This window comes from Rosistilla ulvae (assembly GCF_007741475.1).
GTDB lineage: Bacteria > Planctomycetota > Planctomycetia > Pirellulales > Pirellulaceae > Rosistilla > Rosistilla ulvae.
This window is the reverse complement of record NZ_CP036261.1, coordinates 6748090-6805760: the sequence shown is the minus strand read 5'-3', so window position 1 is coordinate 6805760 and position 57671 is coordinate 6748090. Positions and strand designations below refer to the sequence as shown.

Annotated in this window: 23 protein-coding genes, 1 tRNA gene and 1 riboswitch (2 of these 25 only partly in view); of the genes, 12 read left to right on the top strand and 12 right to left on the bottom strand. The window is 57.7% G+C overall.

The genetic code is table 11. The annotated features are described in order from the left end of the window. The 6 genes from EC9_RS23975 to EC9_RS23950 form a co-directional block, all read right to left on the bottom strand. Positions 1–1998: the 5' portion of an ABC transporter substrate-binding protein gene (locus tag EC9_RS23975; RefSeq protein ID WP_246105849.1), read on the bottom strand. It extends 381 nt beyond the left edge of the window; only the first 1998 of its 2379 coding nucleotides appear in the window; it begins with the start codon at positions 1996–1998; its stop codon lies off the left edge, out of view. 50 nt (positions 1999–2048) lie between these two features. Next, a complete protein-coding gene (locus EC9_RS23970; protein WP_145348548.1) occupies positions 2049–5459 on the bottom strand; it encodes an outer membrane protein assembly factor BamB family protein in 3411 nt (1136 codons plus the stop codon). 3 nt (positions 5460–5462) lie between these two features. Beyond that, the gene (locus EC9_RS23965; protein WP_218934390.1) at positions 5463–6200 is read right to left on the bottom strand and encodes a biopolymer transporter ExbD; all 738 of its coding nucleotides are present in this window, start codon (positions 6198–6200) and stop codon (positions 5463–5465) included. Positions 6201–6212: 12 nt separating this feature from the next. Further along, positions 6213–6686 (bottom strand): ExbD/TolR family protein, encoded by a 474-nt coding sequence (locus EC9_RS23960; protein WP_145348547.1) that lies wholly within the window; start codon positions 6684–6686, stop codon positions 6213–6215. Between the two features lie 51 nt (positions 6687–6737). Then, the gene (locus EC9_RS23955) at positions 6738–7385 is read right to left on the bottom strand and encodes a MotA/TolQ/ExbB proton channel family protein (RefSeq protein WP_145348546.1); all 648 of its coding nucleotides are present in this window, start codon (positions 7383–7385) and stop codon (positions 6738–6740) included. 272 nt (positions 7386–7657) lie between these two features. Further along, positions 7658–8560, bottom strand: a complete 903-nt coding sequence (locus EC9_RS23950; protein WP_145348545.1) for a hypothetical protein — start codon at positions 8558–8560, stop codon at positions 7658–7660. 405 nt (positions 8561–8965) lie between these two features. Between EC9_RS23950 and EC9_RS23945 the strand changes: the two genes are divergently transcribed. Beyond that, a tRNA-Phe gene (locus EC9_RS23945) sits at positions 8966–9038 on the top strand. 231 nt (positions 9039–9269) lie between these two features. Here EC9_RS23945 and EC9_RS23940 read toward each other — a convergent pair. Next, on the bottom strand, positions 9270–9626 hold the full coding sequence (locus tag EC9_RS23940; RefSeq protein WP_145348544.1) for a SpoIIAA family protein: 357 nt from the start codon (positions 9624–9626) through the stop codon (positions 9270–9272). Positions 9627–10056: 430 nt separating this feature from the next. On the opposite strand from EC9_RS23940, the gene EC9_RS23935 reads away from it, so the two are divergent. Beyond that, entirely contained in the window at positions 10057–11337 is a 1281-nt protein-coding gene (locus EC9_RS23935; protein ID WP_145349317.1) for a radical SAM protein, read from the top strand. 914 nt (positions 11338–12251) lie between these two features. On the opposite strand, the gene EC9_RS23930 is transcribed toward EC9_RS23935, so the two are convergent. The 4 genes from EC9_RS23930 to EC9_RS23915 form a co-directional block, all read right to left on the bottom strand. Continuing rightward, on the bottom strand, positions 12252–13604 hold the full coding sequence (locus EC9_RS23930; RefSeq protein WP_145348543.1) for a DUF1501 domain-containing protein: 1353 nt from the start codon (positions 13602–13604) through the stop codon (positions 12252–12254). A 274-nt stretch (positions 13605–13878) separates the two neighbouring features. Next, positions 13879–15009 carry a Gfo/Idh/MocA family protein gene (locus EC9_RS23925; RefSeq protein ID WP_145123393.1) on the bottom strand — a complete coding sequence of 377 codons (1131 nt, stop codon included), beginning with the start codon at positions 15007–15009 and terminating at the stop codon, positions 13879–13881. Positions 15010–15164: 155 nt separating this feature from the next. Then, positions 15165–16184 (bottom strand): sugar phosphate isomerase/epimerase family protein, encoded by a 1020-nt coding sequence (locus tag EC9_RS23920; protein ID WP_218934389.1) that lies wholly within the window; start codon positions 16182–16184, stop codon positions 15165–15167. Positions 16185–16347: 163 nt separating this feature from the next. Continuing rightward, positions 16348–17604: a cupin domain-containing protein gene (locus EC9_RS23915; protein ID WP_145348542.1), complete on the bottom strand. Its 1257-nt coding sequence runs from the start codon at positions 17602–17604 to the stop codon at positions 16348–16350. Between the two features lie 192 nt (positions 17605–17796). Between EC9_RS23915 and EC9_RS23910 the strand changes: the two genes are divergently transcribed. From EC9_RS23910 to EC9_RS23875, 8 genes are all read left to right on the top strand, one after another. Continuing rightward, the gene (locus tag EC9_RS23910; protein WP_145348541.1) at positions 17797–18963 is read left to right on the top strand and encodes an aldose 1-epimerase family protein; all 1167 of its coding nucleotides are present in this window, start codon (positions 17797–17799) and stop codon (positions 18961–18963) included. 149 nt (positions 18964–19112) lie between these two features. Further along, the gene (locus EC9_RS23905) at positions 19113–21488 is read left to right on the top strand and encodes a DUF4159 domain-containing protein (protein ID WP_218934388.1); all 2376 of its coding nucleotides are present in this window, start codon (positions 19113–19115) and stop codon (positions 21486–21488) included. A 65-nt stretch (positions 21489–21553) separates the two neighbouring features. Continuing rightward, positions 21554–23488, top strand: coding sequence for a uroporphyrinogen decarboxylase (gene hemE, locus EC9_RS23900; protein WP_145348539.1), 1935 nt, complete (start codon positions 21554–21556; stop codon positions 23486–23488). A gap of 447 nt (positions 23489–23935) precedes the next feature. Next, a riboswitch (cyclic di-GMP riboswitch) is annotated at positions 23936–24009 on the top strand. A 159-nt stretch (positions 24010–24168) separates the two neighbouring features. Beyond that, the gene (locus tag EC9_RS23895; protein ID WP_145101603.1) at positions 24169–24339 is read left to right on the top strand and encodes a Flp family type IVb pilin; all 171 of its coding nucleotides are present in this window, start codon (positions 24169–24171) and stop codon (positions 24337–24339) included. A gap of 300 nt (positions 24340–24639) precedes the next feature. Next, a complete protein-coding gene (locus EC9_RS23890) occupies positions 24640–25203 on the top strand; it encodes an A24 family peptidase (RefSeq protein ID WP_145348538.1) in 564 nt (187 codons plus the stop codon). A 394-nt stretch (positions 25204–25597) separates the two neighbouring features. Then, positions 25598–26656, top strand: coding sequence for a Flp pilus assembly protein CpaB (gene cpaB / locus EC9_RS23885; RefSeq protein ID WP_145348537.1), 1059 nt, complete (start codon positions 25598–25600; stop codon positions 26654–26656). Positions 26657–26739: 83 nt separating this feature from the next. Next, on the top strand, positions 26740–28239 hold the full coding sequence (locus tag EC9_RS23880; protein ID WP_145348536.1) for a type II and III secretion system protein family protein: 1500 nt from the start codon (positions 26740–26742) through the stop codon (positions 28237–28239). A gap of 99 nt (positions 28240–28338) precedes the next feature. Beyond that, complete coding sequence (locus tag EC9_RS23875) at positions 28339–29574, top strand: AAA family ATPase (RefSeq protein ID WP_145348535.1); 1236 nt, start codon at positions 28339–28341, stop codon at positions 29572–29574. A gap of 197 nt (positions 29575–29771) precedes the next feature. Here EC9_RS23875 and EC9_RS23870 read toward each other — a convergent pair whose 3' ends face one another. Next, the gene (locus EC9_RS23870) at positions 29772–30341 is read right to left on the bottom strand and encodes a tetratricopeptide repeat protein (RefSeq protein WP_145348534.1); all 570 of its coding nucleotides are present in this window, start codon (positions 30339–30341) and stop codon (positions 29772–29774) included. A 669-nt stretch (positions 30342–31010) separates the two neighbouring features. On the opposite strand from EC9_RS23870, the gene EC9_RS23865 reads away from it, so the two are divergent. Together EC9_RS23865 and EC9_RS23860 are read left to right on the top strand one after the other, a co-directional pair. Then, positions 31011–50639 carry a tandem-95 repeat protein gene (locus EC9_RS23865; RefSeq protein ID WP_145348533.1) on the top strand — a complete coding sequence of 6543 codons (19629 nt, stop codon included), beginning with the start codon at positions 31011–31013 and terminating at the stop codon, positions 50637–50639. 128 nt (positions 50640–50767) lie between these two features. Continuing rightward, a protein-coding gene (locus tag EC9_RS23860) for a DVUA0089 family protein (protein ID WP_145348532.1) crosses the window boundary here: on the top strand, positions 50768–57671 show its 5' portion. Its footprint extends 13085 nt past the window's final position; only the first 6904 of its 19989 coding nucleotides appear in the window; the start codon lies at positions 50768–50770; the stop codon falls past the right edge of the window.

Below are 57671 nucleotides of genomic sequence, written 5' to 3'. Positions count from 1 at the left end.
TTCGCTCAGCAGCGACAATTGCGTCTTGATCGCCTCGCAAGCGACGTTGGCGATGTCGGTGGCGGGGTACCCAATCCGGATCGGTTTCAGTTCCGGCGGTTTTTCTTTATTGCGTTTGGCCAATGCCGCTGCCTGCTGTTTGGCCATCGTGATCAACAGATTGCCCAGTCGCGGTTCGTAGGGGCGCGGTTGGATCGATTCGTCGTACGCGTAGGCCAGCGGATCGTTTAATTCGATCCCGGCGGGAAATGGTCCCGACAGCACTTGGCAACCCTGCACCGATTTATTCGCCAGCAGTTCGCCGCTGAGGATCGTATCGCGATCGATCGCGTACAGCAGGGCGCGACGGAACGTTCGATCGGCCAAGAAGTGATGGTCCGAACAAGGGACCAGCATGTGGACCGAAGGAAGCGGGTAATTGACGACGTTGACACGTGGGTCTTGCCGCAAGCGGTTGGCGTCGGCGGGGAACAGTTGGTCGACGACGTCCAGTTCGCCACGCAGCAGGCCCGACACGGCATCGCTGGAATCGGCCAGTTCAATTTCGACGATCTCTCGCGGTTGGCTGGCCGAGAGGTCCTTTCCGGTGTAGACGAAACGGGTAACGCCCTCTTCTTGGACGTCGAAGCGGTACGCGCCGGTTGGCGACCCAGGTTTGCCTTCAAAAACCCCACCGTCGATCTTCCGCTGCAGCAGCGCGTGCGGGACGACGTGCGGGCGATTCAGATAGGCGGTGATCTTGGTCAGCGTGGGGATCTCGATCCGGTCTAACAACGCCGCCCAGGGGGCCGAGTAGTCGGGGTGATCGGGACGCGCGCGGTTCATCAACAATTCAGAGACGTTAAACGAATTTGCCGTCGCCAATGTGGGCGGAAGATCGTTGAGGTCGATATCGAAATAAAGTTCTTTACGATCGTCGCTGATCTCGAGGTCGCCAAACAGAAAGTCGTATTCGCCCCCCTCGGGACCGGCGCCGCTGATCTCAAACAGCGTCCGATACAGCAATCGTCCGGCGCGGCGAGCGGACCAGTTGTCGATCCGCGTCGGGTCGAAGACGGTCGCCGTTTGCAGGACACCAACATTGACCAGCGGATATTCCGAATCGATCTTCGTAATCAGCGCCTTGCCCCCTTCGATCCGTGGCCAGATCGCATAGCTTTCCCGCGACAGTGCGCGTGCGGCCCGCATGTCGCCACGTTCGCGAGCGGCCAGCGCCGCGGCACGCTTTTCCGTCGCCATCTTCAGGAAGATCTCGGACCATTTCTCGATCGACGAAAGACTGGTGTCGCGGTAGTCGTTTTCTAGGCGGGCGTGCAGCTTTTGAGCGTATTCCAGTTGTCCCTTGTCGACCAGTTCTTGGATCAATTTGTCGGTCACCGCACCGATCACGCGAAGCACGATCTGGGTGTTAAAGGTCGGGTCGTGTTGGCGGAGCGATTCCAACATTGCCAAGGTCTGTTTGTATTGGCCTTGTTTCATCGCGTCGGCTGCGTTGCGATACATGTAATCGGCCCGCAATTGATCCAGTCCCTCGATCTGCGGGTAATCGCGCAACAGGATCGCCAACAACGGGTAGGCGTCGTCGAAACGTTTTGCAGCGATCATCTTTTGAACTTCGGCCTGCAGCCGCTTTTCCCAAAGTTCGATCGTTTCGATGTCTTTCCAGGCCGCTTCGTATTTGTTTCCCTCCAAACCGACAAGGCTCATCACCAGCTTCCCCTTTGGATTGACGGGAAGCTTGCGGTTGGGAAAGTTGAACAGCAGCGTGCGAACGGCACCTCCCCCCGCTTTTTCGGTGAAGCGAACGATGTCGAACGGTTCGACATCCAACAGTTCCATACCGCTGGGGACTGGGCCTTGGGCATCGTTTTGGCCGAGTGCCACAGGGCTGCACCAGATCGACGCGGCGACACACAGACACAGCGTCCACCCCAAGGTGAGACGGCTTCGCGTGTCGATCAGGTTGCAGGTTGGCATCATATTGAATTTCTGATCCATGAGTTCCAGCGAAGCATTAAACGAACGGCGTGGTGGGCGTTGAGGTCAATTCATTTTGCGTTGTCCGGGGGATCGATGGCAAATACGATTCCCTCGGCACCAGGGACGACGATCACGCTGCCAAACGCAATCGGCGTTCCCGAGAGTGGTTGGCCGATATCGGTGGTGCCCAGCAATTCGCCACTGCTGAGGTCGAGTCGCAGGACCCAGCCCTGTTCGCCAGCAATCAGCAGCGAGTCACCGTTTACCACTGGATCGCCAACCGGTTTTCCTTTCGGAAGATCGATTGCCCAAGCCGCTTTGCCGGCGGCATCGTAAGCTGTCAGTTTTTGGTTGTCGGTGGCAACGACCGCGACGGCACCGATCGTTTTTGGGCCCCAGGTGGCGCGTCCGGCAAGCAGCAGTTCCGAGTTTGATTTGAGGCTGTTGGAATCAAATGTCAGCAGCATGTCGGCCGACGGGCCCGATGCGATCGCCAGGACTTGATCGTCGACGATCGTTAGCGGGCCAAGCAGTTTCCGTTGGACCTCGCTGTCGGAAAGTTGGCGGATTTGATCCCCGGCGCGGACCCGGTACAGTTTCTTGCGATTATCGCCAAAGATTACCTGTTCGGGATCGCTTGGCAGCGAGGCCATCGATGTCCATGTCACCTTTTCGTTTGGCTTCAGCGAAGGTTGGAACGGGTTGGACAGCATCCGCCCGCTCTGCCAATCCATCATCGCAATTCGGCCGCTGTCTTGTGGCATCAACAGGCCCTTGCCGACGACCAATGGATCGGCGGTGGGACGACCGTCGGGCAACGCCAACTTGACCAGTCGCAGTTTCTGTTTTTCACGCGATGGATCGTAGACAGCGATCTGGTCTGGTTTGGTTTGGTTGACCATGATCTTGGTGTTTTCGCCAAACGAGATCGGCGAGACGAACTGGATTCCGTGTCCCTGGCCGCCTGGGTTTTCGACCGGTTTTTTGGTCGCTCCCGAAGCGATCGAAGCGGCGTCGATCTCGTACAACGCCCCTTGGGATGTCGCTGCGTGCAGGACCGATCCATCGTTGGCGACAAACGCCGTTGGCACGCCCAGATCGGTTTGCCAGAAGACCTCCATCGTCTTCGGTTCCACCGCGGTGACGCGAATCCCTTTGGTGCCGCTGACCACGCGAGCGTGGATCAAAGCATTCCCAATCAATTTCGGCTGGGCGGTGAAAATGTCACCTGCGTATTTCACTTCGCCAGGAATCACGCGCCCCGTGTTGATCTGCAAATCGAACCGCATGATCTGGCTGCCGGTGACCCACATCTGCGATCGATCGATCGCCATTTGAGTCAGCGTCGGTTCGCTGTAGGAAGGGACCTGTTCGGCGACCATGCTGACCTTGTTGGTCTCCGCGGTTGGTTCCACTTCGAAGACCGAGATCTGTCCCAGGTTGGTGACGACGATCAACCGTCGACCTTCGATTTGGGGAGCGACCAACACATTGCCGGTCAGTCGGAAACTGGCTTGCGCTTTCTTTAGTTCATGCCCTCGTTTGTCCGTTTGCAGCACGTGCATCAAGCAGTAATCGCTGGTCTTGTTTTCGAAGACAAAGACGTGGTTCAACAGGTACGTTGGCGGAACGCGGATCGATTTTTCTTGATGGCCAACATAGTAGGATTCCAGACAGTTGCCGTTGCGATGGTCCAGCACATACAGATTGCTGTGGTCGCCCGGCACATAAGAGACCGACAGTCCCTTGCGGTTCTCGGTTCCAGGGCTGACCTCCAAGGCTTGCGGCAGTTGCGAAACCCATTGCGTCTTGCCGGTCGCCGAGTCGATCGAAGCGACCTTGCCCGAGTGGGTGCTGAAATTGATCGTGTCGTCGGCGACGATCGGGCGAGTGAATGTTTCACCGATCGCGGCGCGCCATTGCAATTTGCCATCGGCGCCCGAGAGTCGTTGGACTTCCAATTGGGAACCATCGGACAACAGCACGCCGTCTTCGGGTGTTTCGCCTAGCGCGGTCGGTGGATGTTCGTCGCGATATCCGACAAATCGCCGCCACAACAGCGAACCGTCGGCTGCTTTGAGCGCTTGGACCGATCCGCCGACGCGGACAAAGTAGACCAGATCTCCCAGTTCGTTCAGCGTTCGGCCGGCTTGGTTGGCCAGCACGATCGACTTGCGAATTTTGGTCTCCAGTTCCTCGGTCGAAACCTTCAGTTCAGCGACACCGGTTTTGACCAATTCCTGTTGGATCTTGCTGGCTTCCAAGACCAGTTCGTTCATTTGCGGTTCGTCATGCAGACGCGGGTACTCGCGAATGATGTTCTTTCGCGCCGCGTACGCACTCTTGGTATCCTTCGCCTCCAACGCCTTTTTCATCGTCGCGATCGTATCGGCCAGCTTGCGATCGCGGCTGATGTCGCGGTTGACTCGCAGACGGTCCTCTTCGATGATCGCCAGGCGTTTGCCGAGGCTCTCACGCAGTTCGGTCGAAACATAGCTCGGTTCGGCGATCAGCTCCATCTGTTGGTCCAACTGGCCGATGATCTGTTCTTTTTCATCCGCGTTGGTCGTCTTGTCCGCCTGGCCGACAAACTTTTCAGCGACATCGACCAATAACCCCGCCAAGTCGGCGCGGTTTTCGCCGAGCGCTTGCTCGTTGATGATCGACGGCAGCAGGGTGGATGCTGTTGTGAGGAACTTTTCCGGATCGGTCGAGTTCTGCATCGTTTGATACAGTTGCGCCATGGCGATCCGGACGCGTGCCTTGGACGAATCCTCGGTCTCTTCGCCGAAGTTGTCTAAGAAATCCTGATAGGTTTGTTTGGCGCCGGTGTAGTTTTCTTGCGCGTAGAAACCGTTGGCCCGCTCCATGTATTCGGCGGCGTTCCCTTTGTTGATGTAGTTCCAGAAGAACCAACCCAACGGCAGGCAGGCCAGGATCGCTCCGGCCACGCCGTAGATCTTAAATGAATCCCATTTGCTTTTTTCGGGTTCATTCGACGCTTTGCGTTTACGTGTGCCGGTGCGGCGCGTTCCGGATTTGGGACGCGTGCTTTGGGTATCGCTATCGCCGTTGGGAACCGCTTCGGCTTCGACAGCTTCGGCGCTAACGGTTTTGGCTTCGACAGCTTCCGGCTCGATCGCCTCGACTTCAATCGCTTCCACCTCGATCGGTTCGACGTCCATCCCAAGCTCGCTCGCATCGTCGAGCATCAGTTCGGGTTCGTCGGCGATTTCGGCAGCTTCGGGCTCTTGCGAGTCCTCTTCGTATTGTTCGGACCGCAGTTCGCCGATCAATTTTGTGGCTTGGTATCGGGTCAGGTGTCCGTTGTCGACCAGCAGTTTGGCGACCGCTTCGGGAGTTACTCGCGCACCACCCTCCTGCATCTGTTGGTTCAGGGCATCGACGATCTCTTGGTCCAACAGACCCCGGCGTTCAATCAGGGCGATCAATTCGCGAGCGAGCACAGACTGTGACATCAACTATCCTTTTACCTCAGATTTCTGGATCTCGGAGAATCCGACTTCCGCTCCGGCGTCCATCGCGTCGACCACCGCCTCGATCACCGCGTCTTCATGGACCTCGATCTTCAATCGAGCTTCCGATTCGGGTTTCGCTTCTTTGAGTGCTCGGATCAAATTTTGTTTGCCGGGAACCTCGCGTTCCCAGTCGGCTGCCAGCACCGTAAAGGAATTGAATTCATCGATCTGGACCGTTACCAGATCGATCTCTTCCTCCGGTTCATCCTGCTGATTGGTGCTGGGGGCTTCGCTTTGTTCGCGCGGCATCGTGATCGATTTCTGCAAACTGAACGAAGCGGTGACCATGAAAAAAATCAGCAACAGGAAGGTTACGTCGACCATCGGCGTCATGTCCAATTCCGAATCGTCGCGGATCTTGCCTTTCATCTCGAGGTCGTCGGGGACGACCTCTTCCTCGATGCCAAAATTCGTCGCGTTGACCGCTTCGGCCATCGCATGACCGTGATGGTGGGCGGTGGCAGTGGTCTCGATGGAGGATTGCGTTTCCGTCGCCGCGGTTTCGGTGGCCTCAGCCTCCACGGCTTGGGCACCGTCGTCCAACGCTTCGGTTTCGGTCGGTTCGACCGCCGCCGGATCCGCATCGACAGGGATCGCGTCGACGGGCGGAATCGCGGCTCCACAGCTTTCGCAGCGGGTGCCTTGCGTTTGGAAGCCGCACTGCGGACAGATGTTGCTCATCAAATCAGATCCCTATTCCTCTTTGACCGCGATATACGTTGTCTCGACTTCGGGGAAAGCATCGCCCAGCATCTTCTGCACCCGGGTCACCTCGCCGCTGCGGACATCTTTTTCACACATCAGCATGATCTTGGCTTTGCCGGATTCCCGCTCGCGGGTGATGTACCGCATGATCGCTTCTTGTTGAGCCGCCGGATCGCTGGAGAACGTGACGCCATCGTTGGATTGCAGTTCCGCCGTTTCCCCCGTCCCTCGCTTCATTTTGACCACGGCGGAATCTTTTGCCGAGATCGCCAAGCCGTTGTCGGCTAGCGGCAGGTTGGTGGTTTGCGAGGGATCCATTTTGGAGCAGACGACAAAGAAGATCAGCAGCAGGAAGGTGATGTCGATCATCGGCGTGATGTCCATCTCCTCATCATCGGTCCGTTTCGGAGCCATGATCGGCGCGTCGTCTTCGATATCATCGATCGGAGCCGCTGTTGACATGGAAATTACTCGGGCAGGTTTTGTTGGAAAAGTTTCAGGCGGCTGGCTGTGTTAGCGAGGCCGCGACAGCCCGTTGCGGAACGCTTCGAAGAAGCGGTTCAAACCGGCACCGACCAGGTCTTCCATCTTGCTGATCCGGATGTTCACGCTGGCGGTGGCGATGATCAACGGAACCGCGATCGCCAGCCCGCAAGCTGTCGTTCGCAGCGCGACGTTAATGTCGGCCGCGAGCATTGTCGGGTCGACCGATTCGGCGGTCGCCAACGTTTTAAAGGCACCCATCATGCCGAATACCGTCCCGAACAGCCCGATCATCGGGGCGCTTTTGATCACCGTCGAAATCCAGCTGAGCCGGTGTTCCAGGTCGGCGATCACATCGCGTTGGAATCGCTCGACGACCAGCGCCTTCACCTTTTGGTAGCCGAGGTCGCGATTTTCCAATGCCAATTCGACCATCTGGGGAATCGCTCGCGGGTCTCCTTCGACAAGTTCGAGCGCCGCGTCAAAGTCGCCCTCTTCCAATGGTTCGGCAACTTCGTCCAGGTAGTCGTTTTGGTCGTCTTCGGATTTGAATCGCTTTGCCGCGACGCGTGTCCAAACGATCACCACGCAATAGATTCCCCACAGGGCGACGGCGGCCAAGGCGAAATAAATCGAGTTGGCGATCAGTGAATAAACGTCGGTTTTCGCAAGCAGCATCGCGGACATAGAGTCGTGGTCTCGAAACGGAGGATATTTCTTCGGAGCGTTCGCTAAGTTCGACTTGGTTGGACGGATTCAAACGAACCAACGGCGCGGTTGATTCGGGTTGCTCGAGACGATCCGTGGGGAGGAGTCGGAGGAGTTGGATGTCTCTGGCAAATCCGTTTGCATACGAGCATATTCGCCGAGGAATCGGTGGCAAGGCGACGTACACTCAGGGGCATTCGATTCCTTGAATTATAGCCGGTCAGATACCGATTGCAGCCGAATCACTTTGCTTTCCGATACCGTTGCTCGATGACGACAAATTGGTGCCCGTCGCCACCGGGCTGCGATTCGAAGATCGTCTTGGCGATCTGCGTCACGCTGGGGTAGCCCTTCTCTTTGGCATATTCCAGTTCGGTGTGGGCCAGGATGTTTTCAAGGTTCGGCGGAATGAACTTCAGCACATGTCGACCCGCCCCGACTCCGACCCCCGCTTTGCCAAGCAGTGTTTTGTCCCAGCGTTCCAAAGGTCCCGCTTGGGTGAAGCGAAAGTAGAGTCGTTTTTCGGTCGAGGTGTCCGGGTTGTGTTTCTTTTTGGGTGCTTTGGCGAGGTTCGACGCGTAGTCGACCCCCTCGGTGGAGCCGCCGATCGCCCCCAGTTCGATCTTGTAGAAATCGAGCTGTTCGGCGTAGGAGGCCATCGATTTGGCTTGGAATTTCAGATTCCACCGCTCGAATCGGGGGACGATGTCTTCCCCCTCTCCCTCGGGGCCCGGAGGCCGGCTGTCACCTTGCCCCGATCCGGAGGTCGACGCGGCGGCATCGGTGTTCATCGAATCGAGCGACGCGGCGACGGAGCTGACGGCATCGGTTACCGCTTGCAGTGTGTCGGTCAGGGTCGGCTCGGTCAGCTCTTCGACTTCCTCTTGTCCGGGCGGTTCGAAGTCGCGCTCGAAACCTTCGGCGTTTTCGCCGCGGCCGGCTGCTTCTTCGACGATCGCCACCACGACTTCGCCCGATTTGAAGTTCAGTCGATCGAGCAACCAGATCATGAACATAAAGAAGACGAAGAAACCGACAAACATCAGTAGCGCCATCAGCAGCGAGCTGACCTGGTCGAACTGAGAAATCTTCAGCGACGGCTGCGGATGTTCTTCGCGATGTGTCGTGGGATCAGCGACCGACATGAAATGATTTGGGTTTTTTTGGGGGACGGGACAGCCGATCAGAGGGCTGTGTGGTCATCGGTTGTACGTATTTCGGCCGTCGGAAGATCGATTGGCCGAGAGGACCGTTATGTTTTTTCTTGCCAGCGAGGGCAAGTGCCCCTCGGAGTTCGGGAAACCGTGTGGGATCCGATTCGCCCGGGCGATTGTTTCTAGGAGTAGCAGCGGTTTGCGGAGGTTGCAGTATAAAACATGGCAGCATCGGAAGCGAACTTCCATCCCACGGCAGAGCGATAAAATTGCCGTCGCAAACCCACCAGTCGACAGAACCTACAATTTCTTCGACTTTCGAAACCAATTGGGGCCCGTGGACCGATTGACACAAAGTGCAGTTGGAATCAAAATCCCTTCTCACCTTTGCAACAAGGTCGGGTAGCTCAGTTGGTAGAGCAATGGATTGAAAATCCATGTGTCGGCGGTTCGATCCCGCCCCCGACCACTTCTTTTTCGCATTCTTGCGATATTTCGGTGCAGCCGGCCCGCAGATTTCCCTGCATCGGCCGAGCGAGTTCCCGCGTCGATCTGTGATCCTTCATGGGATCATTGCGCGTCGGGACGTTGCGTTACCGGAGGTGCGCCGCTTCGCGACGACCTCCGGCTATCATTTTTTTGATCCCTTGGGGATCATTCGCGCGGCGACGTCAGCTCGCGACGTCGTCGGTTTGTTCGCCTACGCGAGCCATTGGCGGGCTTCTTGTTCCTGGCCGGCGTCAAAGTATTTGATCGTCGACATGGTGAACGGCTTGCAGATCGCCGACATCCATTTTTCCCATTGGGTTTCGCCGACCATCGCAATCTTTTCGATGTCACGGCAGTGCTTGGTCGCAAATTTGATGTCTTCCCAAACCGCTCCCATGTCCCAGCCGTGGAAGTCGTGCATCACGAGCAAGATCTTGATTTTGCCGGCCGATTCGATCAGACGCTCGACGGCGGGTTCGAAGTGCTCGTAGTCCTCTTTGCTCAGCTTGTCGCTGACTTTAACTTCCAATTGTCCTGTTTCGAAGTCTTCGTGGATCGCGATCGCCATCGGTTCGGTTCCTTGATTGAAATGGGCTCGGAGTTTTGGCTCGGTGAAATAGTTGCGTTTGTGACGCGACGCTGCCGGTCGGTTTGAGTGCTGCTCGCCCCCCGGCAATTCCGTCCTATCATACGGGGCCGATTGGGGTGGGGCTACATCGGGCGTAGGGCAATTTCATCTCAAGCTAACGTTGGCTGGCCGCGCGATGCAGAGCCGAAGCTGTTGTTTCAAGGCCGCTGTGGCCGAGTACGCCTCGTTGGAGTGGTGTTTCTGGGCAACTCTTGGGGCCGGGACGCGTCGGTTTGGCGGGCCGGCGGTGTGTTATTTGCAGCGGTGGCAGGCTATAGTTGATGTTCACCGCCGGGGTTCTGCCCGGTCGCTCACGTGCCCAAATCCCCCCCCCCCCCACGAACTCGGATCTGCTGATATGTATCTGCGAATGGCCAAGCGGCTCGCTTTGGAAACCGATAAGCGTTTGCTGTGGAAGCTGTTTTGGTTGATGGGGATCAAGGGATTTCTGAGCGTCCACAAGCACAAGCGACGGCTGAAGCGGGGCGAGTTTTTTCCGCCGTTCTTATATATGTCGGTGATCAACAGCTGCAATCTCCGCTGCCAGGGCTGTTGGGTCGACGTCGGGGCGAAGCAGAGTCGGATCGAGGTCGACGCGGCCAATAAAACGATCACGCAGGCCAAGGCGATGGGAAATTCGTTTTTCGGAATCCTTGGGGGCGAGCCGTTTATGCACAAGGATCTGATGGAGATCTTCAAAGCGCATCCGGACGCCTATTTCCAGGTCTTTACAAACGGCCACTTTATCACCGACGAGGTCGCCGCCGAACTGCATCAACTGGGGAACGTGACGCCGTTGATCAGTGTCGAGGGGAGCGAGATCATCAGCGATCAGCGCCGCGGCCGCGAAGGGGTGCTGAATCAGACGATGGAAGGAATCCGGGCGGCGCTGCGAAACAATCTGATGGTTGGTGTCTGCACAAGCGTTTGCCAGACAAATATCGACGATCTCGTCAACGACGCCTGGGTCGATCGGTTGATCGAGATGGGTGTCATGTATTGTTGGTTCCACGTCTATCGTCCCTGCGGTCCCGACGCCAATCCCGATCTCTCGCTGACCAGTGACCAACAGCGCCGCGTGCGGCAGTTTGTTGTCGACACGCGAGCTACCAAACCGATCATCGTTGTCGATGCCTACCACGACGGCGCGGGGAATGCTTTGTGCCCGGCGGTGACCGGCTTCACGCACCACATCGGCCCTTGGGGCGATATCGAGCCCTGCCCGATCATTCAATTGGCTGCCGAAACGATTCACGACGATCGGCCGTTGAAGGAGAAGTTCAACGAGTCGGAGTTTTTGCGCGACTTCCGCCACATGACAGCGCAGAACACTCGCGGATGTGTCGTGATGGAGCGGCCCGACATCTTGGTCCAGATCGCCGAGAAGCATGGTGCGCGCGACACGACCGCTCGCGGCACAGCGATCGAAGAACTCAAAGCGATGCAACCGCGCCGCAGCCAATACGTGCCGGGCAATGAAATTCCCGAGCGGAATCTCGCTTATCGGTTAGCCAAAAAGTTCTGCTTCAGCGACTTCGGCGCCTACGACCAGCAAGCCTTCACGCAGGCCAGTTGGACCGACCCAGGCGAATCGCCAACTCCGGCAGGCGGACGATCTCCATCACAGTTGCCCGTGATCTCGTCGAAGTAACGATGCGTCGTCCAGACGCCAATCGCATTGCCGCCGTTCGATCCGACCGTAGGCCCTCCCCGGAAAACGTCGCTGAACGCTCGTTTGCCGACCCTCCCAGCGTTCCGCTGGGCGGGTGAAGTGACGCGGCACTTCACCCGCTCTCAAACGAAGTTTGAAAGGGAGGGTCGAACGAGCGAAGCAAGGTTCGGGGAGGGGCGTTAGTGTGTGTCGAGCCTGGAAGATGCTCGGTCGGCCCTCCGCGGAAAACGTCGCTGGACGCTCGTTTTCCGACCCTCCCAGCGTTCCGCCGGGCGGGTGAAGTGGCGCAATGCTTCACCCTCCCTCAAACGAAGTTTGATCGGGAGGGTCGAACGAGCGAAGCAAGGTTCGGGGAGGGGCGTCAGTGTGTGTCGAGCCTGGAAGATGCGCGGTTAGCCCTCCCCGGAAAACGTCGCTGTACGCTCGTTTTCCGACCCTCCCAGCGTTCCGCCGGGCGGGTGAAGTGGCGCAATGCTTCACCCTCCCTCAAACGAAGTTTGAAGGGGAGGGTCGAACGAGCAAAGCAAGGTTCGGGGAGGGGCGTCAGTGTGTGTCGAGCCTCGACGATTCGCGGTCGGCCCTCCCCCGGAAAACGTCGCTGGACGCTCGTTTTCCGACCCTCCCAGCGTTCCGCCGGGTGGGTGAAGTGGCGCGATGCTTCACCCGCCCTCAAACGAAGTTTGAGGGCGGGGCGAACGAGCGAAGCAAGGTTCGGGGAGGGGCGTCAGTGTGTGTCGAGCCTCGACGATTCGCGGTCGGCCCTCCGCGGAAAACGTCGCTGTACGCTCGTTTTCCGACCCTCCCAGCGTTCCGCTGGGCGGGTGAAGTGGCGCACTTCGCGATGCTGCTGACCCACGTGAATCATCACCGCGCCGCGGTTCGTCACGGGACGCTTAGGCCATCACGTCGTACAGCGGTCGACCGCCGATGATCAGCGGTCGGTTGTCGCGATCGTAGATCTCGGTGTTGGGATCGATCCCCAGCAATTGATACATCGTCGCGGCGAGGTCTTCCGGTTTGACTGCCTTCTCCAACGGGAACTTCGCCCGTTCGTCCGACTTGCCATGAACGTAGCCTCCCTTGACGCCGCCACCAGCCAGTAACGCGGTGTAGCACTGGGGCCAGTGGTCGCGGCTGACGTTCTTGTTGATCTCCGGCGTGCGGCCGAATTCTCCCATCCAGACGACAAGCGTCTCGTCCAACAGGCCGCGTTGATGTAGATCGTCGATCAGCGTTGGCAGCGTCTGGTCGGTCAGCGGCATTTGGTATTTGTCGACGATCTTGTACATCCGCGTGTTGTCGAAGCCGTGAGTGTCCCAGCCTCCCTGCCCAACGCGGCGACCGCCGATGCTGTTGGAGAAGTAGACGGTGACAAACTTCACGCCCGATTCAACCAATCGCCGGGCCAGCAGGCAGCTCTGCCCATAGCTGGTCCGGCCGTACGCCTCGCGAACGGCTGTCGGTTCGGCTGACAGGTCGAACGCTTTGCGGACGTTGTCCGATGTGAGCATCGAGATCGCCCGCTCGTAATACTGGTCGAAGCCACGAGCCTCGCCCGAGTGCTCCATCAACCGCATCTGTTGATCGACCAGTTGTTGCATCTCGCGGCGGCGATGCAGGCGATCGATCGACAGCCCGTCGGGAAGGCTGAGTTCGGGGAGCTGGAAGTTTTTGTCGTTGGGGTCTTCCAGGAATAGCAGCGGGTCGTGCCCCTTGCCGAGAAAGCTGGCGTGTTGTCCGGGGACGATCGAGCCGTCGCGGATCACGTGCGGATAGGAGACAAACGATGGCATCCCTGAATTGCTTGGCAGCAGATGATCGACGACGCTACCGTAAGCGGGGAAGAGGTCCAGCGAATCGCGCAGCCGTTGATCGTCGCTAGGCGGTTCGTGACCGCTGAGCGCGTAGTAGCCGGCTGAAGCATGGTTCTTCATCTTGTGAGTCATCGTGCGAATCAAGCTCACATGATGCATTTGCCGCGCCATGTTGGGCAACAGTTCGCAGACCTCGATCCCATCGGCGCTCGAAGCGATCGGCCGGTAGGGACTTCGCACCGCCGCCGGTGCGTTCGGTTTCATGTCGAACGTGTCCAACTGACTCGGCCCGCCCCACTGGAACAGGAAGATCACCGACTTGGCCTTCGGCTTGATCTGCCGCGTCTGTTCGGCGGCGCGGATCAACTTGGGCATCGACATCCCCAGCATTCCCGCACCTCCAACTCGCAACATCGCGCGTCGATTCAACATCGGTATGGGCTCCTGTGAAGGTGGGATCTGGGGGGCGTATGGCAGTGCGGTGTATTATACAACGCGGCGGGGCCCAAATCGATCGCGAAGGCTGGAGTGGAGGCTTCAGCCGATTTCCGCCGTTGCGACAACCGCAGGACGCACCAATGCGGCTGAGATGCCCAGATTGGGCCAGAGGCCGGCAGGGACAAGCTGCCGGCGGTGGTGTGTGGATCGGCGCGAGGGCGTTTTCGGCTGAAGCCTCGACTCCAGCCGCCTCGCAAACGCAGCTCGATTAGACGTCCATCCAGGCGCGTTCTTTGGCGCTCTTGAGGACTGCATCGCAGACCTTTTGCGTTTCCAAGGCGTCGCGGAACGATGGGTGAACCGGCTTTCCTTCGTCGAGACTCTTCAAGAAGTCGGCGACTTGGTGGATGAAGCTGTGCTCGTATCCGATGTTCAAGCCGGGAACCCACCAGTTGCCCATGTAGGGTTGGTCGCCATCGGATACGTGAACGTCGCGCCAGCCGCGGACGATCCCGTCGTCGGCGTAGTTGAAGTATTGCAGGCGATGCAGGTCGTGCAGATCCCAGGCCAGGCTGCCGTGTTCGCCGTTGATCTCCAGCGTGTTGAGCGCCTTGTGGCCGCGGGCGTATCGCGTCGATTCGAACAGACCGAGGGAGCCGTTCTCGAAGTGGCAATGGAACATGCAGGCATCGTCGATCGTGACAGGTTCCTTCTTGCCGGTTTCGGCATGCATGCGTTCCTTGACAAAGGTCTCGGTCATCGCCGAGACGTCTTTGATGTTGCCGTTGAGCCAGATCGCTGTATCGATGCAGTGAGCCAGCAAGTCGCCGGTCACGCCGCTGCCGGCCGCTTCGGCATCTAGGCGCCAGGTCGCTGCGCCACCTTGAGGGACGTCGGCGTTGATCGTCCAGTCTTGCAAGAAGTTCGCGCGGTAATGGAAGATCTTGCCCAAGCGACCTTCATCGATGATCTGCTTGGCCAACGAAACCGCGGGGACGCGGCGGTAGTTGTACCAGACCATGTTCGGCACGCCCGCTTTCTCGACCGCTTCGCACATCGCTTCCCCTTCGGCGACATCGATCGCCAACGGCTTCTCGCACAGAACCGCCTTGCCCGCTTCGGCGGCGGCGATCGAGATCTCTTTGTGCAAGTTGTTTGGCACGCAGATGTCGACGGCGTCGATGTCGTCGCGCTTCAGCAATTCACGCCAGTCGGTTTCGATCGATTCGTAGCCCCAGTTGTCGGCAAACTCTTGGGCCTTTTCCGCGTTGCGAGCACACAGCGCCTTGAGGACCGGTTTGTGGCCAAGCTTAAAGAAGTGGTTCGCTTGGGCGTAGCCGTTGGTGTGCGCCTTGCCCATGAAACCGTAACCGATCATTCCGATGTTGACGTTTTTCATGTTGGTGGTGTCTCGTTTATGAAGTGTTGTGAGGGTCTATTCAATGCCGATCGGCTGCCAATCGTCGCCTGCCGCGATGGTCGCCTTTCGCTCCGCGAAAGTGCGTCGACCACCGCTCTTTCGCGGAGCAAAAGGCGACTTGCAGCCCGAGGGGGTTACACCAAGCTGGCGTTGGCGTCGCGAACCTTGATCATTGTGTCGAGGATCGTGTTCCAAGTCTTGGGATCTTCCAGCGTCGCGTTGGGGAACATGCAGCCGTCCCAGCAGATGTGTTGGATGCCACGCGACGAAGCGTCTTTGAGCCAGTAGCTGGCGCAACGGACGATGTCCAATTTGCCGTTGGGATCATCCGCCGGGCAGTGCTTGCCCGTCTTGTCGTGCGACCCGGCACCGTGGACTTCGCCATCGTTCTGGGCGACGTGGAAATCGATCGTCCAAGGACGCAGTTTGTCGGTCATCTTCTCATACGCTGCGTAGAACTCTTCGTCGCTGTAGCCCGGTTGCAGCAGCGCGTGTTCGGCGGCGTTGTAGCCCATCAGGTACAGATACGTGTGAGCCAGGTCGGCTTGGAAACCGAGACTCTCTGGCATCCCAACCGCTTCGAGAAGGTCTAACATGTCCTTCCAGCTGTGCATGCCGGCCCAGCAGATCTCGCCTTCGGCAGCCAGACGCTGGCCGTGATCGGCGGCGATCTTGGCAGCTTCTTTGAAGGTCGCTGCGATTTGAGCGGTATTGGCCGACGGGTTCTCTTTCCACTTTTCGACGCCGAATTCGGCACTGTCGATGCGGATCACGCCGTATTTGCGAACGCCATGGTTATCGAAGATGCCAGCGACGCGGCAGGCCATCTTGACTGCCGAAAGGAACTTTTCGCGTTGTTCGGCGGTTCCCATCGCGGAATCGCCGATCGTGCCGGGCCATACGGGGGCGACCAGCGAACCGACGGCAAAGCCTTTGCTTTGGATCAGGTCGGCGATCTGACGCAGTTCGTCGTCGCTCGCTTCAGGGTTGGTGTGAGGCAGGAACAGGAAATAATCGATGCCATCGAACTTCTGACCGTTAACTTCGGCAGCGGCTGTCAGGTCGAGCATCTTTTCCAGACTGATCGGCGGCTCTTGTCCCTCGTCGGTCCCTTTGCCAACCAGTCCGGGCCACATCGCGTTGTGTAGTTTCATCGTTGTTCCTGTTCCGTGCTTTGTACTTGCTTTGGTGTGTGGGCAACGACCCACATTGGTTCTGTTGGGTTATTGTAGCGAGATGCTAAGAGGCCGTTCGACGATTGCCGAGGCCAGCCGAAATCCTTTGACTTCGGCTGGCGGCAAGCCGAGGTGCGGCGTGCTATTTCGATCCGCCGTGCAGTGGCAGGTTCGGATGCACATCGGGACCGAAGTACCGCAGACCGACAAGCGGTTCGCTGCCGGTGTTTTCGATCACAACGCCGGCGTTGGCGGCTTCGTACGAGATGAAGATCTCGTCTTCAGTGTTTTCGCCGAAGCGAATCGAAGCGGGGGTCTGCAGATTCAAGCTGCCCATCTTCCCCTTGCCCTGCATCGTGATCCAGCTGCTAGCGCCCGGTTCTTGCAGCGTGCACTTCTTGCCCGGTTGAATCGTCAGCTCTTTCGCGCTGAACAATTGCTTGCTGTCGACGCGGCCGTAAACGATCCACAGATCTTCGTACCCGTCGCCGCTGCGATCGGTGTCGACGATCGGTTCCAGGTAGTTCGATTCCTTGAAGTGGGTGTCGACGTTCTTTTCCCAGTCGAGCTGACCGATGATGAAGTCGAGGTCTTGGTGCTTGTCTTCGGGCATGTCCTTGACCAGCAGCGACCACGGCACGTAGCGGCCTTCGACGATCGATTGGAACATGCCAAAGACGTCGCTGCCCCACTGCGGTTCATAGGTGCACAACGATCCGGGAGCGTGCAGGACGCCCGGCGGGATCAACCAACCGGTGCCGCGCTTCAGGCGATGGGCACGCGAGAGGTCGAGGATTCCGTTGTCCCCTTCGTTCCAATTTTCCAAGCACTTGCGAACTTGGTCCTTGGTGGTGCCTGGTTCGAGGCCCATGAAGGTGTAGGCAAAGTTGTTGTCGACGTTGTTCAATTGTGGCGGGAAATAATAGCTCTCGGGCTTACCTTCCTGGCCGACCAGTTCCGCATCTTCTTGGCTCTGGTGCATGTGGTGCGGGATCGGGCCCATGTTGTCGAAGAACTTGCTGTAGACTGGCCAGCGATCGTACTTCGCGAACATGTCTTTACCGATCAAGCGGTCGCCCGCTTCGGCAACGGCATCTTTGAGCAGGAACTTTTGCCCTTCGTGCAGGCAGAAACTGAGTCCTTCGTGCCAGACGCGTCCCTCGTTGGCCGCTTCGGTCGTGCTGCCGAACCAGCGTTCATCGATGCCACCGCGATCGGCGCCGAAGCGATAATAATCGCTCGGGTGCAGCTTGATCCGGCGCCCCGGTTGAAGGAAGGATCGAGGCACCCAAGTGGGCGTTAAACGCAGCAGGCCACCCCCTGCGTTCATTGCCGAATCCAAGATTGATGCGACGTTGTCCGATTTGACCAATCCTTCGTCGAGGCTTATTTGAGGCATTTTTCGTGGTGTCCTAATGAGATAACCTGTTGATATTCCGCCGGTGACCCATCCAAAAAGGCGGTCAGAACGGCGCACGATGTTTTATTCGGCATCGACGCCTGAAACAAGTCAGTGTCGGCGATTCGATCATTCGCGGTGCAACAAAAGATCGACAAAAACTCACCCCCCACACCTGCTCGAGGCCCCCATATGGCAACCAATTTCAAAAATCCCGCAGCCCCCCGCACGCTCCCCGCGATCGATTGGCATCCGCCGCGCGAAGGCTGCTTGGCCGCGATGGAGTCGGCCGAGGGGCAAATCACCCTGAAGTACGGCACGATCGCCAGCGGTCGTGGGGCGGGGATCGAGGTGGTGCAGATCGATACCGGACCGATGCAGGTGACCCTGTTGCCGACCCGCGGGATGGCGATTTGGCAAGTGATTTGCGACGGAATCCCCTTCAAATGGAACTCCCCGGTCGATGGCCCCGTCCACCCGTCGCTGGTTCCGGTCCACGATCCGGGCGGGATCGGATGGCTGGAAGGATTTGATGAATTGCTGGTCCGATGCGGTTTGGTCAGCAATGGAGCTCCCGAATTCGAGGAATCGGGGCGGTTGCGGTACCCGCTGCACGGCCGGATCGCCAACACGCCGGCAGAGCGGGTGTGGGCTGAGGAGATCGAGGGGCGATGTGTCGTCGCGGGGGAGGCGCACGAAAAGCGGCTGTTTTTCAATAACTTAATACTGACGACGCGGATCTCCGTCGCTCCTGGCGGTCGCGAGATCGAGATCGAAGACACGATCACCAATCGCGGCTCGCAGGCTGCCGAAACCCAGATGCTGTATCATATTAATGTCGGGGCTCCGGTACTGGAGGAGGGGGCGAAGTTGTTGCTAGCTTACGAAGAGCTATCGCCGCGGAACGCTCACGCCGCTAGCGACATCCCGACCTGGGATCGGTATCCCGGCCCGAAGTCGGGATATCAGGAACAGGTGCATCTGTTCCGAGTGAAGTCCGACGCATCCGGATCGACCGCGATGATGCTGCAATCCCCCGGCGGCCGGCAAGGCTTTGGCCTTTCTTACGATACGACCACCCTGCCCTATTTCATCGTTTGGAAGAACACAGCGGCGCACGAAGACGGTTACGTCACGGGGCTCGAACCTGCGACCAATTTCCCCAATCCCCGCAGCTTCGAAGCGGAACGCGGCCGCGTGGCGACGATTCCCGCCGGCGGAAGCATCACCCACCGGGTGAATTTGCACCCATTGGTTGGTCAGCTAAACGTTGACGCCTTCGCCGCAAAGGTCCACGCCCTGCAAGGCGACGGTTCGGCGACGGTGCATGAGCAGCCGAAGCCCGACTGGGCGTCTTGAGCCTCTCGGATGGGTCGCGCTGCGAGGCAACGAACCGCAGAGATGCCCGCGCCGAATGATTGCAGGGCTCTCACCAGCCTATCGCGCACCCCCGCGGTGCGGATAAGTTATTGGAGGGTGAAATGTGACGTCGTCACGCCCGTCACACGGTGCAAGAAGAAACTGTCTATCCAATGAACCGGTTCCGCTGCACGTCGATGATCCGCTTGGTTGTCTTGGTTTGTGTCGCGTCGAGTTGGGCATCCGCGGCGTCGGCTCAGGTCACCGCCGAGGCGGTGCAGCACGCGATCGATCGGGGCGTTGCGTTTTTGAAGAAACAGCAGTCGGCGGAGACCGGCGGTTGGCAGGAGTATACGAATCAGAGCTGCGGGCTGTCGGCGCTCTGTACGCTGGCGTTGCTCAATTGTGGCTTGGATCACAACGATCCGACGATCGCTCGCGCGTTGGACTACTTGCGTCAATGCGAACCGAAGCGGACCTATTCGATCTCGCTGCAGACGATGGTTTTTTGCCAGGCGCGGCAGGCCCGCGATCTGGCGACGATCCGGACCAACGTGCGGCTGCTGGAAGATTTGATGATCCGCCGCGACGACGGCCCCATGCAACCGGGCGGATGGCCGTATCAGACAGGGCAAGGAAACGGCGATCCCTCCAATTCGCAGTTCGCGTTGCTGGCGCTAAGCGCTGCGGAGGAACGGGGCGTGGCGGTTTCGAAGGAGGTGTTTGAGATCGCCGAAGATTATTGGCTGCGTCGCCAACAGCGTCAGGGCGGCTGGACCTATTCCTCCACCGCGAAAGGGGCTCCGGCGAGCGGAAGCATGACGTGTGCCGGGATCGCATCGCTGGTGATCACTCGCGGGCGATCGGGCAAGAGCCAGGCGAGGATCGAAAAGGGGATGATCCAGTGCTGCGGTGCCGACATCGAGGAGCGGGATCCGATCCAAGCGGGCTTGGACTGGTTGGGGAAGAATTTTCTTGTGTCGGCGAATCCAGGAGTGCGGGTGCATGGGCTGTATTATCTGTATGCGTTGGAACGCGTCGGTCGTTTGACCGGGCATCGATTGATCGGCGGGCACGATTGGTATCGCGAAGGGGCCGAATATCTGCTGAAGCGTCAGGATGGTTTCGAAGGCTTTTGGCGCGGTGTGGGACACGACGACAGTATTCCCACGATCGGCACGTCGTTCGCGCTGCTGTTCCTCGCCAAGGGAAAGCGGCAGGTGGTGATCAGCCGCTTGCAGCACGGTGTGGCATCCGATTGGAACTGGCATCCCGACGCGCTGCGGCAATTGACGCATCATGTGGAACGCAAGTGGCAGCAGGATCTGACTTGGCAAACGGTGCAGCTGGCTGGTGCGTCGGTCGAGGAACTGCTGAAGTCGCCGATCTTATTTATAAGCGGCAGCGGACCGTTGGTGACGACGGCACAACAACGCGAAACACTGAAGCAATATGTCGAGCAAGGTGGCTTCATCTTCGCGCAAGCAACCGCGGCTAGCGGATGCCAGCCGAGTCGCGAGTTCGAACAATCGCTGCGGCAGTTGGTCGAGGAGTTGTTCGATGCGCCGTTGGAGAAGCTGCCTGTCGATCATCCGATCTGGAATGCCGAATATCGTTTGAAGCCGACCAAGATGCCGGACAACTTCTGGTTGTATGGCGTTCAGGCGTGCTGCCGGACCAGCATCGTCTACAGCCCCGTTTCGCTCGCCTGTTTGTGGGAGTTGAGCGATCCAACGGGGCGCCGCGAATTGCCGGAGCGTTGGAAGCCGGCGATCGAAACGGCGGCGCACTTGGGGCAAAACGTGATCGCTTATGCGACCGGGCGCCGGTTGCGGGACAAGCTGGACGGACAGACTGTCTTGGTGCCGGATACCGATCTGGAGGTGTCGCCGCGGAATACGTTGATCGTTCCTCAATTGGAGATCGGCGCCGGGGGGGACGAAGCGCCGCGGGCGCTGCCGAATTTGATGGAATGGATGCGGCGGCAGGTTTCGACCGAGATCGCCAGCCCGGCGGAGATGGCTGGCTTCGATGCCAAGACGCTGCAGGATTACAGCATCGTCTTTATGCACGGTCGCTACAGTTTCACGCTGACCGAATCCCAGCGGAATGTGCTCCGCGATTTCTTGACCGGCGGCGGGACGATTTTTGCGGGGGCGATCTGCGGCAACGACGAATTCACTCAGTCGTTCCGCCGCGAGATGCAGCTTGTGTTGCCGGGCGTTCCGCTGTCGCCATTGGCTGCCGATCACGAGGCGTTTACGTCGCGGTTCCGCGGATTCAACCTATCGTCGGTGACGCTGCGGAAGCCGGTCGAAGGGGAGTCGGGGATTGTGGTCAGCGAGAAGGTCGGCGCGCCGTTGATCGAAGTGATGCGGCAGGACGATCGCGATTGCGTCTTCTTCTCTCCGTTTGATCTCAGTTGCGCTCTAGAAAATCAGGGCGGGATTCAGTGCGCGGGCTACGACACGGTGGACGCGGCCAAGATCGGAATTAATCTGATCCTCTATGCAATGCTGCAGTAACGGGGTAAGACAAACTGGATTGTCCCCCACCGAATCGTGAAATACCACCGGAAAGCGAAACTCCCATGACGGATCGAAAACCAGATTTTGGCGGACTGCGCGTTGCAGCACTCGAGAGCCGTCGGGCGGACGATCTGACGCGGATGATCGAAAAGCATGGTGGCGTTGCGTTTGTAAGTCCCTCGATGCGCGAGGTGCCGATCGAACCAAATCGCGATGCTATCGATTTTGCCTACAAGGTGATGACGGGGCAGATCGGCGTCGTGATCTTGATGACCGGCGTTGGTTTCCGGCATCTGTTGCGGGCGACGGAGAAGCATCTGGACAACCAGAAGTTTCTGGATTCTCTGTCGGACATCGTGACCGTTTGTCGTGGTCCCAAGCCGGTCGCGGCGATGAAAGAGGTGGGGCTGAAGCCGACGCATCGGGTTCCCGAGCCGAACACGTGGCGGGAGCTGTTGACGACGCTCGACCAAAACGTCTCGCTGGTCAATCAGAATGTCGGACTGCAGGAATACGGCGTCACGAACACCAGTTTGATCGCGGGCTTGGAAGCGCGGGGAGCGACGGTTTTTCCGGTTCGTCCGTATGCGTGGGATTTCCCGGAAGACCAGACCTTGCTGCGGCAGAACGTGCGCGCGTTGGCGTCGGGGCAGCGCGATGTGGTGATGTTCACAAGTGCTCATCAAGCGGTGAACCTGCTGCGCTGTGCCGAAGAGATGAAATTGGTCAACGAATTGCGGCAGGGGCTGAAGCGGATGGTGGTTGCGTCGATTGGCCCGACGACCAGCCAGATGCTGGAGGAGTCGGAGATTCGTGTCGATCTGGAACCTGAGCATCCCAAGATGGGACATCTCGTTGTCGACACCGCTCGCCGAGCGGGCGAGATCCATACCAATCGGCATACCATTCAGATGATGCCAATACACGATGAGTTACCGATGAACGCAGCAGAGACGACTGGACCGGCGTGGCAGCAGAGCTTGTTTTTGAAAGCTTGCCGAGGGGAACCAACCGAGCGGACACCGATTTGGTTGATGCGTCAAGCCGGCCGCTACATGGCCGAATATCGCGAGGTCCGGGCTAAGACCAGCTTCCTGGATCTGTGCAAAAATCCGCAGCTGTGCAGCGAAGTGATGTGCACCGCTGTCGACAAGTTGGGGGTCGACGCGGCGATCATCTTCTCCGATCTGTTGCCGATCCTGGAACCACTCGGCTTCGACCTGGAGTTCGTCAAGGGAGACGGCCCGGTGATCCACAATCCGATTCGCGGCGGGGCGCAAGTCGACCGCGTGAAGGAGTTGGACGAACCGGGCAGCTTGCAGTTCGTCTACGACACCGTTCGGCAAACGCGAGCCGACATGCCCGACGAGATCCCAGTGATCGGGTTCTCGGGTTCCCCTTTCACCTTGGCCAGTTATGCGATCGAGGGGGGCGGCAGCCGCGCCTACACCAACACCAAGCAATTGATGTACACCGATCCTGGGGCTTGGAATGCGTTGATGAGCCGGTTGTCGCGAGCGATCGTGCTCTATTTGAACGAACAGATCGCCGCCGGAGCCAACTGTGTTCAATTGTTCGACAGCTGGGTCGGTTGCCTGTCGACCAACGATTACAAGCAGTTCGTGTTGCCACACATGCGACACATCTTCGAAGGAGTCGACCCGAGCGTACCGGTGATCAACTTCGGAACCGGCAATCCGATGCTGTTGCCGTTGATGCGAGGCGATCGGCGGACGGTCGTCGGCGTCGATTGGCGGATCGATCTGGATGCCGCCTGGAAGATGATCGGTGCCGACCGGCCGGTGCAAGGCAATCTGGAGCCCGCCGTTTTGTTGGGAACGCCCGAATTGATCAAAGAGCGGGCGGCGATGGTGCTGCAGCAAGCGGGCGGGCGGCCTGGCCATATCTTTAACCTTGGCCACGGTGTGTTCCAACAGACGCCTGTCGAAAACGTGATCGCGTTGGTCGAGATGGTCAAAGAGCTGAGCGCGGTTTAAATCGGCCGGCGGCAGCCACAATTTCTGAACAGCCAGGATGGGAAACCTCGGCTGTTTTCGGCCGTTCTATCGGCAGCATCGTTACAGCTGGAACGATGCGAGGGGAATTCTATTGTGCGATCGATGCTCCGATCGCCAAGATTGCTTATGGATCGTTAGGCCAACGATCAGCAAATGTCCCTATTATTGCTTGATTCCATCGCACGGGCGTGTCGGTTCTGACGGTTGTGCGGGCCAGGTAGGGCGTTTCGGGGCTCGGTTGCGGGTATCCGCAGAGTTGCTGGTCGGTCGGTGCGTTGATTGTCGGGACTTGCCCTCGCCAATTACCTGATCGTTTCTTTTTGACTGAGCCGAATTGTGTCGTACTTTCCCTGTAGAGCGAATCGGATCGATTCGTTGCTGGGACTCGGTGCTGAAGCACAGAGATCACCCAGCCGGCCAACGCTCCCTTGAAAAAGGCAAACCGTTCGAAAGGACGGGGCGCAAAGTTACGGGTCCTTTGGGATTGCCGGACTGCCAATGGCGCAGAGGGTAAGTCAGCAGGCGATGCTTGTTGATTGTCCTGCCCCACTGCTACCTATGGTGTTAGGAGATTGAGGCTGCAGAGGATTGCACCGCGGTGGTGCGACCAACTGTTTGTTTCCAGTAACTCACGTTACTACCTGGTAGGGGAAGACACGATGAAGAAGTTCACCGAAAAAGTAGTTAATTTCTTGAAGGAAGAAGACGGACCAACCGCGGTTGAGTACGCCGTCATGATGGCATTGATCATCGTTGTGTGCTTGAGCACCGTTAAGACGATCGGAACCAAGGCGAACAGCCAGTTCACCAAGATCGCCAACAACCTGTAATTGTCTGCTGGGTCTTCCCAGCGTGATGACGAGTTGATTCGTCGGAGCGCACGGCGGCCGGATTGTGGCCGCCGTGTGTACCCGGCGATTTTTCAAATTGAAAACAAAACACTATGAACTATCCACTGCTGCCGGTCGACGCCGCCCAACATGCATGGCAAATCGCGTGCTATGCCATCACGATCGTGATGGCCATGTTCAGCTGGTTATCCCTGGGACGTTAACGCGCTGAGAACGCCGAGACGTTGGGCATTGCGATAGCAAAAGAAGAAATCGATTCCGGGGGGAAAAGAGAACAAGATGGATACAAATACATTAATCGAATCGGCGATGTACAACTGGCACGTATGGCTGGTTGCTGTCGTGATGATCGTCGCCGCGGTGATCGATGGCATGATCCTAAAAGTGCCAAACTGGTTGACCTATCCGTTTATCATCTCGGGTTGGGTCTACGCCGCGATGGCCAGCGGTTGGAACGGGCTGGGGTACAGCCTGTTGGGCACGTTTGTTGGCATGATGCTGTTGTTGGTCGTGCGTGCCGTGGGTGGCATGGGGGCCGGCGATGTGAAACTGTTGGCTGGTTTGGGCGCCTGGATGGGAGCTTCGACCGCGTGGTGGGCCTTTGTTTGGACCACCGTCGTCGGCGGGATCATCGCTGTGATCATGATCGCCATGAGTGGTAACTGGTTCAAGCATTATGCGATGTTCCATCAGATCATTCAGGAGTTCGTCACGATCCGCAATCCAGAGAAGCTGGCGGCGATCGCGAGAGAGCGGAAGCCGACGATGAAATTGCTTCCGTACGGAATTCCGATGGCCATCGGATCCATTTTGTATTTTGCCTACGCTGGGATGTTCGTTTAGACGAAGTGCTAGCAAAGTCAGTCTGCGTTGGTTTGGTCGGCTGGGTCGTCTTTGATGGCTGCAGCTGATCGTTTGGAGAGGTTGTACGGGATTTACCGATCTTACCTTTTGTCCCAAATATTTGACTGGCAGAGATTGAACCAAGGTAGTTGATAGGGTTGCAACGGGTATGTGCGATGTACCAAGCGATTGGTTTGCACGACTCGATTGGAAAATGCTGTAGCGAACCCACTCGAACTGCCAATTGTGTAGACACTGGACGCGATAGTGCGTCGGGTGGATTCGAACGCTGTGATGCGTTCGTTTGGGATAAATTTAAACGTAATCGGGTTCTGGGCCAGGACGGCATTGTGACTCGTGCGGCTTGTCAGCCACGCTCAAGGCGTCCAATATCATGCGAAACAAATCTGTCATACTGCTCGCAATCGCGTTGGGTTGCGGAATGATTGCGTCGGTTGGAATCAGCCAAGTCGTGATGAGCGGCAGCGAGTCGCAGCCGACCAAGATGGTTGAAATCCTTGTTGCGTCGATGGACATTCCGGCCAATTCGAAGATTGCCGCCGACAACATCATGTTGGAAAAATGGCCTGCCGGGAAAACGCCCGATGGGGCGATCACCGATGTCGCGGCGATAGAAAGCAAATACGCCAAGCAGCATATCTATGCGGGCGAAGCCATTTTGAAACAGAAAGTCGTCGACGCGACCGAGCGGGCGACGGTTGGAATTCCACCGGGACATACGGTGGTGACCTACAACATCGGCAGCGATCCAGGAATCGCCAATCTGATCGAACCGGGGGATCGGATCAACGTGATCGGGTTCTTCGAGAAGAGCGACATCGTGCCCGAGACGACGCACCGCGATGTCTTTCGCAACGTGCGGATCTTCGCCGTCGATGGCCGCACCGGTCGCGAGACGGATGAGAAGGCGAAGAAGGGGGCGGTTAGTTCGATCTTGTTGCTGATCAAGCAAGAGGACGAGCGGGTTTGGAACTGGGCAAAGAAGGTTGGCGCGTTGCAACTGACGTTGGGGAATCCGAATGAACCGGTTAATCCGAACGCGCCCAATGCTGCTGGCCAAGAATTCATGAAATGGCTCGATGACTACGCCGAAGAACGCCGACTTGATCAAACAGACACCAAGATTGCCGAGGTGGAAGTGAAGAAGCCAGGTGGCGAGATCATTAAGATGTTGACCCCCAAAGGCTATCGTTTGTTCCGCTGGAACAAGGGAACTCAGACGATGGAATTGATTCAAGAGCAGGCAGCAAACGACGCCCAGTTGGGTGCAAATGCTGCGGCAACAGACGATACAGTGGGTACGACCCCTGACGCGAGTGCTGGCGTCCCCGGTGCGGATATCCGACTTCCAGCGGATAGTGACATTCCGCAATTCAATACGGGAAGCAGCCCTCCGGGGAATGAAGCATTTCGAATTAATCGAGCGCGTTAGCAGACAGACGATGGATCGTTTGTGAGCTGGCAGGCTGTAGAAGTAATTGTTCGTTAGAGAACCTATCGCAAGGATGCGCAGGTATGTTCAAGCAGACCATGGCGGGCTTTAAGCCCTCCCATATCGTGATGATCGTTGCATGTGTTGTTGGAAACGGCACACCTGCACTTGCGCAATCAACCGATGCGTACGCCGCTTCTTCGCGAGCGTCTTCCTCTGCGGTAACCTATTCCGTCTCGCAGCCGACGCAGCGGTTGGAGATGATTGTCAATTCGAGCCGGATCTTGAAGCTGGACAAGGTGGTCCCGCGTTTTCAGGTTCAGAACGAAGAGATTCTGATCGCCAATCCGGTCGCTCCAAACCAAGTGCAAATCTCGGCTCAGGCCGCCGGCGTCACTCAGTTGAATCTGTGGGACGTCGACGACACGTTGTACACTGTCGACGTGATTATCACGGGAGACTCGCGAGAGCTGAGCACGGTCATGCAAGCTCAGTTCCCTTATGCCAGCCTGCGGATTACGCCGCTGCCAACCGGTGCGGTGATCGACGGCACGGTGACCGACACCGACGATGTCGATCGTGTGATCGCGGTTGCCGAGCAGTTTTATCCCAAGGTGGTCAACAACATTAAGGTTGTCGGAGTGCAAACGATTTTGTTGCACACCAAAGTCATGGAGGTCTCGCGGACCAAGCTTCGCGATCTGGGACTCGATTGGGGTTCGACCAACTCGACCAACCTGTTCGCCTTTGGAATCAACGGCACCGTCGATGCTTTGGGCTCTTCGATCGGCAACATTGTCGGGACGGGGGCGCCAAACGCACGGGTCGGTTTGATCCGCAGCGGTAATTCGCTGGACTTTTTGATCCGAGCGTTGCAACAGAACAACTGTGCCAAGATCTTGGCCGAACCAACCGTCGTCGCGACTCATGGGCGTCCGAGTCGGTTTATCGTCGGTGGACGTTTCCCAATCATCTCGCCTGATGGTCAGGGGGGATCGACGGTGACGTTTGAAGAATTTGGTACCAGCGTCGACTTCCTGCCGTTTTTGGTGGGCCCGGGGCGGGTCCGATTGGAAATTCGCCCGGAGGTCAGCGAACGCGACGATGCCAACGGCGTCAACTTGAACGGGTTCACCGTCCCCGCGATTCGGCAACGTTATGTTGAAACCGCTGTCGAAATGCAAGCCGGACAAACTTATGCGATCGCCGGTCTGCTGCAGACCCGAACCGAAACGATCTCGACCGGTCCTCCGTTTCTCGTCTCGGTGCCATGGATCGGAACCTTGTTCCGCCACGTGGAGTCGGTCGAAAACGAAATCGAATTGTTGGTCACCGTGACGCCTGAATTGGCGGATGCGATGGATCCTCACGAAGTCATGCCGGGCGGACCAGGGATCGATACGACGGTGCCATCGGACACTGAATTGTACTTTAAAGGCTACATCGAAGTGCCACGCGTCGACTGCATCAACGAGAGTGGTTGCATGCAGGATGCCGTGTACGAACCGGTTGCACCACCGGTGCAACAAACGCTTCCCGTTCAACAAAGCAGCACCTACACCAACCCAGCGCCACAACAGTGATTTCGATTGATTGGTTCCACATGTTGGCAGATCGCTGCGGCATGTATCGCGTTCAAAGTTATAAACTAAACATCACCACAGAATCCTCTGGTTAAGAGCATGCCCAACGTACTCCGCTTGGCTGTCGTCGATCCTAATGATGCGACACGTGAAGACCTCAAGTCGATGTTGTTGGGGCTAGACGTCGTCTGGCTAGAGGCGGAATGTTCTCGCTACGAGTTCTTTCCCGATGTCGTGACGCAAACGCATCCCGATATCGGTGTCGTATCGCTGGACAGCGATCCAGAACGTGGGATCGAATTGCTCAATACGATTCGATCGACCAGTCCCGATGTTGCCCTGTTGGTCGTTAGCAGCAGCACCAGCGGACAGTTGATCTTGCAGTCGATGCGGGCTGGTGCCAAAGAATTCTTGACGCTGCCGTTGAGTGGTGGCGATCTATCGGCCGCGCTGCATCGGATCGGCGAACAAAAATTTGGTGCCAGCGATTCGCGGAATCGCAATTGCGAAGTGATCGTTGTCGCCGGAGCGACTGGCGGTGTCGGTGCTACAAGTGTTGCGGTGAACATGGGCTGCATGCTGGCATCGCGAGAAGGCAACTCGGTCGCGCTGATGGATCTCGATCTGGCCGTTGGCGACGCCGACGTCTTCTTGGACTCGATCCCCGATTACACCTTGGCCGATGTGACACAGAACATCGCGCGGCTCGATTTTACGCTGCTCAAGCGGTCGCTGACCAAACACAGCTCGGGATTGTATCTGTTGCCCCGGCCGGTCGAACTGCAAGACATGTCGATCATCAATGGCGATAGCATCGAAAAGGTGATCACGCTGTTGAAGGCTTCGTTTACGCACCTGGTGATCGATCTCTCGAAGACCTATTCCGAAGTCGATATGGCCGCGATGCGAATGGCGGCAAAAATCATCCTGGTCACCCAGTTGGATGTTCCCTGCCTGCGAAACGTCGTTCGGTTGCTGTTGAGCTTCGAACAGTTTGAAGGCTTAAAGGAGAAGGTCCATGTTGTCGTCAACCGGGCGGGATTAGAGTCGGGCCCGATCAGCATCCGCAAGGCGCGGGAAACGATCGGCTGCGATATCTACGCTCAATTGCCCAACGATTACCGCACGATGGTCGAAGTTAGGAACAACGGTGTGCCGTTGTTCGAACAGGATCCCAAAGCCGCGATCACGCTGGCAATGCTGGGATTGGTCGACCGGTTGAGCGGTTCCTCGAAAGAATCCCAAGAGGAGGATTCGGGGGAGGCTGTCGCTTTAAATGAGAGCAGCGGTTGGTTGAATTTCTGGCCTCGAGGCGGCAAGCAAAAGAAGTCGTAAACCTCATTGGAGGGTGAGTCTGGCATCGGCTGCCACCGCCCTCCCCTTTCAGCCCGAGCGGTTTTCTGTAACCTCGGCTGTCCTTCGGCGTTCGGCTGCTTGCGTTCGTCCGGTTTCTATAGGCCCGTCCGCCCCCCCCGGTTCTACCCAAAGCGAAGGTTTGTGCCTGCCGTTTTGTGGGTTCTGTTTGCTTGCGCTTACACGATCACCTGCAGCGCTGATTCAAAGGCGGGATGATTTCGGATCGGATCGAAGTCGGATTCGCTGACGACCTTGGCACGCAATTGGGGCTTCAGTTCTAACGCGATCGATAATTCCATCGCCGCCAACTGGGGCTGTCCTACCAGGCTTAAATAACATGCTTGGTTGTATCGGACTGTTGGGTGGTGGGGGGCTTTCGCGATCGCGCGGTTCAGGGCGACGATCGATTGCTGCAGGCGGTCGGTTCGTTTGAAACACCATGCGATAGCCAAATAGTTGGCAATATGGTGCGGGTCCAGCTTGATAGCCATCCGCAGGTCGCGGATCCCTCGTTGGTACTTGCCCAGCATGCTCCAGGCCCTTCCGCGGAGGTAGAACCAAGCCGCCCGGCGGTGCCCCCGCGGTCGTGCCCCGCGCAGCATCTCAAGGGCGCGGCGGGCCATGCGGCGTTTGAGTTCTGGATCGAGGCCCCACAAGTCATCGTTGCAGGAGATCAGTTCCAGGATCCCTTGGGCATGCCTCAGATTGCGGTAGTTCTGGTAGTAGCGGAGCTTGTTAACAGACATGAATCGCTAGGGGGATGCAGAGAAGGGAAAACCAAGTGGCAATCGCCGTGTTTCCATTCTACGCAGCCGTTAAGAATAGCCAAGTCAAAGGCTGTAGGCGTAGTGAAAAGCGTGGGATTGGCTGTCTGAGACACTCACGCGGTCGTTTTGGGTTGCCCCGACTGTGTCGACTGGGGCGGGAGGCTCTGTTTGCAGGGAACTTAGTGAAAATACGGGCGTCCAACTGGAACGCGCGTGCGTCGACGGGTAACGCGGGTGTTTGCGTGTACAGGTATGTCTGGTTTGCATCTGTGCAACGCGAATGATCGATAAAACCGAAATCCACAGGCGTCAAGATGGCGAAGCTGGGAAGTATGGGTGAAGTAAGATTTGCGTCCAAAATGCCGCTAACTATACTCGGTGCTTGCTGGTCCAGACGTGATTTCCTCGGGTCGAGGACTTTTCTCGCGCGGGCCGACCGGATTCGTAAGGTCGGTTCTTGTTCCAATTTCATAAGTTCGTAAGTCGTTTGATTTCAGGCGTTTGTGTCGTTAGAGACGGTTCTCGCCGATCACACTTTGCCAAAATCATTTGAAGGTTCGCTCAATGGCCAATCGCAAACGGCAGGATGTTTCAAGCCGCCAAAACTCGGTGAGAAAAGGTACGAAGAGAACTGCTCTTCGCAAATCGATGCTGGAATCTCTGGAGCCGAGAAAATTGTTGGCCGCGGGGCCACAATTGATCGGAATCCAGCCCAACAGTGGAGATTTGATCACCGATGGTAGTGTTCGCAATGAATCGCCCAGTGAGCTCGTCTTCCGATTCGACGAGAATCAAGTCATCGATGCGGCGACTCTCGATGCGATCCGGATCGTTCGCAGTGGTGGCGATGGGACTTTCGATCTTGCCACAGGGTCGAGCGACTTTGGCAGCGTCTATCGAGACCCCAGCGCTTTGGGGGTCGACCTGGCCGGTGGCGTCGACATCCAACTGACGCAAATTGGTTCGGGGGCGCCGGTTCGTGTGACGGTGCTTCGCAACGATTCGCCGACTGCAGCGCCGGAGCCTCAGTTTGCTGTTGGCGCTATCGCCGGTGGCGTCCTTCCGTTGACGATCACGTTGGCGCCGGGGACGACCGCAGGGACGTTGGTCACGGCATTTAATGAGTCGCCGACGGTCAATACGTTCTTGAACGCTCAATTGAAGGGGGGGCATCGCGACGCGGTTCTGATGGCGAATCCGGCGGTCGACACGCTGCCAAGCTTCGATATCTCATCGACCGGCGATGAGCAGATCATCCCGACATTCTTAGAGGTTGGCGCTGCGCCGAACCAAAACGAGGTGATTGCGCGGTTCTCCAATGCGCTGCCCGACGACGATTACCGAATCGAAGTCTTTGGATTCGACGATCCCGCCTTGGGGATCGTTGGGCTGCGTAGTATTTCAGCGACCGATCCCGATACCCTGCTGATCCCGCGTCAGGAAGGGGCTCGCAAGGAGGTCGTCGATTTCCGATTGGACCTTGGGGCTCAGGTGCAGGCTGTCGTTCCGCAACCGGTGGTCCGATTGGCCGATGGCAGTCTGAATCAACGACGCAACGAAATCGTCGTCTACTTTAATGACGACGATTTGTTCGTAGAGAATTTGGCCAATGGGCAACCCACCGATCGTTCGGCGGAGAACCCACGATTCTACACCCTGATCTTCACGCAGGATTCGGTCAGCAATCGCGACGACATCGAGATCGCGCCGCAGCGCGTGGTCTACAACCCCGCGGCCGATACGGCGACGTTGGTCTTCGCATCGGATCTCTCGGATCTGGTCGGCGGCGACGGCGGGATCGGAACGTTCCGATTGCGTGTCGGCACAGCCGAAGCAATCCCGTTGGCACCGCAGCGGGTTGAGTTGGGAGGCGCTGTTGGCGCGACCGACTTGAATTCTGGCGGTGAAGCGACGTTGCGTTTTCAGTCGGTCGTTGGCGCTCCGGCGAATATGCAAGTGCAGTTCGTTCGCTCGGGTGCCGGAGCGGTTTCCGTTGCGGTTGCCGGTTCGGTGGTCACTGTCGATCTAGGTGCAGGCACAACTTTTGCCGACATTGTCAACGCGATCAATACGCATCCTGCGGCGTCGTTGTTGGTGCAGGCAAGCGTCGATGGTTCGGCGGGCAAAGCGGTTGGGACCTCGCCAATGACCTTTGCCCCCGTGTCGCTGTTGGAACCGGGGGATTCGTTCGATGCGGCAGCTGACATTGGTACGTTTGGGATCGATCCCAACGCGATCAATTTCCGCAGCGTCGTACTCTCCAGTTCGATCGATCCGATCAACTACCAATTGGAACTGTTGGGAGGCAACGACGACCCAGGTCACCGCGATCTGGTGGAAGATCTCGGCGACGCCTTTTCGCAGCACGTCAACGGGAATTTTGGTCCCGACGTGACCCCTGGAATCACAACGATTCCTTACAACTTCCGGAGCGATTACGGAATCGACGAAAATGGGACGTCACGGGTCAATTCGATCTCCGAACGTCAGAAGGAACGGATTCGCGAAGCGCTCGATATGTGGGCTAGCGAATTAGGGGTGCAGTTCTTCGAGACCGACGACCAGGGCTTCACCTTTGCGACCGGCGACCTTTCGGTACTGGAAATCGATCCCGCCACGGGGCTGCAATACGTCGACACTTCGAGTGTCTATGAGGACACAACGTTCGGCGTTCGGGTCGATCCACAGATCGCCACGACCGGGGCTGCGACCAATGCGATCTTGGTGATGGATTCATTGATCGAGTGGGGGGATCTGTACGGCGAAGACTACTTCCGCACCGCGACCGCTGGGATCGGGTTGTTGTTGGGGCTTGAACAAGCGGATGATCTGCCCGCTTCGACGCTGCTGAATTTGGACAGCAATTTCCTGGCGAACGATTCGACTTTGGAACCGGTCTTCCCAGGCAATTACGACGTTCTGCATGGCCAATATTTGTGGCGTCCCGAATCGGGCGATATCGATCTGTATCGTTTCGAGGTCGATTTGGATGACCCCAGCAAGTTAGCTGTCGTCACGGCGGAAACGTTTGCCGAACGATTGGGCAACAGCAGTCTGTTGGACACCTCGCTGACGTTGTACAAGCAGCAGCAAGCGAGTGTGCTGACCGACTTTGGCGTCTTTGGTAACTTTGAGATCGATTTCACCGCGGTTCAGCCAGGCGATTTGGGCAATCGAACCAGCGTGCAATTGGTGATTACGCCCACGGGTAACAATCCGACGCCAACGATCGAGGTGAGCGAAAATCAGATCCGTGTGCTGATGTCCAACCCGGCTGGGACCACGGTTCAGGATGTGGTCGATGCGATCAATGCTTCTCCAGCGGCAGCCAATTTGGTCACCGCGAAATTGATCTTGAGCGAGGATATCGATCCGACGGTGATCCCAACCTTTGCAGCACTGCAAGAGGATGCGCCGGAGGTGTTGTTGACCGGCGGCGGGATCGTCTCGGTTGCTCGCAACGACGATTACTACAGTGAAGATTCGTTCCTGGAAGCCGAACTGGGAAGCGGTGTTTATTACATCGGTGTGACCGCATCGGGCAACGACATTCCCGATCCCACGATCGGCGGCACCGGATTTGGCGGCACGACCGAGGGTGAATACGAGCTGCTGCTGAAGTTCCGTCCACAGGTCGATGAGACCGATGTGTTGCGCGATCTCGATGGCAACAATCTCGACAGCAGCGATCCGTTCCGTTTGCCCGGCACGCGCGTCGACGCGTCCAACGACGGAACCCCTGGCGGTGTCTTTAACTTCTGGTTCCAAACCCGTCCGCTGAATCGCCAGTTGGATTTCGTGAGTGGTGGCGATAGCGTGGTCAACGGTCAGGTGATCGAGATCACGAACTATCGCGGGATCACGCGGCGGTTCGAATTCTCCAACGACGGTACGGTTGGATCGAATCGGGTGATGGTCGCGTACGCCGACAGCGACACGCCAGAAATGTTGGCCGCAAAATTTGCTGCGGTTTTGCAGGCAACGGTCGTCAGCGGCGGTCCCTTCTTGGACTTGGTTGCGGTCGCCGGATCGGTGATCGAAATCGCTGGCGAACAACGGATCACGGCTCCCGACGATTTTGTCTCGATGGACATTATGGGACGGACGATTTTTGTCGACAACTTTGGCGGCCCCAATGCCGATGGTTCGGCCGAGCGTCCGTTCGACAGCATCTCGGGCATTGGAGTGCCCAACGCGTTTGCAGCGGCTCATCCCGGCGACATCGTGCGGATCGTTGGCAATGGCGGTTTGGATCAAGATCCGACCACCTTGAACGACAACTTCGCTTATGAGTTGGGCTTTGGTTCGCTGCCCGGGCAAGTGCTGCAAGACGGTACCGAGATGGAGGTGCCGCAGGGCGTGACGGCAATGATCGATGCCAATGCGATCTTCAAGCTGCGACGTTCGTATATCGGTGTCGGCAGCAGTAATCTGTTGGTCGATCGCAGCGGCAGCGCATTGCAAGTTTTGGGTACGCCAACGCTGGTCGACGAAAACGGCGCAGTGCTTCGCGATGCGTTGGGCAATGCGATCGAAGGATCGGTCTACTTCACCAGTGCTTTGGATCGCTCGATCGCGACTCCAAGTTCCGGTTTGGCGACGACACCTAGCGCTGGCGATTGGGGCGGGTTGTTGCTGCGTCGCGACGTCGATCAGATCGAAGGTCGCACCGATCTCGAGGATCAAGGCATCTTCTTGCAGCACATTGGATTCGCCGACATCAAATATGGTGGTGGCGCGAACGTTGTGATCGACGGCAACCAAACCTTGATCAATCCGATCCAGATCGTCGATATGCGTCCGACGGTTGCCAACAACACGATCACCGACAGCGCCGATGCCGCGATCAGCGCGACGCCCGACAGTTTCAAAGAGACCAATTTCCAAACGATCGATTTCCAGTTGGCAGGTGCGTTCACAGCCGATTACGACCGGGTCGGACCGGATGTTTACGGGAATCAATTGAGCGACAACAGCATCAACGGGATGTTTGTTCGCGCCGATACGCCAGCTGGCGGGACGTTGCGCAAATTGACCGTGGCGGGGCGATTCGACGACACCGACGTGGTGCACGTGATCGCCGAAAACCTGGTCGTCGATGGAACACCCGGTGGTCCGCGGTTGTATCAAAGCCGCTTGGCTGTCGATCTGGTCAACACCGAAGCCTCCTCGGGCGGTTCGCTGACCTCGGGCGTTGCTTACGAATACCGGATCGTTTCGGTCGATGCCTACGGCCGCGAGGGTTTGCCTTCGGATCCGATCGTCGCACCGGTTCTGGGGGCAACCGAAGGGCGCATTACGCTCAACGGCTTGCCGCCTGCCGATGACGGATTTTTGTTCCGCCGCGTCTATCGCAGCATCGTTGGAGATGCGCGTTTCGATTTGGTAGCGGTATTGGACGCCAGCGATTCCGATTTCATCGACGACGGGGATCGGATCAGCACCGTTCCCGTCCCCTTGGATTTGGTGAGCGATGAGGTTCGTCTGGCCCGCCCCGATGCGTCGCTGAAGATCGATCCAGGCAGCGTGATCAAGGTTCAAGGTTCGCGGATCGAATTCGAATTCGGTACACAATTGTTGGCCGAAGGCCTCGATGGTCAAGAGATCATCATCACCAGCATCTTGGACGATCGTTATGGTGCCGGTGGAGAATTCGACACCGAAAACGGTGGCCTTGTCGACGGCGTCAATCCATTGCCACCGTCGGCCGGCGATTGGGGCGGTTTGTATTTCGCCCCCGGTGCGCATCTGAGCCTCGACAACGCCGTGGTCGCCTTTGGTGGTGGCCTGACACGGATCGAAGGTACGTTCCGAGCATTCAGCGCGATCGAGTTGCAGCAAGCGACGGCGCGGATCACCAACACATCGTTTGAAGACAATCACGAGGGATTGGGTGGCCAGGGGCCACGCGATCGTTTGGGTCGGTTGGACAACGTGGCGATCGATCTTCGCGATGCCCCATCGAGTGATGCTGGCGAATCCTTCCGGGCGCTCAGCGGAACGACGATCTTCGTCCGTGGTGCGCAACCGGTGATCGTTGGCAATACGTTCATCGATAACGTCGGCAGCACGATCAATATCGATGGCAATTCGATGACCGACGAATACATCGTCGACATCGGCCGCGATACCGGACCGATCGCACGAATCGATGACTTGGACGACAATTATGGCCCGTTGGTCCGTCGCAACCGGATGGACAACAACGGTCTGAACGGTCTGGAGATTCGCGGTCGCGACACGATCTATGTCGGCGGGCGGGAATTCACTAGCGAGACCGATCAATATACGGTCGGAAATGTCGTCGGTGACCGCGTTCCAGACGTCGACGATGTCCGGAACCCCAGCAACACGACGTTCGTCAACGTTACCACGCCGGGAGATCCGTTGACCGCGGGTGAATTGGCGGTTTCGGCAGTAATTCTGACGACCCGCAGCATCTGGGATGACACCGACATCGTGCATGTCCCGTATCAACAGTTCATCACGGGCAACTTGCACAGCAGCAGTGGATTGCGTCTGCAGAGCCGACCGGACGAGAGTTTGGTGGTCAAGTTTGCGGGTTCCACCACAACAAGCCAAGGGAAAGACACGGGATCGGGCAGCTCCGCCGATCCATTCTACGGAACGGGCCTGACGGCCACCGGATCCTTGGGGGACGTCGACGATCGCGTTGGCGGCACCTTGCAAATCGTGGGTCTGCCCGGTTCGCCAGTCGTCTTGACGGCGTTGGCCGATGACACCGTCGGTGCGTCGTTGAAACCCGATGGTACGCCGCAAACCGATACGAACAACGATCAATGGGCAACCCGTCCAGAGCCGAACGATTGGCGTGGAATCTACCTGGATGAATTTTCCAACGATCGCAACGTTGAGATCGTGTTGGAACGCGAGGCACACGACGCGCCAGCGCCAGGCTTGAATGCCGATACCGTCAATCCCGAAGTGATCGGCGACTTGGCGGCGACGCAGTACGATTCCGACGATACGTTGCGATTGGGCTTCGAGGTCTCCGGCTTTTTGACGGAAAACGACATCGACGTCTATGCGTTCAGCGCTGTTGCTGGGACGGAAGTTTGGATCGACATCGATCGGACCAGCTACAATCTCGACAGCGTGGTCGAAATTCTCAACTCCGAAGGGCAGTTGTTGGCTCGAAGTACCAACAGCACCGACGAATTGTTTGAGAACTTTGGCCTGCGTGATGAGCAATTGGGGACGCTGCAGACGGGAGCGGATGAACTCAATAACTACAACGAGTTCGGATTGCTGGATGAATACGGCACGACGAACCCGCGCGACGCTGGGTTCCGAGTCTCTCTGCCGGGTGTCCGCGGTGCCCGCGATACCTATTACGTGCGGATCCGATCGCAATCGGTCGACCCGAACGATTTTGCTGGCGGTATGACAACCGGCAAATATGAGTTCCAGATCCGGATGCAAGAGGAGCAGGAGTTCTCGGGTTCAACCGTCCGGTACGCCGATATCCGATACGCCAAGCACGGTGTGCACGCCAAGGGCTTGCCGTACCACAGCCCGTTGTTGGGCGAGGCGCAGGAGGACGAGGGTTCCGGTTCGTCGATCACCAATAACACCCTGTTCACCAATCCCGCGACTCCCGAGGATCGGGCGCAGTATGTCGGCAATCTGTTGAACAGCGATCTGACGGTGTTGAGCGTTGGTGGAGAATTGGGGAGTGTGACCGATGTCGATTTCTACCAATTCGATATCATCAGGTCCGACGGCGATTCACCGTCGCATTTCCCGACCATCTTCGACGTCGATTATGCCGACGACTTGGGGCGTCCCGACACAACGATGTGGGTTTATTACGACAGCGATGGACAGTCGGGCAGCCTGCCACCGCAGTTGGTGTACACCGGTGCGGACAGCAACATCGCCGAAGATCGCAGCGATTCATTGAACAGCGATCCCGCGTTGGACTTCGATCGCGGTAGTGTGGGCGGGGGAGATCCGTTTATTGGTTCGGTCGAACTGCCCGAGGGAACTTACTTCGTCGCGATCACCGAATCGAGTCGCGTGCCTTCGATCCTGACAACCGATCCATTGATCCGCCGCGAACCGATCGCATCGATCGCTCGGATCGTCGACGATCATATCGAAGCGATCAATTCCGCAACGGCCAATCCTCCCACCGTGTTGCAGTTTATCGACACGGCGGCGCTCCCTGCAGGTTGGCAGGTGACGACCAACCGAGCGACAGAGGTTGGGCATGGTGTTTATGCGACGTTTGATGGTGCCCGCGATGGAGTCGATCCTCTGTTGGCCGAACAGACGGAATCCGAAGGGAATGATAGTCTGGGCTTCGCGAACAACATCGACGCAGCATCGAATTGGGGGCTAAACTTCAATGCGGATATCACGCAAGATTTTGCGGATATCAACACCTCCACCACGATCCCGCACACATCGATCCAAGGTGTCTTGGACGACAGTGCCGATTTCTTCCGATTCTCTGTTCCCGATACCAACTTCGGTGCGGGGCAACGGGTGATCCTGGATATCGATAATGGGTTCGATTTCCTCAACACTCTGGGATCGGACGATTTCACGCTGGAATTGTTCGCAATTTCCGGTGCCGATGCCGATCTGACCGAGCCACTGCACGTCAGTGTCGATAATGGGTTTGACACCGGCAGTTCAACCTTTGGTGGCTCACAAGATCCGTTGATCGACGAAGTCTTGGCGCCGGGAACGTACGTTGTCGCCGTCGTCGAAGATGGTTCGACCTTCGATGAGACCACCGCTACTTATACCGCTCCCGATGCGTTGGTTGAGAACGGCAGTTACACTTTGCATGTGTCGGTGGAAGGTCACGCCGTTGGTGCATTGGGCGGTTCGGTACTCAACGAAAGTCTGCACTTCAATCCGGTCGGCGGCAGTGGTTCGCTGGCTGCAAACCAATTTGATTTGTCGGGATACGCCGCCGAAGATCAGCCGTTCTTCTACTTCAATTACGCCTTGGACACCGGCTTCGGCGATCTGGTTTCGGTCCATATCACCAGCAACGAAGACCCTGTTGGACAGACCGTTGCGTCGACCGATGTCACAACCAGCGGCAGCGTGCTGGCTACCGACAATGTCTGGCGTCAGGCACGGATTCCGTTGAAGAGCTTCGCCGGTGAATCGGGCATCACTGTGGAGTTCCAGTACCAATCTGCTGGCGTTTCGGCTGCGGAAGGCTTGTACCTCGACGACTTTATCGTTGGCTTTGCCGAGCACGGTGAATTGATTACCGGGGCATCGTTTGTGACGACGTCGACGGCTGGTTTTGTGCAAACAGGGACTCCCGGCACGTTTACATCGGGGGCCTACCAATTAGAAGTTCGGCCGGGGACCGATTACGCCGATACCGTCGGCAATTCGTTGAATATCCGTGAGGTCTTCGACACCAACGATCGCCAATCCGAATCGATCACCGTGGTCGCACCGGCTGGTTATCAATTGGCCGATGGCGATTTCTTTGAACTCAGCGATGGATTTATCACGCAAGCGTTTGAGTTCAATTCGACCGGCAATGTCAAGCTGGGCCGCGTGGCGATTCCGTTCCAAGCGACCGATTCGGCCAGCACTATCGCGGCTTCGATGATCGCGGCAATCAACAGTCCCGCGGTTGCTGCCAAGGCGAGCTTCAGCGCGGCATCGAGCGGCGGAATCACCTCGGGTAGCACCCAAGGGGACACGCGAATCAATCTGTTCGGCAACGTGCGTGGCGACTTTGCCGAAGTCCCCGAGGAAACGTTGGCTGTTTCAGCGAGCACCGATCCCGAAGCGTTGGCCAGCCAGTTGTTGGGCAATGGCTTGACTTTGGTCTCGGGTTCGGCGTTGTTGACAGGAAACGCGGGAAGCTTCAGCGGTGGAACACGCGTCGTGGGAATCGATCAGGGGGTCGTGTTGACCAATGGTGATCTGTCGACGGTTCAAGGCTTCAACCTGAGCGACAATACGACAGGTTCGGCGACGGGACTGGGGGACGACGACATCAATCAGCCAGGCGTTCTGCCGGCTGGCAGCATTTCGGTCGATTCGACGGCATTGGAATTCCAATTCAGCTTTGACGATCTCTCCACCCCGGGAAGTCTGTTCTTGGAATTGGCTTTCGCTTCGGAAGAGTTCTTCGAAGCGGCGGCAAATCCCGATGTCGCGGCGGTCTTCCTGTCGTACATCGATGGTGCCCTTCCCGTGACGATCCCCGTGCCGATCGCGGGACTTGATACCGTGGACAGCCAGAACCTTCCGGCCGGAGAAGTTGTCAACAACGATCCGAACATGGCTGGCAAGTTCTTGGATGAATTGGGCCTCGACGGGATCTCGCGTCCGTTGACAGCAAGCATTGCTGGGTTGGATCCAAGCCGAACCTACACCGTGAAGGTGGTTGTCGCCGATGTCGCCAGCGCCATCACTCCGGTCGATTCAAACGATTCGGCGATCTTTGTCCGTGCCAGTTCGATCTCCAGCGAAGATCCTGGCAACCCGAATTTGATTGCCGTCGACCAACGCATCACCCTGCCCGCAATCGTGCACTCGGGTGTCGGCGACACCAATGCAAAACGCCAGCAGGGACAATTGCTGATCCACAGCAACACGATCAGCGACTCGCAGGTCTATGGCGTCTGGATCGAAGGGGCCGATCGAGAACAGGATCCCGAGGACTTCCGTGCCGATGGTTCGCCAGCCGGCTTCGGCAGCGGATTGCCGCACGGCGACCTGGGGCAACCTTACCTGGGCCGCAGCTACGGTGGTGCGGTGCGAAATCTTCGCGCTCTGAACAACTCCGTCGAAGGCGGTTTGGTCCCGGGTGCTGTGGTTGTCAACAACGTGATCGACCAAGCAGGTGTCTCGGGCATTACTGTCGAAGGGACCACGCGACCGTGGATCATCAACACCAATGGCAACTTTGGCATTGGCGAGGACACGACACTCGCAACGGCCGCAACTAACACGCCAGGTTCTCCAGAGGTTCACTTTGGAGATGCGATCAGGGACGGCGCCCAAATGATCATCTCGGCGGCTGGAATCGACGTCTTGTTTGAGTTTGAGGATATCAGCGGCGACGTGACTGGCGATGGCGGAAGCGGCGTGCGTGGTGGTAATGGTGTTTCTACCGGTGCGGTACCAATTTATTACCGCATGGATGCCGGTGGCACCACCTACAATCCACAAGGGACGGCACCCAACCGCAGCTTCGGTTACACCGAACACGAAATGATCGCGGCAATTTATGATGCGATCATCGGCAGCGTGTTGGTCACCAACGATTTGGTCAGTTTGGTCACTCCGACGATTGGTCCGAGCGTGATCGAAAACAGTATCTCCTCGAATGTCGGCAACGGTGGCGACGACATGGCGTTTGTCAATCCGGCACTTTATTTGGACGGTGTTACGAACATCCGGTTTCCGCTGATTCCACAGTCGCCATCTGGCTGGCTGACAGCTCGTGAAGTCACGTTGGCGGAATCGCCACAGCCGTTCGTTCGCATCGTAAACAATACGATCTACGGATCCGATGGGAATCTGTCCAGTGCTGCAGGCAGCGGCACCGACGAACCCAACGATACGATCGCGGGAGCTGTGGTCACGCATCAAGGTTCGGCGGTGACGCCGTTCTCGTTCACCACCAGCGGTGTGATCGGCGATTCGCCATCGCTGACCTCGACGCAAGATGTCGATATCTACCAAATCGAACTCGATGCGGGTGACCGCGTGCAGGTCGACGTCGATTCGTTGGGGTTGGCTACGATCGCCAACCCTGTCGATACCACGCTGTGGTTATTCGACAGTGCCGGACGTCCAGCGTCGCTCGGTTCGGATCTGACGGCCCAAATCGATTTCAGCCAGTCGGGCCAAGCTCCTGGCGAAGCTGTCAGCAACGATCCTTATCTCGATTTCACGGCGACCCACAAGGGAACCTATTACGTTGCCGTGAGTGCCGCCGGTAACGAAGGTTATGACCCCTTGAGTCTGGCCGGTCGTTCCGATGGATCGGGAACGGGTGAGTATCAGCTGGATATAAACGTTTCGGCCCCTCGCGAGTTCATTCTGGCACTTGCCGATCTGTCCGCGGGCGACACGGTCGAGATCACCGATGTTGCAGGCAATGTCGGTACGTTTACCGTTCCCGCCAACGATCGACCATGGGATCAAGCTCGCAATTTGGCGACGACGATCAACAACAGCGCGGGTAACACACTGCCGAACCATGAAAATGGCAATGGACCCGGTGGACTCAACGGACCAGTGTCACGCGTCAGTGCGATTGCCCTTGGGGGCATCGCGGGTGACCAACCTGGCATCAATGAGATTTTGTTGCGGTTCCATCATGCTTTGGGAACCGCCATCGATTCGCAAGACGGTTTTGGCCACGACCGTTTGAACGGCACCACCGGCAGTTCCGGCGATGGAACCAGTGAACAGTTTGTTGTGGTCGGCAACGCAGCGTCGATTTCGATCAATGGCGTCGTGGTGACCAATGCAACGTTGAGCACGAACCAAAATCGGTTCCTGCCTGAAACGGCGATCATGGTACGTGGTGCAAGCCCGACAATTTTGAACAACGTCATCATCAACACTCGCGACGGTGTCGTCGATGAGACGACCAGCGTGGTCGGCCCGAATGCTGCTCGCAAAGATGAAGTGATTGTTGGTAATAACATTTTCCAGGGGGTTGGACGTGTCGCATCGAACGTCAATCCTGGCAATGTCTTCAACGATTTCAACGATGTGATCGCTTCGGATCAACAGGTTCTGAACAATCCGGAAGGGGATGACTTTATCCCAAATCCAGGTTCGTACGCGATCGATTCATCGATCGAATCGCTGCTCGAACGCGATCAATTTTCATCGCTCAAGAATGCGTTGGGGATTTCACCAAGCCCCGTGTTGGCACCTCGTCGCGATGTGTTTGGTTTGTTGCGAGCGGACGATCCGTCGGTCGCCACGCCTCCGGGAATCGGTGGCAACGTCTTTATCGACCGCGGTGCTGTCGATCGGGCCGACTTTGTTGGTCCCGGTGCAACGTTGATCCTGCCGTTCGACAACGATGGTGCGGGAACCGATACCGATCGGAATCTAACCCGCGTCGATCTGCAGACTCCGCCACCATCGGAGTTCCGCATTCGCTTGCAAGACATCGCCGATCCGGCCGATCCGTTTGTCGGTTCGAATATCGACAGCGACACCGTGATCAACGCCGCACTGGACGATCTTCGTAAACCGGGCGCCGTTGTGACGTTGTTCGAAAACGGCAAGTTGTTGGAAGAGGGAGTCGATTACACCTTCCGCTACGACACGACCACCGAGACGGTGATCTTGAATCCGTTGGCCGGTGCTTGGCGTCCCGACGCGGTCTACCAGATCGGGGTCAACAATCGCGATCGCTTCGTGCTGGTCGCGCCTCCGGGAACTCAAGCGACCGATGGATCCCAGTTTGTCGTGACCGACACCCAAGGGGGTGCGGTGACGTTCGAATACGAGACCGGATATCAGTTGCAATTGCCAACCGATATCAACTTGCAAATCCCCGTCGCCGGTGGTGGTGCTGGGGGCGTTCGCGATGGCGATCGAATCCGGATCACTTCGCCCGATGGGTTGACGATCACGACCTTCGAGTTCGATCGCGACGGCACGACGCTGGCTGGAAACATTCCCGTTCCGTTTACGTTGACCGACACGCAAGCGGATATCGTGAATTCGCTGAACGAAATCTTGGTGGAACGGACGCGATTCCCCGTCGATGCGGTGGCGAATGTCGGCAATGGATTGATCCTGTTGACCCCGAAGCAGGGCGAAACGGTATCGGTCACATTTGAACCGTCCGTACCCGCTTTGCAGGTCAACAATTCGGCTGTCAATTCTCAGATCCAAGTCGATCCGATCCGACAGGTTGTCGATGGCGATCTGATCCAGATCACCTCGGGAACCCAGACGTTTACCTTTGAACTCGATTTCACAGGAACAGCGGCTGTCGACAGCAATAATTTCCAGATCCCGATTCGCAATGCCGCCAACGCCCAATCGGTTGCGGAAGATATCCGGACTGGTATCAATCTGGTGATGAGCAACCAGTTCCCATTCGAGACGGCCGCCGCGCCGGTCGATGGTCTGCTGACGTTGGTGCCGAAGCCCGCACGCACCGCAACGGTTGCGTCGTTGCCGGTTGCCCGAATCAGTAGCGAGTTGGTCGATGGCGACCTGCAGTTGCAAGTTCCGGTCAACGGGGCGGTATTCGATGGCGACCTGTTGCGAATCATCTCCGGGGTCGAAAGCTTTGTGTTCGAGGTCGATACCGATGGTTCGGTGGCCGACGGCAATTTGGCGATGACATTTGCCAACACCACCAATCAACAACAGATTGCCAATGGTGTGACCGCTGCGTTGCGGAGCCGTTTGTTCTCGGTTGCCGCTGTGGAAACAAGTTTGTCCGACCCCACGATCGATCCGGGGACGCTGTTCCTGGCGGCCGAATCGGGAACGGTTGTCGACACCGGTTTCAGCACGATCGGCCAGCCGGTTGGCAGCCTTGCATTGGCGATCTCCGAATTGGGCTTTGGCGTCGGCGGCGTCGCCGACGGACAGACGTTCACGATCAACGATGGTGGGTTGAGCGTTACCTTCGAAATGGATTCCGATGGGATAACAACCGCCGGAAACGTATCGATCGATATCTCGACGTTGAGCTCCAACCGCGAATTGGCCGATGCGATTGCCGATGCGATCGGCGTCTCGGATCTGGCGGCTCAGCCGGAAGTCGTCACCGACAGGATCGTGTTCCTGGGCCTCAGCGAAGGTGCCAGCGTGACGACCACCGGCAGTGGTGTTGGCGCGGTTGGTTACGCTCGACCGCTGCAGGATGGCGACGGGTTCTCGTTGAGCAATGGTGATCCGAGCGAAGGCGGAACCAAGGTTGAATTCCAATACCTGCCAACCACCAGCGTGATCGTGGCTGACGCCAACGCCGTCTACGATCTTGATGGAAATAGTAGCATCGATCTCTCGATTCCACGGGACCTCAATGGCGATGGCGTCGCCGATGTGGCGACGTTGGTCGACAGCAATTCCGATGGGGTCTTCGAACGGGTTCTGATCGAAGCCGATGGCGTCGTCCAACAGGATGCGTTGGGCAATGTGATTCCCGATTTCATCTTCACCTTAGACGTGAATATGGATGGCGTGTTGGACGCTCAGATCATTATGCCTGCGTTGATGACAACGGCATACGAGGCTGATTTCGACAACGATTTGGAACTGGACCTGCGGTTCCCTGCCGACTTTGATCAGAACGGATTTGAAGACGTTCGCCAGTTCGCCGATGCCGATGGCGACGGTGTGAACGAGTCGCTGCAGATTGTTTTGCCGGGTCCTGGTGGAATCCCTTATGCGGCGTTGACGATCGCGTTCGATGCCGACGGTGATGGCGATGTCGATCGACCGATGTTCTATCCCGCTCGTTCGGCGGTTGCCTACGAAGCCGATTTCGATGGCGATGGCATCTTGGATGTGCGGTTCCCACGCGATCTCAACGGCGATGGATTGGAAGATGTCCGGACGTTGATCTATGCCGATGACACCGGTGCGATTGGCGGCGATGGGGTCAGCAATCGCGTGCCGATCGCAATCGAAATCGAAACCGATCGCGTCTTGACCTACCCGTTGGATCCAAGCACGAACCTGCCGAATTTGGCAGCCGGCCCGTTGGCCGATGTGACGATCGATGTCGACGCCAATGCCGATGGTATCACCGATTCTTCGGTGGTCTTGATCCCCGTGGCATTGACCGATTCGAATGAACTTATCGCGCAGGATACTGTCGACGCGATCACCGCGCAGACCGTGTTTGGTTTGAATCCCACCGCGGTCGATGGCGGTCTGATTTCGATCGGTGGGCAAACCGGTTTGGTGATGGATATCATCGACGGTTCGCCGCTGCAGGCTTCCGGCACACCAGGCGTCACGACGAATTCGACGTTGACGATTGCCGGTCCATTGTTGTTAAGCGTTCAGCCTGCGGGCGGCGTTTCGATTCCCGATGGAACGACCTTTGCGATCACAAACAACGGTCAAACGGTTGTCTTCGAATTCGATCTAAATGTTCCTTCGCGATTGAACAACGCGAATAACGTTGGCATTCAATACAGCTTGTCCGACTCGGCGTCGCAGATTGCGGCTAGCATTCAAGCCGCGATCGCTGGTTCGGGGTTGGGGATTACGTCGCGGACCAGTGTCGGCGGCGCCGTCGAACTCGACGGCATCGACGAATCACAAGTGACGATCCCAAGCGGCACTCCGCTGACCAGTCGTCGCGGCACGGTCAGCGATGGCGAATTTGTGACGATCTCCAACGGAGTTCAATCGGTCACGTTCGAATTCGAACGCAGCGTCGGTGGCGGCGGTGTTGGCGCGGGCAACCAAGCGGTGGTCTTCAGTTCGACCGGAACGTCCGACGACGTGGCGATCAGTTTGGCTGCGGCGATTCAGAATTCGATTCTGGGGATTGCCACGAGCGTTGTGGGTAGCCAGATCACGTTGAACGGTGCGACCTCGCAAACCACGATCGACGTGGCGAACACCAATTCGGTCGAAGTTAGTGGTACCCCCGGTGGCGCTGTTCCGATCGGCATCATCCGCTCCGGAACGGTAACCGATATCGAAGTTCGCGATGCGATCATCGCTGCGGTCAACGGTTCGGGTGTGCCATCGTTGACGGCCAGCGTGCGTGGTGACAACACGATCTTCTTGGACGGTGCGACGACAGTCGATTCCACCATCGACAACTACTTCTTGCGAGCGGTTGCCGATAACGTAGGTAATCCGCTGAAAAGCAATCAGTTGGACGACACGGTCACGTTTACGATCCTGTTGGATGGGGCGCAGTTCGATTATGGCGACGCCCCCGATCCGGTCGAAGATGTCCCAGGACGTTATCCCACCTCGCGTGAGAACGACGGCGCACGGCATTTGTTGGTCGAAGACGGCCCGCGTTTGGGTAATTTGATCGATGCGGATCCCGATGGCCAGCCGCAACGGGCCGCCGATGGCGACGACCGTTCGTTGATCGTCTTAACCGACGATGCGGACCATCCGACCGAACCGGTGTTGTTCACGATCACGTCGGACAATCCAGCTGGACCGACAATTACTGTCAATTCCTCCACGGCGACCATTCCGGCCTCCTTCGAAGGACGTCTGTTGATCATCGACAATGGCTTGGAACGAATCACTTTCGAAGTCGATTCCGATGGCATGTTCGATGAAGACCACATCCGGCTCGCGTTTGACCCCGATGGTGACTTTGGCGAGCCGACAACCCCGGCTGCCCTGGCGGCCAATTTGGTCGATGCGATTCGTCGCAGCGGGCTGCAGTTGGCGGGGCGAACCCTCTCCGGTGCTCAGTTGACCTTGATTGCCGATGATGAAGATGGCATCACGTTTGGTTCGGCCGAATTGCCGACCACTGTGCTGCAAGTTGGTCAGTCGACCGTTTTGACGGTCGACGTGACCGGCGAAGGCCTGCTGGACGGATGGATCGATTTCAACCGCGATGGCGACTGGGACGATCCAGGCGAACGGATTTTCGAACACGTCGCGATCTCGGGGCAGACATCGTTCCAGATTACGGTTCCCGCGACGACTGCGATTTTGAATACGCCCGAAGGGGTGACGACGATGGCTCGCTTCCGGCTGAGCACCGATGGCGTTTCCGGGCCGACCGGCTTGGCGCTGGATGGCGAAGTGGAAGATTACGAGGTTCGAATCGTGCGTGGCCAAGTCACGGCCAACGCCGATTCCGCAGGGCTGTTCAGCGTCTTTGAAGACGGCGAATTGAACTTGAGTGCAGGCCAAGGTGTATTGGCGAACGACGTGGCCCGACCCGGCACGACGCTTAGCGTTTACGCAGAAGATGTCGGGACGCGAACACTGGCTAACGGAACGCTGGAATTGGCAGCCGATGGGAGTTTCAAATACACCCCGAACGCTGATTTCTTTGGCACCGAGACGTTCACCTATCGAGCCTTCGATCAAACCTTGTTCGATGCCACCGGCGCACTGCTGGTCTCGGCACCGGTCGAAGTTGTGATCAACGTTCTCAGTGACAACGATGCTCCACGCGGTGGATTGACGGATCTGGAATTGTCGACCAGCGAAGACTTTGCGTTGACGGTTTCGATCGACGATTTGTTAGGCAGCACCACGACATCCACGAGCGATGATTGGTTGCCTGGTCCGGCAAATGAAGCCGATCAAACGTTGGGCATCGAATTGACCGCCGGTGGCGCGACTTCCCAAGGTGGTACGGTTCGCATTCAAGGAACCGACCTGATCTACACGCCGCTTGCCGACTTCAGCGGTGACGATGTATTTGTCTACCGCGTGGTCGACAATGGCGTGCCGGTGCAGGGTGTCGATGTGACGGTGACGGTTAACGTAGGTGAAGCCAATGATCCACCCGTCCTGCGAAACCACTCGGTGACCACGGCCGAAGATGTGGCATTCGATTCGGATGCTAGTTCGACCTTGACCCAAGGCTTGTTGACCGGGGCAACCGATCCCGATGGGGATTCCAATCTCCTGGTCGTTACCAACACAGGGACTGATGCGACCACTGCGGGAGGTAGCGTGGTGATCTTTGCCGATGGGCAATTCGTTTACACGCCACCAACCTTCTATGCGGGAACGGATCAGTTCACGTATACGGTTCGCGATGCCGATGGCAGCACGAACACGGCCGACGTGACGATCACGGTCTCCGGTGTCAATAATGCTCCACGACCTGTATCGACGACACCACCCAACGTGTTGTTGATCGAAGACGGTCCGGCTGGATTCGTCGATCTCGATACGCTGTTCACCGATCCCGATCTTCCCTACGGCGATTTCTTGACCTACGAGGTCGAAGAGGTCAAACCGATTGCCGAAGCGGGGGACAATGGCGCTCAAGTAAACGCCAACGTAACCGGCCCATTGTTGACCATCACTCCACAGCCCAACGACTCGGGCAAAGCACATGTGATCGTCCGGGCGACCGATTCGACAGGTTTGATTTCGGATCGACTGACGATCACGGTCAAGGTTTCCGCGGAGAACGATCCACCGCAAGTGATCGGCACGCTGGATGATTTGGTGGTCCCCGAAGATGCAACGATCACACCGATCGACATGGCAAACATCTTCAGCGATCCCGATGGCGATACGTTGAATTACAACGTGACCAGCAGCAATGCAGGTATTGTGACCGCGGTTTACAACCCCGCGACCGATTCGCTGGAATTCACTCTGGTCCCCAATGCCAGCGGCGTAGCGACGATCACGGTCGAAGTTGGCGATGGGTCTGGGTTTATCGTCACCGAACAGTTTGACGTGACGGTCAACGCGGTCGAAGATGTCCCGACGTCGACCAACGATGCTTATCCGAGTGCGGCCAATCCTGCAGAGGTTTTGCAGGGGGGCATCTATCGAGTCAGCGATCCCGCCAAGGGATTGTTGGCCAACGACAGCGATGGCGATGGCGATTCGTTCAGCATCACGTCGTACACGCAACCGTTGAACAACACCGGAACGGTTGAGGTCGATCAGCTAACTGGAACCTTCGTCTACAGGAATACCGCCGGTGCCGCCGGGACTGTCGATTCGTTCCAGTACACGATCACCGATTCCACCGGTCGCAGCAGCACCGCGACGGTCTTTTTGACAATCGGTGGCCCGTTGCTGTCTCACCAGAATGCGAACAACTCGTTGGACGTCAACGCCGATGGCACGGTCTCGCCGATCGATGCCCTGTTGATTATCAATCTGTTGAATCGCAAATCGACAACCTCGATTTCGGTTCTCGATTTGGACAGCCCACCGCCATTCTACGACGTCTCGGGAGATGCCTATGTGACCGCCATCGATGCGTTGCAAGTAATCAACGCGTTGAACCGGCAGTCGAACACTCCGCAGGCATCGGGAGAGGCGAGCGACGCGATCAGCCTGGCAACCAGTTCGGTTGTGGCCGGCCGCGGTGCGGTGAATGTTCCGCAATTGGTGAGTCCTAAGCCAGCGACGGAGGAAGAACCGGCAGCGAGCGGATCGATCGAAAGTTCGGCTCCGACCGCGGTCATCGACCATGCCGACGTCGTCGATGGTTTGCACAATGACCAGATGGATTTGGTGCTCGATGCGATTGCCGCGTCGAGTTCGGAGGATCGAGATCAGGAGGCTGCGGAGACTTTTGATGCTGCTATCGACCAATTACTGGGTGATTTCCGCCTGAGTGACTAGACTCGGAAGTTTAAGTTTCGAGTTATTGACTGAAACTAGCCCAAATCCATTCGTTACAAAGCGATTTCAAGCGACCGGCAGCAATCTGTGCTGCCGAGTCGTTTGGTCAGTTCCCAAGGAAACCATCGATGAAGAAAAGCATCGAACGCCAGCTTTCGATCAAAAAAAATCGCCGACAAGACATGGGTGCGAAACGGCGCAACCGTCTGTCGCGACGAACGTTACGGCACGAGGTGCTCGAAGCACGTCAGCTGTTGGATGCGAACTCGCTGACTTTCGTTCTCGACTTTGTCGAATCCGGTCAGGGGCAACTGAGCGATAAAAGCGGCAACAGCGTGGCGCCGTTTGATGCCACCGGCTTTGGGTTTTCTGCCGGCAACGAAGCGCAGATCGCCAACGCGGTTTTGGCGCAGGTGCGCAGTGGTCTTTTGAACATCCCTGACGCCAGCGAAAACTCGGCTAGCCCGTTGGCTGCTGGACAAGAGTTGGATGTCGACATCTTCATCGGCGATGCGGGAGCGGCCCCGATCAATGGTGCCAGCGAGTATTACACGCTGCTGATCGGCAACACGGTCGGCAATCTGCCGCTGACCGTCGGCACGACCTTGCAGAACGATGTTCGCGACGGGGCGGGCGGGCCCAACACCGCGGTGGTTGGCAGTTCGATCGGCACGGTGTTCGTCGACAATATCCAGAGTCAGTTTGCTGCCGGCACGATAACCCCGGTCGATGCGCTCTCCTCTGGGGATCTGCGGTACACATCGCAATCGATTGCGAATTCAGTGTTGCATGAAATTGGCCAAGTGCTGACGCTGACCGACGTTCAGAGCGGTGGGGCGCAGACCTTGCGTGGATTCTCTCCCGCGATGGGTGCATTGGGCCAGACCGCTCAAGATGCGCAGCCGCAGGAGTTCCTTCAAACCCGCGAGTTTGCGATTTCGGCGATCAGCCCCGAAGCCGGGGGCGTGGTTGTCAATTCGCTGCAAACCTTGATCGACAACGTCGGCACGCGCGACAAGGTCGGCCTGCCAACTACCGACGATTCCGAATCTGGGCCGCAATTGATCGGGATCAACCCCGATGCCGGCAGCTTGTTTGCAAGCACTCAGGACTTTCCCAGTGGTACCGGGGCGTTGGATCTGGGCACGTTGTCCTCGCGCAATCTGTTGAGTGTTGCTCCGAACGAACTGACCGTCCGTTTTGCCAGCGACGATGCGATCGATGCGGCGACGCTGGCCAGCGGGATCGAGATCACGCGGTCGGTCGATGGGATCTTTGGCAACGGGAACGACATCACGATCACGCCGGGCTATTTGGGGTTGGATGACACGCAACGCGTCGTGACGGCGCGGTTCAGCGAAAATCTACCCGACGACAGCTATCGCGTGCGCGTCTTTGGGTTCGACGACGCCAGTCGGGGAATCGAAGGGGTGCGGACCGTTTCGACTGCGCAAAACGTCGGCGGTCTGTTGTTTGAACCGGCAAATATCAACGGTTTTGAAATCGATGGTGTCAACGACGACATCGAAACCCTCTACTTCGAATTGGAACTTGGCGCCCAAGTGGTCGCCGTGGTTCCACAGCCGATCGGCCGCGATGCATCGGGGACTTTGGCTCAACAGAAAAATCAAATCGTCGTCTATTTCAACGACGACGATCTGGCGGCCACAGCGGTCACGACCTCCAGCGATCCGACGATCTTGGCCACCCAGCCACGCGTCGTACAGCCCGACTTCTATCAGTTGATCTTGACGAACGAAACGGTCTCTGGAAACGACGATGTCGTCGTCCTTCCGACCAGCATCAGCTACGATCCGAGCCTGGATCGCGCCGTTTTGACGTTCGACCGATACAGCGACGGTTCGGGAACGACGACCATCCGAGATCTCGGTGAGATCCCGGTATTGGCTGACAATTTCTTGGTTGGCAATCCCAGCGGTGCCGCGACCTTCCGATTGCGCGTGGGCAGTAGCGACGACGTCGCGTCGCAAGAACACACGATTCGTCCGGTCGAGGTTGATCCCGCGGTGTTGCGGTTCACCGGTACCGCCGACGACATCAACTTTGTCGATCCTCTGATCTCGTTGCTTCCCCGCGATCAGATGACCGTTTCGTTGACCGATGGTTCGAGCGTCACGCTGGAGTTTACCGATTCGGCGACAAGTATCAGCGCAACGGCCGAAGGAGCGATCGTGATCGCGGCGGGAGCGAACAATCTGCAGGTTCGCGATGCGATCCTCGCCGCGTTGGATACTCAACCGGCTTTGCAATTGTCTCCGATAGCGACTCTCGATGGAATTTCGATCGACACCCGCAACGGTCAAACGATCGTATCGACCAATCCACGTTTGGGCGTCAGCAGCGATGTCGGCAGCAGTTTTTCCGGCGCCGATGCGTTGTCGTTGGGGACGTTGAACGGATCGACAGCCACGGTGATCCGGCAAGAGATCCGCGCGCTCGATCCCTACGTCTTGGAATTCCCAGGTGGCTTCGATGAACAGGGGCTCCGCGATTTCGACCAATTCGCGCACTTCCTGTCTCCCGATGGCGATCTGTACGACGGCGTCGAGGCCCCCGCGATCTCGCAACTGTACTACAACTTCAACACCAGCCTCCCCTACGGTCAAAATGGCTTTGGGCAAAATCTGTCCAATGCGATCACTGCGTCGCAAAAGGAGCGAGTCCGCGAGATCTTTGAACTGTTGGGCGACAGCTGGGGGATCGACTTTATCGAGACCGCATCGCATCGGGTCAATGGAATCGATGGCGTTAGCCTGACAATCGTCACCGGCGATCTGGTCGTCAGCGGAGTGGAGAGTGGACCGGGAGGCGTCTTCGGCACCGTTGCCAACAGACCGCAAGCGGATCAACAATCGCACACCTTTGGTCGCACCGTGGTCCTGATGGACGCCGGGGAATCGTGGTTTAACGAACCGAGCGTCCCAGATCCGATCAACGCCTCGCGACTCAGCTACTACGCCCATGCGATGACCTTGGTCATGTCGGCTCTAGGAGTTGGTTCTGCTGGCGAGGCGCCTCCCGGAACGATCGCGTCGGGGGTGATTCACAATTACACGCTCGGTGGCGAACAGGACCTGTTGGCGGGTGTCGTGACCAGCAACAACGGCAACGTGATCGATTACACCGGCGTCAATCCGATCGAACCTGCGATTCCGGGAGATGTCGACAATGTGCTGGGCCAGCATCTGTATCGTCCCGAAAGCCGCGACGTCGATGTCTACAAGTTCCTCGTCGACCAGGCGGGTGTATTCACCGCCGAGACGTTTGCCGAGCGATTGGACGGATCGGCGAGCCTGTTGGATTCTTATCTGTCGATCTACCGCAACAACGGTGGCGTGCAGGAATTGGTCGCCCGCAACGACGACTACTACGGCGAAGATGCGTTTATCGAATTGAACCTCGAACCGGGCGAATATTATCTGGCGGTCTCGGCTGCGGGGAACGAAGCCTTTGATCTGTCGCTCGCCGACAGCGGGATGGGAGGAACCAGCGAAGGAGCCTATGAGCTGTTGGTCAACTTCACTCCCGATTCAGGCTCGCAGATTGTCGACACGCAGGGTTCGGCGATCGATGGCGATGGCGACGGGGTCGCCGGTGGCGATTTCAATTTCTGGTTCCGCAGCGTATTGGACGAAGGTGGAATCCAGGGGAGCACACCGACCAACCCGCGAACGTTGCTTGTCGACAAATCGCACACCACCAGCATCGGCTTCGGATTGCCGATTGGAACGCAAGACAATCCGTACAACAATATCCAAGCTGCGTTTGCCGACGCGCTCCCTGGAGACACGGTGCGAATCGTTGGCAACGGCGGTCTCGATGGCAACATGACGACTCTGGGCGACAACTATGCCTATGAGATCGGTCGTGGGGGCGCGTCGAACCAGCCGCTCTCCGATGGCGCAACGATGGAAGTGCCACAAGGCGTCCACGTTCAGATCGATGCCGGAGCGATCTTTAAGTTGAGCGACGCGCGAATCTCCGCGGGGAGCAGCAGCAGCAGCGTCGACCTCAGTGGCGGATCGCTGCAAGTTCTCGGCACGCCGTATTATGATCTTCGCGATGACAACGGTGACTTGGTGCCGCTTCCGGGGGGAGTTTCCGGACAAGGTAACGGCGAGGTTCGGTTCACCAGCTACGACGATCAATCGATCGGTGTCGATACCAACCCTCTGCAGACAACACCCAGCAGCGGCAGTTGGGGCGGACTCGAGTTCAAAAACGACGTCGACAACGCCGAGGGACGCGCCAATCTGGAACAACAAGGAATCTTCCTAAACTACGTCGCTCATGGCGATTTCCAGTACGGCGGCGGGCAGGTGTTCGTCAACAGCCAGTTGAGCACGATCAATCCCATCCATCTTTCGGCAGCCCGTCCAACGCTGCTGCATAACGAAATTAAATACAGTGCCGACGCGGCGATCAGCGCCGACGGCGATAGCTTCCTGGAAACGAATTTCAATTCGCCGCTTTACCAACGCAACGACGCGTTTGTCAGCGATTACGACCGCGTCGGCCCCGATATCCGCGGCAACACCGTGACCGACAATTCGACCAACGGCCTGTTCGTTCGCGTCGACACGCCGTTTGGCCAAGCGACGCAGAAATTAGTGGTCCCGGCGCGTTTCGATGACACCGATATCGTCCACGTGATCGGTGAAAACCTGTTGATTCAAGGGACCCCTGGCGGTCCTCTTTTGGAATCCGTTCGCCCACCGGCGACCGGTATCGTATCGAACGTTTCAACGAACACCGGCAGCACGCTGGCGGCAGGCGCGTATACCTACCGGATCACCTTTGTCGATCGGTTTGGTGGAGAATCGCTGGCCAGCGATCCGACCTTCATGGTCAACGTTGCCGCAAATCAGCAGGTCGACTTGTCGAAGCTTCCTGCCGCGACCGGCGACTTTGTTGCTCGCCGCGTCTACCGCAGCCAACCCGGTGGTGGCGGGCAATATGAATTGATCGCCGAACTGGATCGCAGCGGCACCACGTTGGTCGACAGCGGGGGAAGTCTTGGCGCGACGCTATTAACGATGACCGCCACCGCACAGCCCAACGCCACTTCGACGCTCGCCGCGGGTACGCACGTCTACCGCGTGGGGCTGATGAACGAGGATCCCGTGTTGGGTGATACCGACGTCGTCTTTGCCGAAGTGATTACGGTTGCGACGACGGCGGGGCAACAAGTCCAGATCGATCAATTGACCGGACTCCAGACCAGCATTTCCCCGATCACGGAATTGGCAATATCCGGGGCGAACACCGGTGGATTGACGCAAGAACGAGTCATCTACCGTCTGAATCCCGGCTCGGGGTTCTTTGACATCGTCGGTCGGATTCCGATGAATCAGACCAGCTTTATCGATGACGGCACCGTATTGTCGGTTGGTGCCGATGGTGTTGGCCAACCGGACGATCTGCCGGTAATCGATGCCACGCGATTGCGAGCGCGCCCCGATGCGCGGTTGGCGATCGATGCGGGAATCATCGTCAAAGTCGATGGTTCTCGAATCGAAACCGGTTATGGTGCCCAATTGATCGCCGAGGGTGTCGATGGCCGCCAGGTCTTGTTCACCTCGCTCGCCGACGATCGCTACGGAGCCGGTGGAACGTTTGATACCAACGGAAATCAAGCGTTGGTGGGGCCCGCAGCGGGCGATTGGGGCGGTATCCATATCGGTCCCAACGGTACGGCGAGCATCGACTTCGCTTACATCGCCCATGCTGGTGGTGTCGTGGAAACCGGCGGTACATTTGCTGGTTTCAACGCCTTGGAAATCATTCAGTCCGATGTGCGCGTCGCCAATACGACGTTTGAATTCAATGCCTCGGGCCTTGGTGGCCAGGCGGGCGTCCAACGCGATGGACACGGTTTCAATGAACCGGCGGTGATCTTTGTTCGCGATGCCCAACCGGTGATCGTCGACAATGTGATTCAGAACAATTCCGTTGGCGATACCGCGGCGATCAGCATCAATGTCAATGCGCTCAACAGCGAAATCGTGTTGGACTACGGTCGTCAGACCGGCGAATCAGATCGACGCGATGATATCCGCAGCAACTTTGGGCCTTTGATCGATGGCAATCGCTTGGGCGACAACACGATCAACGGTCTAGCGGTCCGTGGCGGCACATTGACCACCGAAGTCGTTTGGGATGATACCGACATCGTGCATGTGGTCGATAACTTCCGTCCCGACATCCAAGGCGGGCCGGAGTTGATTCAAATTCCGGATCTGTTCAGCTACGGCGGGCTGCGTTTGCAAAGCGCTCCGCAGGAGAGCTTGGTTGTTAAGTTTGGTGCAGGTGCGGAGATCATCGCCACCGGTCGACCGCTGGATATCGAAGATCGCATCGGCGGTTCGCTGCACGTGTTGGGAGCCCCCGGTTTCCCTGTTGTCCTTACCAGCTTGGCCGACGATACCGTCGGCGCCGGCTTTGATCCGTCGGGGCAAGCGCTTAACGATACCAATGGCGACGGCACCGCGACCGTCCCAACAGCTGGGGACTGGCAAGGTTTGGTGTTGGATAAGTTCAGCAACGACCGAAACGTCGAAACCATCAACGAGCTCGAATCGCCCAACCGAGTTCAATCGCAAGAGGCGGCGGGCAACAACGCAAACCCGAGCGCCGCGGAGTTTTTGGGAGATCTGGCCACCGCGGAAACCAGCAGCGACGAAAACTTGCGGCTTGGCTTCACCGTGCATGGTGTGATCAGCCAACCCTCGGACGTCGACGTCTACAGCTTCAACGCCAAAGCGGGAACCGAGGTTTGGATCGATATCGATCGCACCTCGTACGCCTTGGATACGATCATCGAAATCATCAACATCAACGGCGACATCATCGCGCTAAGCGACAACTCGCAGTCCGAATCGACCCAGACGACGACCTTGTTGTCCAACCCCAGCCTGTTGCCAGCCGATCGTGTCAACGTGCTTCAACGAGATCCGTTTGGCCCGACCAACGAAATTGACGGCTCGTTCCGCGACGACTACACAACCAACC

Excerpts from the sequence above, each read along its gene's own strand:
- EC9_RS23895 (WP_145101603.1), top strand. The coding sequence starts at position 24,169 with ATGAAGAAGTTCACCGAAAAAGTAGTTAATTTCTTGAAGGAAGAAGAC.
- EC9_RS23930 (WP_145348543.1), bottom strand. The coding sequence starts at position 13,604 with ATGTTGAATCGACGCGCGATGTTGCGAGTTGGAGGTGCGGGAATGCTG.
- EC9_RS23955 (WP_145348546.1), bottom strand. The coding sequence starts at position 7,385 with ATGCTGCTTGCGAAAACCGACGTTTATTCACTGATCGCCAACTCGATT.
- EC9_RS23920 (WP_218934389.1), bottom strand. The coding sequence starts at position 16,184 with ATGAAACTACACAACGCGATGTGGCCCGGACTGGTTGGCAAAGGGACC.
- EC9_RS23950 (WP_145348545.1), bottom strand. The coding sequence starts at position 8,560 with ATGTCGGTCGCTGATCCCACGACACATCGCGAAGAACATCCGCAGCCG.
- EC9_RS23935 (WP_145349317.1), top strand. The coding sequence starts at position 10,057 with ATGGCCAAGCGGCTCGCTTTGGAAACCGATAAGCGTTTGCTGTGGAAG.
- EC9_RS23875 (WP_145348535.1), top strand. The coding sequence starts at position 28,339 with ATGCCCAACGTACTCCGCTTGGCTGTCGTCGATCCTAATGATGCGACA.
- cpaB (WP_145348537.1), top strand. The coding sequence starts at position 25,598 with ATGCGAAACAAATCTGTCATACTGCTCGCAATCGCGTTGGGTTGCGGA.
- EC9_RS23960 (WP_145348547.1), bottom strand. The coding sequence starts at position 6,686 with ATGTCAACAGCGGCTCCGATCGATGATATCGAAGACGACGCGCCGATC.
- EC9_RS23970 (WP_145348548.1), bottom strand. The coding sequence starts at position 5,459 with ATGTCACAGTCTGTGCTCGCTCGCGAATTGATCGCCCTGATTGAACGC.
- EC9_RS23965 (WP_218934390.1), bottom strand. The coding sequence starts at position 6,200 with ATGAGCAACATCTGTCCGCAGTGCGGCTTCCAAACGCAAGGCACCCGC.
- EC9_RS23890 (WP_145348538.1), top strand. The coding sequence starts at position 24,640 with ATGGATACAAATACATTAATCGAATCGGCGATGTACAACTGGCACGTA.
- EC9_RS23915 (WP_145348542.1), bottom strand. The coding sequence starts at position 17,604 with ATGCCTCAAATAAGCCTCGACGAAGGATTGGTCAAATCGGACAACGTC.
- EC9_RS23910 (WP_145348541.1), top strand. The coding sequence starts at position 17,797 with ATGGCAACCAATTTCAAAAATCCCGCAGCCCCCCGCACGCTCCCCGCG.
- EC9_RS23925 (WP_145123393.1), bottom strand. The coding sequence starts at position 15,009 with ATGAAAAACGTCAACATCGGAATGATCGGTTACGGTTTCATGGGCAAG.
- EC9_RS23865 (WP_145348533.1), top strand. The coding sequence starts at position 31,011 with ATGCTGGAATCTCTGGAGCCGAGAAAATTGTTGGCCGCGGGGCCACAA.
- EC9_RS23940 (WP_145348544.1), bottom strand. The coding sequence starts at position 9,626 with ATGGCGATCGCGATCCACGAAGACTTCGAAACAGGACAATTGGAAGTT.
- hemE (WP_145348539.1), top strand. The coding sequence starts at position 21,554 with ATGACGGATCGAAAACCAGATTTTGGCGGACTGCGCGTTGCAGCACTC.
- EC9_RS23880 (WP_145348536.1), top strand. The coding sequence starts at position 26,740 with ATGTTCAAGCAGACCATGGCGGGCTTTAAGCCCTCCCATATCGTGATG.
- EC9_RS23870 (WP_145348534.1), bottom strand. The coding sequence starts at position 30,341 with ATGTCTGTTAACAAGCTCCGCTACTACCAGAACTACCGCAATCTGAGG.